We start from the raw sequence: 57,671 nt of genomic DNA, 5'->3' as shown, positions 1-57,671 counted from the left end.
AGCACCAAAGGAGGTGAACACAGAAGACCGGGCGTCCAGCATGGATGAGCCGCATGCTGCATAATAATGACACCGGTAGCAATTTCTTTTTTCGACTTTGTTTGCTGCGTCGCAACAATGCTTGACGGTACAGCCGGGTCGCTGACTAGCCCTCGCTTTCGCACCAGGCCAGCGCCAGGGCGGACAGGGCGATGTACAGCACGACCAGGCCGAAGCCCGGCGTGTCCTGTTCGGCAAAATCGGCAACGACCGGCAGGGCGAAGCCGAGGCCGGCCAGCCAGGCCAGCAGGATCAGCGTCGACACGATCGACCGGCCGTGACGCACCAGCCGCAGCCGGATCGACAGTATCGCGGCCCGCCGCCGGCCCCGGTCAGTCAGACGGCTCATGTCTGTCCTCCTCGTCTTGCGGGGCAAGCCGCGCTGCCAGCCGCTCCTTTGCGCGTTTGACCCGTGACTTCAGCGTCCCCAGCGGCACTTTGAGCGCCCGGGATGCCTCGACATGCGTCAGCCCGCCGATCTCGCACAGGATCGCAACATCGCGTTCTTCCGGCGCGAGCGCGTCCAGCGCAGACCGCACATCGATCGGCCAGTCCGGATCGCCGGTCACCACCGGCCGCACCTCGCCGCGCAACCGGTCGAGAATGCGCCGGTGCGAGCGCTGCCGCCGGGCCAGCATCAACAGCTCGCGATAGCCGATGGCGAACAACCAGGTGCGGAAAGCCGACCGGCCGTCATAGCGGCGGATATGGATGAAGGCCTTGATCAGCGCCGACTGGGCGAGGTCCTCGGCATCCTGCCGGTGACGGATCGAGGCGGTGAGAAAATCGGTCAGGGCCGCCTGGTGCCGGCGCACCAGTTCTTCGAACGCATCAGCATCCCCTGCTGCCTGGCACAGCGGGATCAGCTTGCTGTCGCTGATCTGACGGAGCGTCCGGCGGGTCATCGGCCGCTAGGGCTCGTCCCGGCCGGCCAGCAAGAAGTGAAAAGCCAGATGCACCAGTCCCAGCGTGAAGGGCAGGCCGGCAATCGCCAGCACGAAGAGCTGGGCCCGCAGGCTCTCCATCAGGAAGGCCAGCACAAGACCGGGCAGGACCAGCGCCAGCAGGATCAGCCCGCGCCGCAGGTCGCGGAAACGCCGCCGCGTCCCGCCGGCGATCTGCGCCAGCGCGGCCTGGTCGACGGTCTCGCAGCGCTCGACGAGCAACCGGATCGTGGCGAGATCCGCCTTGCGTTTGCGGTAGGCAAAGAACTGCGCGCTGATCGGGATGGCGGCCAGGAATGCCACCACCAGGATCGGGATGAGTTTGGCGACGATATCGTCTTCCACGGCGACCTCCAGCCTGCCTGTTTGCGCTTTGATGCAGGCACATGCTGCCACGGATGACGGGCAGGCGATCTTTTTTCAGCGTCATCCGGATCGGGCGATGCCCGCATCCAAGGGCTCAGACCCGCTGCGATTTCCGCAGCCTGAAAACGCCAAGGAGCCCTTGCCCATGACGCCATCCCGCCTCGCCGCCGCGACCCTCGCGCTGTGCCTGTCCACCGCGGCACACGCCCAGGACGCGCTGCAGATCACCCATGTGACCGTGATCGATCCCGCCAGCCGCACGGTCCGGCCGGACATGACGGTCACCCTGTCCGGCGGCCTGATTGCCGCGGTCGAACCCGCCGCCCGGGCGGCAGCTCCCGAGGGCGTCCGGGCCATAGACGGCCGGGGCCGTTTCCTCATCCCCGGCCTGATGGACATGCATGTGCACACGAATGTCGCGCCGGTGACCGAGACCAGCCTCGCCCTCTTCCTCGCCCATGGCATCACCTCGGTGCGCGACATGGCCGGCGATTGCTGGGAGCCGCAGACCCCGCCCTTCCTGTGCCGGGACGATCTGGTGACCTACAATGCCCGCATCGATGCCGGAGAGCTGGCCGGACCGGACCTGGTGCGCCTGTCGAGCGCCTTTGTGCAGAGCGACCGCACCGGCCATCTGCCGCCGGACGCCGATCCGATGTTCATGCCGCAAACGGAAGAGCAGGGCCGGGCCCTCGCCGATTATCTCGATGCGCGCGGCGTCGATCTGGTGAAAATGTACCACGCCATCTTCCCGGCCGCCTATGAAGGGCTGATGGCGCGGGCGGGCGAGCTCGGCCTGGAAGTGTCCGGCCATATCCCGCTCGTGCTGTCCGCCGCCGAAGCCTCGGCCGCCGGCCAGCGCACGCTTGAGCACGCCAAGGACATCGTCACCGATTGCAGCGGTTTCGGCGCCGAATACCGCTCCCGCATCCGCGGCGTGGTCGGCGGCGATGAGACGGCGCAATGGCCGGACGATGCGGAACGGCTTTCGCGCACCGTGGCCAGCTTCGACGCGGAAACCTGCCGCGCCCTGATGCGCGAACTGGCGGCCAACGGCACCTATTACGTCCCCACCCACGGCACGCGCGAGATGGATGTGCGCGCCGGCGACCCGGCCTATCGCGACCATCCGGCGCTGGCCTACATCCCCGGTTTCCAGCGCCAGCACTGGGACGCCGATCTCGATCGCACCGCCGCCGAACCTGCCGAAGTCCGCGATCACTATGCCCGCTTCTACGCCCTGGGACTGCAGGTCACGGCGCTGGCGCATGAGGAAGGCGTCGCGGTGATGGTGGGCACTGATGCCAATGACACGATGATCATTCCCGGCATCAGCGCCCATGAGGAACTGGCCCGCCTGGTCGAGGCCGGGCTGAGCCCGATGGACGCGCTGCGCGCCGCGACCGCGACGCCGGCCCGGTATCTCGGCCGCGACGGCACGCTGGGCATCGTCCAGGCCGGGGCCGAGGCCGACCTTGTCCTGCTGGACGCGAACCCGCTGGACGCGATCGGAAACACGCAAGCCATCGCGGCCGTGATCGCCGATGGCCGGCTGCATGACCGGGCCGGCCTGGATGCGTTGCTCGACAATGTCCGCCAGCGCGCCGCGGAGGGCACGCTGCCCGGCCAGTAACGGACCGCGGTCTGCAGAGGCGGGTTGCCAGAAACGCTACGAATGTAACACTATCGCTAGAATCGTAGCAACCGGAGTTTCCTCATGTTCTGTCGCGCCATCACGGCGACACTGACCGCCGGCCTGGCCAGCCTCGCGGTGAGTGCAGCCGGCACCGCCCAGCCTCCCGAAAGCCTGTCGGATTCGGTGATGCGCCATGTGCGGATCGACGCTCCGCGTCTGGCCCTGACCGGTCTGCAGCTGATCGACGGGTCCGGCGCCCCGGCGCGCCAGGACCAGACCATCCTGATCGAGGATGGCCGCATCCTGGCCGTCGGGGATCGTGGCGGCGTGACGATCCCGGACGGGTTCGACGTGGTGGCGCTCGACGGCCGGACGGCAATGCCGGGCATTGTCGGCCTGCACAATCACCTGCACCACCCGGGTGTGCCCGTCAGCCATTTTGCCGCGCCGCATCTCTACCTCGCCGGCGGTGTGACGACCCTGTTCTCCGCCGGCAGCGCTGCTCCCATGGCCGAGCTGAACATGGCCGGAGCGGTTGCACGCGGGCTCGGTCCGGGTCCGGACATGCGCATCGCCGCGCCCTATGTGACGGGGCCCGAGGGCAATTGGGTGATGCCGCGCCCGGCCACGCCGCAGGCCGCCCGCGACTTCGTCGACTACTGGGCCTCCGCCGGGGTCGCCGGGTTCAAGCTCTACCGCCACGTCACGCCGCCGATCGCAGCCGCGATCATCGACCAGGCGCACACCCACGGCCTGACCGTGACCGGGCATCTGTGCTCTTTGACTTTCAGTGAGGCGGCCGAGATGGGAATCGACCGGATCGAGCACGGCCTGATTTCCATGTCGGACCTGGTCGAGGACAAGCCTGCGGGCGAATGCGTCTCCACCCTGTCATCCCTGACCGAGGCCGACATTGACGGCCCTGCGGTCTCGGCCGTGATCGACACGCTCGTCGCCCATGACGTGACGCTGACCTCCACACTGGCCATCATCGAGTCCCATTTCGCCCATCGGCCGCAGGGCGAACCGCGCGCGCTGGAGATGCTGTCGCCGGTCGAGCGCGCCGCCTATGACGCCCGCCAGACCGCGCTTGCCGAACGCCGCGACACGACCCGTTTCACACCGGCGCTTTTCGACAGCATCCTCGCATTCGAGCGCCGCTTTGCCGAAGCCGGCGGCCGGCTTGTCGCCGGTCCGGACAATGGCCGCCACATCGTCGCCGGTTATGGCGATCAGCGGAATCTGGAACTGCTTGTGGAAGCCGGCTTCTCCGTCCCCGAAACCGTGCAGATCATGACCCATAACGGCGCCGTCGAACTCGGCCTGGGCGAAGACCGGGGTCTGGTGCAGGCCGGTTACCGGGCCGATCTCCTGATCCTGAACGGCGACCTCACAGCCGACCCGGCCGCCATCCGCACACTCGAATACGTAATCCGCGACGGTCTGGCCTATGATCCCGCCAGTCTCGCCGAAACCGTGCGCGGCGAAGTCGGCCTGCGCTGATCGCGAACCCTCTATCCAGCCAACCGGACCGAACATCATGTTTCTGCGTTACCTTGTGCCCCTGACACTCCTTGCCGCCTCGACCGGTTCCGCACCCGCGGACGCCCAGACCGCGCCCGCCGCAACGCGCGGCACGATCGCGCTCACCTTCGACGACGCCCCCCGCGGCGACGGCGCCTTCTTCACCGGTTCCGGACGGACCCGCGCGCTGATCGAGGCGCTGGACCGGGCCGATGTCGACGGAGCGATGATCTTCGTGGCCGGCCGCAATGCCGAAGCCCGTGAGGACGGGCTGGACCGGCTGCAGGCCTATGCCGCCGCCGGTCACAGCCTGGCGAACCACTCCTATTCCCATACCTGGCTGTGGCAGAGCGAACCCGGTGACTATCTGGCCGATCTCGACCGCACCACCCGTCTTTTGGAAGACCTGCCGGGTCACACCCCCTATTTCCGCTTTCCCTTCCTCGATGAAGGCCGCACCGTCGAGGGCCGCGACGCCCTGCGCCACGGGCTCGCCGAACGCGGCCTGCGCAACGGCTATGTCACTGTCGACAATTACGACTGGTACATGGATGCGCTGGTCCAGCGTGCCATCGCGGCCGGGCGCGAGGTCGACATGGACGCGCTGCGTCAGGCCTATATCGATATCCTGCTCGAAGGCATCGATTTCTACGACACGCTGGCCCGCGAGACGCTGGACCGGTCTCCGGCCCACGTCCTGCTGCTGCACGAAAACGATCTGGCCGCACTCTTCATCGACGATCTCGCGGCGGCCCTGCGCGAGGCGGGCTGGCAGATCGTGCCGGCGCAAACCGCCTATGCCGACCCGATTGCGGATATGCTGCCCGACACACTGTTCAACGGCCAGGGCCGCGTCGCCGCCCTCGCCCACGCCGCCGGTCTGAGACCCGCACGCGAGATGATCCCGCCCTTCGAGGACGAAGCCTGGCTGGAAGCCGAATTCACCCGCCGCGGCGTCTTCTCCAGCGCGGATTGAGGCGCCGTGGATTAGTCCCGATAGGGCTCGTGACTGATCAGGCGCATTGTGTAGGCTGCGTCGCCCAGCCCGTTCATGTGCCGGTCCGAGGACAGCTCGCCCGTCACCCAGACCGGATCCCACAAGCGCTCGACCCGCAGCGGTTCGTCCAGCGTGACATAGACGATCTGGTTGGGCGGCGGCGGCGGGGTGTGAATGCAGGCGCCGAAATAGGGCACCAGCAGAAACTCGTCGATCGCGCCACCGGGCTGATAGTCCAGCGGCAGGATGAAGCCGGGCATGCGCACCGTCTGGCCGATCAGCGCCGGCTCGACATTGAACGTGCCGATCTGCTGCATCTGGCCGCCGAAATGATTGATCTCCATCGTCGCATAGGCCGAGTTGTAGAGCTGCTCGATCCGCTCCAGCTCGCCCTCAGGCAGGAGATCGTCCCAGTTGATGGTGATGACGCCATTCTCGTCCGGCGGCGGAAAGTCGGGACCGGGCGGCGGCGGTGTTGCCCGCAGCGGCGCTTCGTCGTCCGCCTCGGCGGCGGATTGCGCGCCAGGCCCGGCGGCAGGCTCCTCGGCCTCTTCGTCCTGCGGCTCCGGCTGCACGGCTTCCACCGCCCGGGAACTGCCCGCCGCCGCGGCTTCGGTGCCGGGCGAGGGGTCGGCACCGCTGGGACTGGCACCGCAGGCGGCGAGCAGAAGAACGGGAAGCAGGTAGATGCGGATCGAAGACATGATGGACCTCACAAACGGATGGACAGGCCGTCGGCCAGCGCATTGCGCTGTGCCCGCCAGGCCGGCCATGCGCCCAGCAGCGCGCCGGCCAGGGTGACGGCCCCGAGGACAAGGATTTCGGTCAGGCCCGGCCCGCCGGCCAGGTCGAGGCCGTAGCGTGTGGCAACACCACGGGCGATGATGGCAAAGCCGATCTGCGCCAGGAGAATGCCGATCACGGCACCGGCGGCCGCCAGCGACGCGGCTTCCAGGATCAGCAGGGCAAAGATATCGCGCGGCCGCGCACCGGTCGCCCGCAACACCGCCATCTCGCGGCGGCGTTCGTTGAGCCCGGCCGACAGGGCGGTGAGGATGCCGGTCATGCCGACCACGACAACCAGCAGCGAGATCGCCTTGAACGCCGTCTCGCCGGCCCCGATCACCTGCCAGAGCTGCGACAGCGCCACGCCCGGCATGATCGCGCTCAGCGCCTCGCCCTGATAGGTGTTGATCTGCCTTTGCAGGCCCAGCACCCGGATCGGCGAGTTCACCCCGACCAGGATCGCCGTGATGCTGTCGGGCTCGAGCGTATCGGGGTCAGACGTTTCGTGCACAGCGCCCCCGGACGGTGGCGCGCCACTCTCCCAGCCGACATGGATTGCCTCGATACTCTCCAGCGAGACATGGACAGACCGGTCCACGGGCGTACCCGTCGGCGCGAGAATGCCGACAATCTCGAAATCATGGCCTGAATGCTCGGCAAAGCTGACATCGCCGATCCCGTGCGACAGCCGGATAAACCCGCCCAGGCCATAGTCGAGCTGGCGGGCCACTTCCGCGCCCAGCACCACTTCATGGGTTCCGTCGAAGACCCGGCCGTCGGCCAGCGCCAGCGGCTGGCTGCGGCCATAACGGTAGTGCTCGAAATAGGCCTGTGTCGTGCCCACGACCCGGTAGCCGCGATGACTGTCGCCCAGCGAAATGGGAACGGTCCACTCGACATCCGGCGCCGAGGCAATCAGCTGATAGGTATCCCAGCCGATATTCGCGGTCGGGTCGCCCAGGCGGAAGACCGAATAGAGCAGGAGATTGATCGCCCCGCCGCGCGCACCGACAATCAGATCGGTGTCGGAAATGGTGGAATCGAAGCTCGCCCGCACACCGGTGCGGATCTTCTCCACCCCCAGAAACAGCATCACCGCGAGCACGATGGACAGGATCGTCAGCGCCACCGAGACGCCGCGATTGGCCAGGCTTTTCCAGGCCAGGGTCAGGAGGGACGCGCTCATGCCGCCTGCCTCGCGCGATTGATCTCCGCCAGTTCGATCTGCCGGTCGAAGCGGTCCGCCAGGGTGCGGTCATGACTGACGAACAGCAGCGCCGCGCCGGACTTGCGGCACTCCGCGGTCAGCAGGGAGAGGAAGGCGTCGCGGGCATCCTGGTCAAGCGCCGAAGTCGGCTCGTCCGCAATGACCAGACCCGGCCGGCCGATCAGCGCCCGGGCTGCCGCCACACGCTGCTGCTGTCCCACGCTCAACGCCGTGACCCGGCGGGTCAGGCTGCCGGCATCCAGCCCCAGCGCGTCGAGCAGACGGTGCGCCTCGGTGTGCGGATCCGTCCCGTCCTGCTTCAACCGCGCAGCCCTCGCCGCCGAAAAGCGCAGCGGCAAAAGGACATTCTCCAGCGGGCTGAGATAGGGCACGAGATTGAACAGCTGGAAGACGATGCCCAGCTGCGCCGCGCGCAGGGCATCGCGCCGGGCGGGACGATCCGGGTCCATGCGCGTGCCCAGGACGCAAATCTCGCCCTCTCGGCAGGGCGTGATCCCGGCGATCAGACCGAGCAGCGTGCTCTTGCCGCTGCCCGAAGCCCCGGCGAGGAAAACCGCCTCTCCCGCGGCCATCTCGAACCGGTCGATCTCCAGCACCGACGGCCCGCCCGGCCAGGCGAAAACCAGGTCGCGGATACGGACAGCCGGGACCGTCATGGTGCCAGACGATGGTCCGGAGATGCCGGCGTCAGATCGAAACCGGCCTGCCGGTCCGGCGACACCAGCACCGCCTCTATCGTCTCGAACCGTTCGAACATCTCGAAAAGGCCCGTACCGATCCGGCGCAGACGCTGCGGTTGCGCGCACTCGAACCGGTAGGTCACCCGGATGTCTTGATAGCCGGTATCGGCGATCTCGCCGCCCAGAAAGGCACAGCCCGCATCGCGGTCGAGCCGCAGCACCACGCCCTCGGCCAGGAGGCTGGACCGGGCCTCGCTGACGAGACGCGCCTCGTCCGCATCGCGCGGCTCGCGCTCGAAACCGAACAGATTATAGCCCGGCGTCTCGAACTCGGCCTCGACCCGTCCATCCGTTTCGACGGCGACGCCCAGATGGCCGACACCGTGGACATGCGCTTCGTGTTCCTCATGCCCGTCATGATCCGCGTGACCATGATGCGCATCGTGATCTTCATGTGCCGTCTGTGTAGCACCTGTGTCACCCGTATGTAGCCCTGACGAGGCCATTACGGCGCCGGCAAGCACCAGAATATTCGGTCCCACTGCACATCTCCCTGCGAATTCGCGACGAGCGCCGTTGATCGCTCGAGGATACGTTATTATGTAACATATCGCGTGCTCAAGGGGTCCACTCATGTCTTTTTTGTCACCCGGGAGGGAAATACATGCGCCGTAGCCAGGACGCCGTCGGGATCGCCCTTTCAGGCCTTTGCCTTGTGCACTGTCTGGCCCTGCCCTTCCTCATTTCGCTGGGTCCGGCGCTGGTCTGGATGGAGGATGAGCGTATCCACCTCGCCCTGGCGGGCCTGGCGCTTCTGGTCAGTCTCAACGCCATGCGGCGCTGGCCGGGCGGGATGCGCGGCATCGCCCTGCGTGGCCTTGCGATCACGGGACTTGCGCTGCTCTTCTTCGGCGCGCTGGCCGGGATTTCCGAACTGACCGAACGCGTCATCACGGTGATTGGCGCCAGCGGCCTGGCCCTGTCGCACGGCGCCGCCTGGATTACCGCGGCCGGCCGCCCGGCACACCGGCACTAGCCTCCGGACAGGTCTGAGCAGGCGCGTCAGCGGGGGTATGCACCGGCGTTATGGCCCCTGCCCGAATATGAAGTGGCCGAAGACACGGCGCACTTTCTATGGTCAGGATATGCTTCAACCCCGTGCCGGAAAGAACCATGCACGCGCGCTCATGTCCTGACAGCCGGCCACCCGGACCGGCCCCTGCCCGCACACGACAAGCGGGACCGAACACGGCATGACGCGCACGCTGAAATCCGTGGCCATTATCGGTGCCGGCGTGGTCGGTGTGGCGACCGCCTATGCCCTGGCCAGGCGCGGGCTGGATGTCACCGTGATCGACGGTCGCGAATCCGCCGGTCGCGGCGCGTCCTACGCGAACGGGGCTCAGCTGAGCTATCTCTACACGGACGCCCTCGCCAATCCGCGCCTGTTCCGCGACATGCCCGGCCTGCTTCTCGGCCGCAGCGAAGCCTTCCGCATGCGCTTGAGCCTCGACCCGGACTATCTGCGCTGGCTGCTGGCCTTTCTGCGCAACTGCACCGCCGGGCGGTTCAAGCGCAACACGCTCGCAGCCCTCGAGCTGGGACTGGAGTCCCGGCTGCAGATGGCCAGCCTGCTGGCCACACACGATCTTGATTTCGGCTATGCGGTGCGCGGCAAGATGCACCTCTATCACACCGAAACCGCCTTTGCCGCGGCGCGCCGCGTGATGGGAATGAAGAATGTCGGACCGGCGGCCCAGCAGGCCCTGACCTATGACGAGGCCCGCGCGATCGAACCGGCGCTCGACGCAGCGCCGGACCGGCCGGTCGGCATCATCTACACGCCGGATGAAGCGGTCGGCGACTCCTTCCGCTTTTCCAGCAACATGCTCGAGCTGCTGCAGGCGCGCTACGGTGTGCGGGTGATCTTCGACGCCACCGTCAGCGAGGTCAGCACGGCATCGAGCCAGGCGCTGCTGTGCACCGACGGCCAGGCTGTGAAGGCCGACATGGCCGTCGTGTGCGCCGGTGCCGATGCGCGCCGCCTGCTGCGCCCCTTCGGCGTCTCGATCCCGGTCATGCCGATGAAAGGCTACTCGCTGACCGCCCCGCCCGGTGAGGCCGCGCCGACGGTCAGCCTGACAGATACGACCCGGCGGCTTGTCTTTACCCGGCTGGACGGCCGCATCCGCGTCGCGGGACTGGCCGATCTCGGCTGGCGTTCGGCCGATCCGGACCCGGCCCGGCTCAACACGCTGCTACAGCACGCAAGGGCCTCGCTGCCGCAGGCTGCCGCCTTTGATGACGCTTCGAGCTTCTGGGCCGGGTTGCGGCCGATGACGCCAAACTCATTGCCCTGCATCGGACAGGCCGGCCCGGCGCTCGCCTACAATGTCGGGCACGGCATGCTGGGCTGGACCCTGGCGATGGGGTCCGGCGAGCGGCTGGCCCGCCAGATTGCACCCGATTTCGACCCGGTATCAGAAGGACACGCCCCTCATGACGTCAAAACCCTTGCCGCCACCCCTTAGCCCCACACGCGAAGCGGCGGGCCTGCTGTTCATATCCGGCCAGCTGCCGCGCGGCGATGACGGTAAAATGGTCGCCGGCGGGATGACCGAACAGGCAAGCCGGGCCATCGACAATCTGGCCGCGGTTCTCGCCCGGCACGGCATGACGCTGAACGATGTCGTGAAGACCACCGTCTGGCTGACCGATGCCGCGCTGGCGGGTGAGTTCAACGCCGTTTATCGCGCGCGTTTCGCCGAACCCTTCCCGACCCGTTCGACGGTGGTGTCCGGCCTGCTGGCCGGCGACGCGCTGATCGAGATCGAAGCCATCGCCCACAAGGGCTGATCCCCGACCCTCCCGCCTGTCGGCGCCCTACCAGCGATAGCCTGGCAGGGTGCCGACATTTCTGACCCCGGCCGCCCGGGCGTCGGGACGCCGCGGATCTGCCGCGCCCTCGAACACGCCGTCCGCAATGCGGATGCACTGGGCGCTGCCGATCGTGTCGGAGAACTCGATCTCATGGCCCAGGCTGCCCAGCAGGCGCAGCGTGTCGATCGACAGGCCGGGCTCCACTTCCAGCTCATCGGGATACCAGTTCTGGTGAATACGCGGCGCCTGCACGGCCTCGGCAATATTCATGTCGTGGTCGATCACGTTCAGGATCACCTGCAGCACCGTATTGATGATGGTGGAGCCGCCCGGCGTTCCGACAACGAGATAGGGCTCGCCATCGCGGAACACGATGGTGGGTGTCATGCTGGACGTCATGCGCTTGCCCGGCTCCAGCCGGTTCGCGACATTCGACTGCATCCCGCGCACATCATTGAGATGCGAGCGCAGGGCGAAATTCTTCATCTGGTTGTCCAGCAGGAAACCGGCGCCCTCGACAAGAGCGCCCGACCCGAAGGACGAGCCCAGCGTATAGGTGTTGGAGACAACATTGCCCGCGGAGTCAGCGACCGAGAAATGCGTCGTATCCGGGCTCTCGAAGGCGAGCGGATCACCCGGCGAGACGGCGCTGGCCGGCGATGCCGACGTGCGTGAGACGTGGCTGACGCGTTCCTCTGCATAGGCCTTGGAAATCAGCGTCTCGACCGGCACCTGCACATAGTCCGGATCGCCGAGATATTGCGTGCGGTCGGCATAGGCGAGCTGCATCACTTCCGACAGGGTGTGCAGGGTCGCGGCGCTGTTTGCACCCATCGCCGAGAGATTGAAATGTTCCAGCATGTTGAGCATCTGGAGCAGGGCGATCCCGCCCGAGCTCGACGGCGGCATGGTCACGACGTCATGGCCGCGATAGGTCGTGCGGATCGGTTCACGCCATTGCGCTTCATACGCCGCAAGATCCTCCATCGAGATCAGCCCGCCATTGCGCTCCATGTCCGCGACAATCCGTTGGGCAATCTCGCCTTCGTAGAAATCGCGCGGGCCTGCCGTCATAAGCCGCTGCAGCGTCCAGGCGAGGTCGGGCTGAACCAGCCGCTCGCCGAACCGGTAGGGACTGCCATCGGCATGGAAGAAGGCGGACCGGGCGGCATCGGAACTCGACAGGCGGCGCTCGCCCCATTGCAGGGCTTCGGAGAGATCCCTTGAGACGACAATACCGTCCCGTGCGAGTGACATAGCGGGTGCAATAAGGTCCGCCCAGGGTAACACCCCGTACCGTTCGTGCACCGCAGCGAAGCCGGCGACAGTTCCCGGGACGGCGGCGGCGCGATGACCGTAATTGGCCTCATCATTGATCCGCCCGCGGCGGTCGAGAAACATCTCGACGGTTGCGGCGGCCGGTGCGGCCGAGCGGTAGTCGAGGGCCAGGACCCGGTCTTCCTCGGCGATGTAGACCAGCATGTAGCCGCTGCCGCCCAGATTGCCGGCGCGCGGCAGGGTGACGGCGAGCGCGAAACCGGTGGCGATGGCCGCGTCGACAGCATTGCCGCCGGCCGCGAGGATTTCCGCACCGACACGGCTGGCGATCTCGTTCTGGCTGACCACCATTCCGTCCTCGTCGACGACCGGATGGACGATGCTGCCATAGTCGAGCAGCGAGGACTGGGCCGCTGCCGGACCGGTCGCGGCCGGAAGGAGCGTCGCGGCACACAGGGTGGCGGTGCAGAGCGTACGAAGAAACGGCATCATGGCGGTTTGTCCCCTGGATTGTCGGATTGGGTACGCGGTTATTCGACCGGCTTGGCCCGGTAGACCTCTTCGTCGATCTCGCCCTCCCAGCGGCCGACGACAGTGGCGACACAGAGGTCGCCGGTGACGTTGGTGACGGTGCGGGTCATGTCGAGAATCCGGTCGAAGGGCAGGATGAAGCCGACCACGAGAGCGATCTGCTCCGGCGTCATGCCGATCGTCTGCAGCACGGCCGCGATCAGGAAGAGCGAGGCAGAGGGCACCGAAGCCGTACCGATCGACACGAGCGTGGTGGTCAGCGCGATCAGCAGATAGTCCTGCAGTTCCAGCGGAATACCGAAAGCCTGGGCCGCGAAGACAGCGACGATGGCGACGTAGAGCGCGGTACCGTCCATGTTCACGGTCGCGCCCAGCGGCAGGATGGACGAGGCGACGGCAGGCTTGATGCCCAGATTGTGCTCGGCTGCCGACAGGGTCGAGGGCAGGGTCGCCGAGCTCGACGAGGTCGAGAAGGCGACCAGCTGGGCCTCGCGCACCCCGCCCAGGAAGGGAATGACCGGCAGGCGCGCGAGGAATTTCACGAACAGCGCGTGCGTGATGACGATGTGCAGGAGGCAGCCTGCCACCACGGTCACGGCCAGGACGAAGAGATTGGCAAAGGCGCTGAGCCCGCTCGTGCCCATCACCCAGGCGACCAGGGCGAAGACGCCGAAGGGCGCGAATTCCATGACGATGCCGGTGACGTTCAGCATGGTCTCGGCACCGGCGTCGAAGGCGGATTTGAGCGCTTTCGTCTTCTCGCCGCCGATCAGGATGCCGGTGCCGGTCATCAGCGCGAAGAAGATCACGGCCAGAAGGTCGCCCTGGGCGAAGGCGGCGAAGGGGTTTTCCGGCACGATCGCCAGCAGGCGTTCGGTCAGCCCCATCGGCTCGGACAATTCCTGCGGCGTCGCCCCGGACAGGTCGATCCCGTCACCCGGCCGCAGCCCGGCAGCCAGCGCCAGACCGAGCAGGATCGCGAACAATGTCGTCGCGAGATAGAGCGCGATCGCCTTGCCGCCGATCGAACCGAGCCGTTTGGGATCGCTCATCGCCGTCACGCCCGAGACCAGGGTGACGAAGACCAGCGGGATGATCAGCATCCGGATCAGGCGGATGAAGAGATCGCCCACCCAGCGCAGATGTTCGACAGCATCACCGGCGAAATAGCCGGCCACAGCGCCGAGCGCGAGGGCCAGGAGAATGCGTTTCCAGAGGACGATATTGAACCAGAAAGACAAGAGCTATTCCTCGCACAGATCGATATGGCTGGTGTCGCGCAGGACCGGCTGGCCGGCCAGCGCGCCGGTGGTCGCGCCATTCTCGATGGCCAGCACGCCGTTGACGAGCAGATAGCGCACGCCTTCGGACAATTCCTCCGGCGCGGCATAGCCGGCGCGCGGGGCGAATGTGTGCGGGTCGAAGACCACGATGTCGGCGACAAGGCCTTCGCGCAGATAGCCGCGCCCGGTGAAGCCGAACGTATCGGCGGTGAGGCCGGTGCTGCGCCACACAAAGCGTTCCAGCGGCATCATCCCGCCGTCCACGACGAGATCGCGATAGGCCTTGGGAAAGGTCGCAAAGCGGCGCGGGTGCCCGGTCGATCCGTCCGACGCCGTCGTCACCCAGTCCTGACCGGCGAAGGCTTCGATATCGGCCCCGTCCATGACGAAGGACGCAACGCGGTAGCCGCCGGAGCGGATGATGGCGATGGCGGTTTCGATTGCGTCCTCGCCGCGCTGTTCGGCGATGGCCGCCAGCGTGTGACCGCCCAGTGCCGGGTCGGCCCCGCGCAATGGCCGCGTGAGCAGCAGGGCATCGGCCCCTGCACGGCGGCGCAAATTGTCGTGCATTTCGGCCACCAGGCGCGGCCGGACCTGCGGATCGTCCAGCCGGGCCAGCAGCCCCTCGCGGCCGCCATCCAGCGCCCAGCGCGGCACCAGCGCATTGGCCAGCCGCGTGCCCGAGGCACGCCAGGGGTACTGGTCGGCCGTGACACGCAAACCGTTTGCACGCGCCGCCTCGACCCTCGCGATCACGGCTTGGCTCTGACCCCAGACATCGGGACCGAGCGCCTTGATATGGGCGATATGGACCGGCGCGCCGGAGCGTTCGCCGACCGTGATCGCCTCGTCGATCGAGGCCAGCAGACCCTGGGAATAGCTGCTCTCGTCGCGAATGTGGCTGTCATAGAGACCGCCGCGCGCGGCGGCGACGGTGGCCAGCGCCACCACTTCGTCCAGCGGCGCGAAATTCTGCGGGGTGTAGTGAAGCCCGGTGGAAAAGCCGATGGCGCCCTCGCACATTCCACCCGCCAGCATGGTTTCCATGCGGGCAAGCTCTTCGGCGGTTGCGGTGCGGTTGTCTTCGCCGATCACGGCGGTCCGGATCGGCCCCAGACCGACCAGAAAGCCGGCATTGGGACCGATGCCCAGCGCCTGCAGGTCCTCGGCCAGGCTGCCAACGGCCGGCTCGCCGCCGCCATCATTGCCGACGACCACCGTGGTCACGCCCTGGAAGAGAATATTGTCGCTGCGGCGGCGTTCGGCGTCATCGGCCGCCAGATCCGCCAGCGCGTGCGTGTGTGGGTCGATGAAGCCCGGCGCGACGACCAGCCCCTCTACCGCGATGACCCGGTCGGGCGTCAGCCCGCTTTCATCCAGCGCGCCGACAAATACGATCCGGCCGTCTTCTGTGACGACATCCGCCGTCCGGCCGGGCGCGCCGGTTCCGTCGACAACGGTCCCGCCCGTGAAGGCAAGCATCTGCATTGCCGCGGCCGGAGCAGCCGGGGCCAGGACGGCCAGTGCAAGAGCACCGGCCGCCTGAAGCGTCTTTGCAAGCATGGTTCCTGCCCTAGAAGGACTTGCGGACCGAGGCGTAGAGGAAACGTCCCCGCGCCGAGTGCAGCGTTCCCAGATAGTTGAACGTGCTGTCGGCCAGCGGCGGCGCCTCATTGGTGAAGTTGCGCGCGCCGACCCGGACCCGGGTATTGTCCAGCACGTCTTCGCGGTCGAACGTGTACTGGACATAGACATTGCCGTAATACCACTCGTCGACCTCGAACTGGGTACCGTCACCGAGCGTCGCCCCGGTGTCCAGCACGGAACTGGTATAGCGGCCGAACAGGCCGGCGCCCCAATTGCCGTTGCGCCAGGTGATCGAGGTCGTTGCCCGCCATTCCGGATTGCCGTCCTGGCGCAGCAGCCCCGCCGCACCGTCGACCACGAAACCGCTGAAGATCTCGCCGGCATCCTGGGCATCGATGATCGCCTGGGCTTCCGGCGACGGCTCCTGGTCGAACGTGATCAGATGGGCCGCCGTGACGGAGACACGGAAGTCACCGAGCGGCGTGTCGTCGATATCGTAGAGGACGGTGACGTCGACGCCTTCGATCTGCCGCGGCAGGAGGTTCTGATAAGTGTCCTGCACCTCGATCACCTCGCCGACCGCGTCGAGACCGGTTCCGGCAAAGTCGGCGATATCGTCGGCGCTGGGCGCTTCGCGGATCACCGCCGGGTTGAAGGAGCCCTGGGTGCGCAGCAGGTAGTCATAGGCGAGATGGTTGTCGTCGCCAAAAATGCCGATGACGTTTTCCTGCTGGATATTCCAGTAGTCGACCGTGACAGTCAGATCGCCGAAGCGGCGATCCCAGAGCTGCGGCTGGAAGACGAAACCATAGCTGTAGGTGGTATTGGTTTCCGGCTCCAGCGTGCTGGACCCTTCGCGCACACTGACCGTCGACTGCGAACGCAAGCATTCGTCCACATTGGCGATACGGCCGGCGCGCAGGTCGGCCTCGCAGAAGATGTAGTCGAGGCGCGTGTTGGACCGTTCCACGCCGCGCTCGTGGATCTGCGGCAGGTTCGGTGCCCGGAAGCCTTCCGAGTAGGAGCCGCGCAGCATCAGCCAGTCGGTCACTTCCCAACCGATCGCCGCCTTCGGCTTCAGCACGTCACCGACATCGGAATAGTTCTCGTAGCGCGCTGCCAGCTGGACATCGATGGCCTGCATCAGCGGGATGTTCATGTCGCGGCTGACCAGCGGCACCGAGAGTTCGGCGTAGGAGGAGAACACCGAACGGTCGCCGGAGGAGTCCGGCGTCGGGCTGGAGCCGAGCACGTCGGATCCGAAAAAGTCGCCGCTGATCGGATTGGTGAAGGTGATCGTGCCGTCGAGGCGATCGTCGCGATCGTCCTCGAAGGCCTCGTGCCGCAGCTCGACCCCCAGCGCGACACCGACACCGCCCGCCGGCAGCTGGAACAGGTCCGGACGCGAGGTCTTGAAGTCCCACAGGCCCAGCTCGGTGGAGTTTTCCCGCGTCACGTCGACCATGAAGCTGTCGATCGTGGATTGCGGGTTGGGCGTGCTGTCACCATTGGAGAAGTCGACCAGATTGCCGCCGTTGAACGGGTTGTAGGCATCCGGCGTTTCCAGTGCGAGCGACTCCTGGAGCAGCGTGTTGGAGATGCGGTTGGTGCGGTCTTCCGTGGTCGCCTCGGACCACAGCATCGCCGACTCCCAGTCCCAGGCGCCGAACGAGCCGCGCAGGCCCGCCAGCAGGCGGTAGCTGGTATTGTCGACATTGATGACACGCGGTCCGGCATCGACGAAGCGGTAGTCATTGATGATATTGGCCACGCCCGCATCCGGAATGTTCAGACCGGGCAGACGGTTCGGATTGACACTGCCGTCCGAGAAGGTCACCGGACCGAAGGGATTCCAGTAATTGCTGGCCGGGACGATGATGTCGGCGGCGCTGAGCGGCGAAGCCTGCTCGCGATGGGTCATGTAGTCGGACAGGTAGAGCCCGGCCTCGGCGAAGAATTCCAGCCCGTTGCCGAAATCATGGTTGAAGAAGGAAAAGGCGTTGAACCGCTCATTGTCGCCATAGATCCAGCGGTCGAAGTTGGAATTGTAGCGATAGACGCGGTCCGAGGTGGAATTCTGCGTGCTGTTGTCGATGCACAGCCCGGCGCCCAGATCGGCCAGACAGCCGGTCACGCTGTCCGGCTGGATGTGCCAGTAGTCGCCCGACGAGGTCAGCGCCGTACCGTTCTGCCGGATGGTTGCCGTGTAATCCCAGGTCTGGAATTCGCCGAAGGGCGAATTGGTCGACCGGTTGTCGAAATCGGTATCGTCCTCGAACGGCGTGCCGATCACCTGGTCGCGCGCATCATAGCTGGCCGCATAATCACGATCGGAGGCCGGCATGCCGGCGCGGTCCATATAGTCGACGAAGATCGACAGGTTGGACTGGCCATTGTTGAAGTCACGGCCGAAGGCGATGCTGCCCTCAAGCTCGCGCAGCGAGGTGCCCTCTGACCCGCCATATTCGATCTCGGCGGTCAGACCGTCGAAATTGTCGCGCAGGATCGTGTTCACCACGCCGCCCACAGCATCCGTGCCGTAGATCGCGGCAGCGCCGTCGCGCAGCACTTCGACCCGGCGGACGCCGTTATTGGGGATGGAGTTCACGTTCACCGTCGTGACCGGCACCAGGTTTTCGGTCTGATAGCCCGGGTGCAGAACCAGGCGGCGCCCGTTCAGCAGAACCAGCGTATTGCCCGAACCGAGCGAACGCAGATCGACCGAGGCCACATCGCCGCGTGCGTCATTGACGCCGCCGGCCGTGCGGCCTTCCTGGAAGGCCACATCGCCGGCTTGCGGGATGGAGCGGAAAAGCTCGTCCATCGACGAGGCGCCGATCGCATCGAGATCGTCCGAGCCGATGACGGTGACCGGCAGCGCGCCGGTGATCGGCGTGCCGGCAATGTTGGAACCGGTGACGACAATCACTTCGGTTTCGTCATCGTCCTGCGGCGGAGCCTCGGCCTCCTGGGCATTCGCCACTTGCGAAAACAGAATGGTTGAACTGAGCAAAATGAGTTTGGAAACCCGCCCGACGGTCATAGCAATCTCCCCTGCATGACGGCGCCGACCCGCTCGTCCCTGTGACGAGGCAGCGCCCTGATCGCAAAGGCTTTCAGATTATGTCGCGCCCGTGAAGGCGCGCAGCCGTAGTCAGTTTTTGTGCGGCTATAGACGAAGGTTATGCCCGCAATGCGTGCGTCCGGGCGCTCAGTGCACTGAGTGAGTTCGCGAAATCACCGCGCGCAGCACATCGAGGAAGCCGTCAACCAGTTCCGCCTGGTTTGTCCGTTCGCCCGTGCCCGTGTCGACGGAGTCCGCCGTGACGGCGTTGACCGAGTAACGGACCGGGTCCTGGAAGCGCAACAGACGGATATCGGGATCCTCGTTGAACGCCGCGGTAAAGCTGTCGATCACGGCCACGCCGACACCGTGCCGCACGAGCGACATCGCGACATAGTAGGTGCGCGCCGTCACCACTTCGCGCAAGGTCACGCCGGCCCGCGACAGCTGGTCGCTGAACAGGTCCCCGCAAGGCCCGCTGTCGCGCAGGCCGATGAATTCCACCCCGTCCAGATCGGCCAGGGAAACGCTGTCGCGTCCGGCGAACTGATCGTGCCGGGCCACCAGCAGCAACTCGCTGCGGCCAAGCTCCTGGGTGACCAGCCGCGCATTCATCGGCGCCCCGTATCCGATGGCAATGTCGCATCCCTGCTGGAACAAGGCCTCGGCGATCTCGCTGGAATGCAGCGTATTGATCTCGAAGCTGACCTCCGGCTGGACCTTGCGATAGGCCGCGATCGCCTCGGGCACGATGCTCAGTCCCAGCGAGGGCAGCACGCCCAGGCGGATATGCCCGCCCCGGCGCTCGCGGATATTCTTGGCCAGCTGGTTGAGCGCCCGGACATCGCCATAGACGTCCTTGGCCTTGTCGAACAGCTCGTGCGCCGCCGCCGTCGGGATCAGGCCCGACCGGCCGCGTTCGAACAGCGGATAGCCCAGCTGGTCTTCGGCGTGGCGCAGCACCTTGCTGACCGAGGGCTGGGAGACATTCAGCTCGCGCGCGGCGGCGCTGATCGACCCGCAACGGTAGACGGCATGGAAAATTTCGATGTGGCGCAGGCGTAGCACGATGACGGTCCCGGAGATTGGCAGGCGCCAATAGGACCGGGCTTTTGCGGGCCGGACAAGTCCGCCGCATGCAGATCGATCTATTCGACGGCGTCGAAGAAGCCCGCCAGCGCGGTCCGGCTGTCCGGTTCGGACAGGTCGGGCGTGTGGGCTGCCCCGGGAACTTCCCGCACACTCACCGAGGACGAGCAGGCTGCCATCCGGGCGACTGTTTTGCGCGACAGGATATCGGAATGCTCGCCGCGCAGAACCAGCGCCGGGCGATGGCGCGCCAGGCGGCGGAAATTACGCCACATGACGAAGCGCGCCAGCGGCATCAGCCAGGACGGGGCCTGAGCGGCCACGGCAGGATCGTAGGTCGGCTGCAACCTACCCTCGGGCGTCTCGATATACATGCGGGCAGCAAAGCGCTGCCAGTCGGTATCCGTGTAGTGCGGAAAGACATCGCCCGCGATGTGCCGCGCATAGGCGACGGCGCCGTCCCAGTCAGTCACGGCCGGAGCGCTCGACGCATATCCGGAAATCCGGGCGATTCCGGCCTTCTCGATCGTCGGACCGATATCGTTGAGCACCGCGCCGGCCAGCCGGTGCAGATGCGTCCGGGCCATCTGCATCGCTACCATGCCCCCCAGCGACGTGCCCAGAATGTAAAACCGTTGGAGCCCCAGACTGTCGGCCAGCGCAACGACATCGGCGGCATAGACCGGCAGCCGGTAGCGCGCCGGGTCACCGGATGCCGACCGGCCCCGCCCGCGCAGATCGACCGCCAGCGTCCGACGGCCCCGCGCCGCCAGCCAGGGCGCCACGTCTTCATAGTCCAGACTGTTGCGGGTGAGGCCGGGAATGCAGATCACCGGAATACCGGCCGCATCGGCGGGACCGTAGTCGCGCGCGAACAGGTCGAGCCCGTCCGCAGAGGTCCAGCGGATCCCGGCCGGTTCTGTTTGTGAGGTCATGATCAGTCCTGTAGCGGGACCGGCCGCCGGGTTGGCGTCGGCGGCCGGTCCTTGCGGGGTCAGTAGCGATATTCCAGCGAGGCAAAGACCGTGCGGGGCGGTCCGTAAAAGCCGATGATGCTGTCGCCATAGCCCAGGCCGGGGAAGTAGTAGCCGCCCGTGCGATAGCGCTCGTCGGTGAGGTTGCGGGCATGCAGCCCGGCCCGCCAGCGGCCTGAGCCGGACGTCCAGACCGCACTGGCATCGACGAGCGAGTAGGCCTCCTGGTCGATCTCCGGTGCGGGCGTCTCGAACATCGAGCTGTCGCCGCGCCAGGACACCGCCGCGCGCAGATCGAGCATGCCGCCGATCACGTCGTCGGAATGGTGACTGAGCGCCAGCGATCCGTTCCAGTCCGGCGTGTTCTGGAACTGGCGTGCGTCGGAGACGTCGGCGAGCACGTAGGCCGGCGGCGGCGATCCGTTGGGCACATAGGCCAGATACTCGTCGAATTCGGCGTCGACATAGCCCAGCGCCAGATTGAGACTGAACCCGCCGCCCAGCCGGGCCTGCGCTTCCAGTTCGGCGCCGCGAATGGTCGAGGAACCGACATTGTCGATGAAGCTCACCAGGCCGGTGCCCACCGTGTTGACCTGCTGGCTGGTGACCTGCTGGCCGTCATAGGAGGCGTTGAAGATCGCTGCCGAGAACCGCACCCGGTCGTCGAACAGATAGCCCTTCAGGCCGATCTCCAGCGAGTCGACGGTTTCCGGATCATAGCCGTCCATCGTCGCCGGCGTTGCCGCTGCATCGCCGCGCATGTCGAACCCGCCGGACTTGAAGCCCCGGCCATAGCTGACATAGGCGTTCAGCGTATCGCTGATGCGATAGCTCAGCCCGATACGCGGCGTGAACTCCTCGAACGTGCGCTCGGCCGTGTAGTCGGTGAGAATCTGGATCGGCGTGTTGGGCGTGCCGGAGACCGGCGATCCCAGACCCAGATAATTCGCCTTGAACACGCGGCCGGTCTTCTCGTCGCGCGTCCAGCGCCCGCCGAGCGTCAGCGTCCAGCGGTCTGCGAGATCGAAGTCGAACTCGCCGAACACCGCAAGCGACGTGGTATCGACATGCCCGCTCGTGCCCTGGGTGAAGTTGGGCGTCGGCGAACCGGGAATGGCGGCCGCCCCGATACCCAGCACCGTGTCATAACCGCCGCTGGCATAGGCATCGAGATAGTAGACGCCTGCCACGCCGCGCCAGCGGTCATGATCGAACAGGAGCTGGAATTCCTGCGAGAACTGGTCGTCGTCATAAACGGTCTCGGGCGCGAGCACGTCGAGGATCGGCGCCGGCGTGCCGTCGAAATCAATGCCCTCGCCATGAGTTTCGCCATCCCGCCAGGCCGTCACGGTCTTGAAGGTGAGATGATCGCTGATCGTCCACTCGCCGGTCAGCGAGACGCCCTGGTTGATCACTTCATTGGTTTCGTCCACGCCCGCCCAGCTGTCATAGACATCGTCGGTCACCGGGAAAGCGCCGGCCGGCACGTTGATCCCGAAAGGCGTCGTGATGGGCGGCGCGCCGAAGGCGGCGGGGACGGGCAGTTCGCGATGGCCGGGATTGGCATTGCTGTCGTCGTCCAGCCGGTCGGCCGTGAGGCGGAAGAACCAGTCCGGTGCCGGTTCGAACTCGACGGTGAGGCGCGCGGAAAAGCTTTCCCGGTTCCCGATATCGGCACCGTTCCACAGATTGGTGCCATAGCCGTCGCGCCGGTAGACCCCCAGCGCACCGCCCACGCGCAACCCGTCAGACAACGGTGCGGAGCCCGAGACGATCAGGTCGCGCTGATTGTATTCGCCCAGATTGGTCCGCACGGAGAAGGTCGGCTGGTCGTCCAGCCGCGCCGTGACGAACTTGATCGCCCCGCCGATCGTGTTGCGGCCGTAGAGCGTGCCCTGCGGACCGCGCAGGACCTCGACGCGCTCGATATCGAGAATGTCGAGGATCGCGCCCTGCGGCCGGGCAACATAGACATCGTCGATATAAAGACCGATCCCCGGCTCGAACCCCCACAGCGGATCCTGCTGGCCGATGCCGCGGATGAAAGCCGTGAGCGTGGAATTCGTCGCCCGTGCGACCTGAAGCGTCAGATTGGGCGTGTTGCGCTGGAGCGCGGTGATGTCCGTTGCGCCGGACAGGTCGAGCGCCTCGGCGCTCTGCACCGTCATCGCCACCGGCACATCGATCAGGCTTTCCTCACGGCGGCGGGCCGTGACGACGATGGTATCGACGGCGCGCTCACCGTCGCCGGCCGGCGCGCTGTCCTGGGCGTTTGCCGCTGCGGTCGTCAGCAATCCTGCCATTGCTGCACACGACATCAAATAGGCCCGCAGGCGCGAGCCGGTCCCCTTGTTCATGCTCTCCTCCCTCGGCGCATTTTTGCGCTTGCCGGCACGTTGGCACCGGTTCGGACGACATACTCAATATATTTATTTATTGGTCAATAAATTTCTTGAAATGCATGCTTGCGCCTTGGCGGAGCAGGAAAAACGGTGCAAGACGGAAGGCCATGAGCAAGAGCATGATCGCAAAACCGGACACAGGCACCGCGGGTCCGGCCCGACGGCGACGGCGCCAGGCCGACCGGCGCGAGGAATCGCGCGAACGGATTCTGGACGCCGCAGAAGCGCTCTTCGCCGAAGCCGGTTTCGAAGCTGTGTCGATGCGCCAGATCGCGACCGAGTCGGGCGTCGATACCGCTCTGATCCACTATTATTTCGGCACCAAGGCCGGTGTCATCGACGCTGTTCTCGAACGCCGCGCCGACATGGTGAATGCCCGCCGGACCGCGTCACTGGACGCCTATGCCCGCGAACAGGCCGGCAAGATGACCGGCCCCGGCCTGGTGCGCGCCTATCTGGAACCGACTTTCAGTTTCATCCTCGACGGAACACCCGGCCATCGTCACTACGGTGCGCTCATCGCCCGCCTCAACAGCGCCCCGATCCCCGCCGAGATCGGCCATGATGCCTCCCCCTTCGACGCCGTGACCCAGCGTTTCGTGGAATTGTTGCGGGAGGTGCGGCCGGACTGCTCGCTGGCCGATCTCTACTGGTTCTACCACATGATGTCCGGCGCCATCACGCTGTCGCTGGCCCAGACCGGCCGCATCGATCATCTCTCCGGCGGACTGTGCAACTCCGCCGATGCCGCAACAATCCTGGAACGGATGTGCGAGGTCTTCGGTCAGGGGATCGAGGCTCTGCCGGCATCGCCAGACAGGCCGGCCCCCTGACCAAGATCGAGCCGCAGTGACGGCCCTTCCGGCGCGATCAATAGTCAAAGACCAGGCTCAACCAGATCTTGGTCCGGTCTGCCGGCCCGCCCGCATCGCCGTCGAAGACTGCGGCCTTCGCTTCTGCCGACAAGCGCCCGGTCAGTGCCAGACCGGCCACGAAGTCGATTTCGGAGCCATAATCGATATCGCCGTCATCGGACGCGAAGTCATGCCAGGCAAGGCCCAGGCTGACCGGTCCCGGCGTGGCATCCGGGAAGCGCCAGCTGCCGCGCACGTAAAGATCGCGCAACCCGTCTGCCGGGGTCGACAGGAAGACATCCGCCGCACCCTGGAATTTGTGCAGCGTGGCGAGCGGCGTCTGGAAGCCCTGCACCCCGTCGCCGCCCAGCACCTCGATCCCGCCACCGACGGAGAGGTTTCCGGACCGGTAGTCCGCCTCGGCCCGCAGATAGGTCAGATCGAAATCTCCGGTACTGGCACCATAGTCGGACTGATTGGCCAGTTCGAACCGGTAGGCGATCGCCTCGTGTGTGCCGGTCAGGCGCAGCCCCAGCGTCTGCGAGGACAGGGCCGGTGCGTTGTCGAAATCGAGCAGAAGCGCGAAGGCCGCGACCTCGCCCAGCGGTGTATCCACGCGCGCTTCGCCGGCGTGAGAGGCGCTGTCCAGCTCGCCCAGCGGGTGGTCGTCGCCGAAGATGCGATGCACGCGATCGATATAGGTGTAGTCCAGCGTCACCGGCCAGGTGTCGCCGCTGGTGATCCGTACGGCATCGACAGACTGGCTGTTCTGACGGAAGCCGACCGGCCCCGCAAAACGCTGATCGCCCAGCACGAACCATTGCCGCCCCAGCGTGACGCCGGCACCGGTTTCGCCGCGCCAGGAAATCTGCGCCCGGTTCAGCTCGGTGACTTCCGGATCGGCGACGACCGGATAACCGGGATTCAGGGTGATGGTATCGGCGAAGTCGTCGATCAGATGCGTCGTGTTTTCTCCTTCCAGCAGAACGGAAAACCCGTTCCGGCGCGGTGTCTCGAAACCGAAACGGGTGCGCAGGGTCAAAGCAGAAGCGGTCTCGGCCAGACCGTCCTGGTCGACGTTTTCATAGCGCAGGCGCATGTTGAGAATGAGGTTGTCGGCCAGTCCGTCGTCTGCGAGGGCGGATGCCGGCGCCATCGCCAGACCGGCGAGCGCGGCGGTGGCAAGAAGCAGGGCTTTCATGATGGGAACTCCCGGGATTGTGACCTGTCCTCGATAGGCCCGTTGCCGCCCCGCCCACTTGCGCCAGCGCAAGCGAGCGGCGCAAAGCCCTGGTTTGACCTGCGTCAAAAGGCCGGATGTCCGGCCGTGCGAAAAAGCGCAGCCTGCACCGCCGGAAAAAGGACAATCCATGACTTCACGCGACGACGCCGTGGGCGCAAAGGCCTACTTCCCGGGCCCCAAGTCGGAGAATGAGGCCTGGGTCCGGGCCGAATTCCAGGCCATTCTCGATGACTGGTTCGACTGGCGCAAAAGCGACCGCACCGGCGATCCTGCCGCGATCAGCCGGGACGACCGCCTGTCCGCCGACTTTCTTGCCGAACGCGAACGGTTGAGCCAGGAGCTCGATACGCTCAAGACACTGATGCGGCGGGAAACGGCGACCTACTCGCCGCGCTATGCCGGTCACATGGTGTCGGAGCTCACCCTGCCGGCCCTGTTCGGCCAGCTGACCGCCCTGCTGCACAATCCGAACAACACATCCAAGGAAGTCTCGCGCGTCGGCACCGTCATCGAAGCCGAAGCCATCGGCATGCTGGCGGAGATGATCGGCTATGACCCGGCCGCGGCCCGGGGGCATTTCACCTCCGGCGGCACCGTAGCGAATTTCGAAGGGGTCTGGCGGGCCCGCTACCGGCTCGATCACTGGCTGTCTCTGGCCCTGTGGATCGCGGAGACCACCGGCGCCCCCCTCAACGTATTCGAGGCCGCCCACATGGGCTGGACGCGCTATGCCGGCCTCGTGAAACAGCACGCACCGGACCCCGATGCGCTGCGCAATTGCAGTGCGGTCGCGGGTAATCCGGCCGACGTGTTCCGCCGCCTCTCCAGGGCCGCCGGGCACGACTATCTCGGCCCCGTCGTGCTGGTTCCCGCCAGCAAGCATTTCTCCTGGCGCAAGGCCGCCAATGTGTTCGGGCTGGGCGAAGAGGCGTTCTGGGAAATCGGCCTGGACGATGAGGGGCGCTTCGACCTCGCCGATCTGGAACGCCGGGTGAACCAGGCGGAAGCTGCGGCCCGGCCGGTGCTGGCTGTCGTTTCGGTCGCGGGCACCACCGAGACCGGCGAGATCGATCCGATCGACCGCATCGCCGACCGGCTGGATCAGTGGCGGACCGAGCGCGGCTGGCGGATCTGGCACCATGTCGATGCCGCCTATGGCGGTTTCCTGTGCACCATTCCGGACGGTCCGCATGAAACCGTCCTCCAGCCCGCGACAATTGCCGCGCTGAAAGCGGTTTCACGCGCGCATTCGGTGACCATCGACCCTCACAAGCTGGGCTTTGTGCCCTATGCCTGCGGCGCCTTCCTGGCCCGCGATGCCGACCACTACACGGTCTCGGTTTTCGACGCGCCCTATCTGGAGCGGCCGCAGATCTCCGACGATCCGTGGACATCGACACTGGAAGGGTCGCGCTCGGCAGCCGGAGCGACAGCGGTCTGGCTGACCGGCCGCACGATCGGCTTTGCGCCCGACCGTTTCGGCGCCCTGCTGGCCGGCATGATCCGGTCGGGCTATGTTTTCCGCAGCGAAGTGCTGGGCGATCTCGACGGCGTGCATGTGCTTGAACCGGTCGATGCCAATATCGTCTGCTTCTCGCTCGGCGCACCCGGTGAAGCACTGAGCGCGGCCAATCGCCGGACCCGGGCTCTCTACGAGGCCTTGTGCGAAGCCGGTGACTTTGTTGTCACCACGACGACACTCGGCAGCGTCAATCACCGCAGCCAGATCGCCCGCCACATTGCAAGGTTCGACGGCGAAGCGGACGAGGCCCGGCTGGTACTGATCCGCTGTGTCTTCATGAACCCCTACTGGGCGAGCGACGCCATACGCGACGCGATGGTGCCGCAATTCGCCGCCACGATACGGCAGGCGCTGTCCACGCTCGATTGAGGTTCGCCGCAAAAGAAAAAGGGCCGCGATGTCCCGCATCGCGGCCCTTCCAGTGTCCCGGACTGCGCGGTCAGAAGGCCGCGCTGATCCGGGCGTAGGCGCCGCGCCCCTGACCTGGCAGGCGGTCACCCACGGCCACGTCACCACCGGCGACGCGATTATAGCCGGACAGGTGTCTCTCATAGGTCTCGTCGAACAGGTTCTCGATACCCAGCGTGACGAGGACATTGTCCCGGGCATACCAGTCGAGATTGGCGCCGAAGACCGCATAGCCGTCGGTCGCCTGCTCCGAATTGGTGGCTGAAACGCGATCCTGCTCGGCCACGAACTGGCTCTCCAGCGACACGCTCCAGTCCGCCTGCTCATAGGTCAGGTCGAGCAGGAGACGCGCCGGCGCCATCCGGTAGAGCGGCTCGTCGATATCACGGCGGTCGCCCCTGACCAGGGAGGCCACACCGTCGATGCGCCAGTCGCGGGACAGCTGCCAGCCGAAATCGGCATCCACACCGAAGAACTCCGCGTCGACATTGGCAAAGCGCAGCGGCGTGGCATCGCCATTCATCATCGAGACCATTTCCACCGGGGTATCGATCACGCCCGGCGTGGCGTCATAGGCAACGCCCTGGATGAAATCGTCGACCCGGCGGTAGAAGACGGTCGGGCGGAGATAACCGCTCTCGCCGCGCCAGTCGAAACCGGCCTCGATACTGTCGGCCGTCTCGGGCTCGAGATGCAGGTCACCGACATAGGTATTGCCGTCGGCCAGGCCGCCGCTGGCGCCCGTGGGCAGCCAGGCATAGCGCTCGACATAGGACGGCATCCGCGTCTTGTGGGCCAGGGTGAGACGCCAGGTCAGCGGGCCGTCCGTGTGCCGCCAGAAGCGCGCCACCGCATCGACCGTCGTGTCGTCATGCGCGCGATCGGCCATGTTGAACATGCCGGCCAGCATTTGCGCACCCGCCGGAACCGCACCACCCGTACGGGCAAGGCCGGCATCGTCGGAATGCCAGTCGGCGCGGATACCCAGCTCGCTTTCCAGCGACAGGATCACACCTTCCCACTGGGCGTAGGCGCCGGTGCGTTCGATGGAGATGTCCGGCAGCGAGCCGAGGAAGAAGGCGGCATTGTTCGGATTGGAGATCAGGACATCGTGTTCGGCCTCTTCCCGGTCGATCCCCAGTTCCAGATCGCCGCCCAGAGCCTCAAATCCGAGGGACAGCTCGGCAGAAACCGTATTGGCCGTTGCCACCGTATAGCGGTGCCGCATCGGATCGGGATTGGGACGCTGGGAGAAATTGTCCATGCCATGGCTGACATCGGTCCAGCCGATGGCGGCGTCGATGGTGATGTCGCCGGCCATGCCTTCATAGGCCAGGCGCGCAACATCGGTTTCGACATGCTCGATATCCATCGCCAGCGCCGCATTGCCCGTCGGCCCCGTGTCGAGCCGGCGATAGTCCAGCGACACGGCATGATCGCCGCTCGCCAGCCCGCCACCCAGGCCATAGACCGTGCGCTCGTGATGGCTGTTGGGAATATCGCCGCCGGAGAAGGCGATATCGCCGCCCTCTTCGCGCGAGAACAGAAGCTGGAAGCGCCGGCCTTCGCTGGCGCCGCCCGCCACGCCGCCCACGGCGTAGGATCCGTCGACACTGCGCACGGAGGCCATGGTCTCGGCTTCATACTCGATCTCATGACCGGACGCGAAGTCGACACCCTTGAGGATGACATTCATGCCGCCGCCCATGCCGGGCCCGCGGCTGACCGCGGCCACACCACGATCGACCTCGATGCGCTCGACCAGCGGCATCGGCGCATAGTGAAGCGGCGGGTCCATCAGGTTGGGACCGCCGGACATCACCGCGGCGCCGTCGATCGCGACCGGCGCACGCGAGCCGAACAGGCCGCGATACTGCACCTGGCCGGAGATCGAACCATTGTCCACAAGCGCCGCGCCGGGCAGGCGCGCCACGAGACCGGCGGCATCAGGTCCCAGCAAGGGTGCCTGTTCCGGGGAAACATGCTCTTCGATGGTCACGTTCGTGGTGATCCGGAAACCGGTGACCACGATGACGTCCTGGACAGCGGGCGCCGCCGGTTCTTCGGGGCGTTGATTGACGTGTTCGGACGCGCTGGCGGCACTTGCCAGGGCGATCGCCGCTGCGAGGGACGCGCTGGCGAGATAGAGCGATTTGCGTGACATGGGGGTCTCCACGCGGTGAAGGGGTCAGGGAGGGGGAGGGTGCGGACGGCAGCGCAAGAGAGGGAGAGAGGACGCGCCGCCGCCCGCTGAAGATCAGTCGTCGATCTGCTGGAAGAGGGCTTCCATGCGCTGGCGGGCACGGCCCGGCTGGCGCACGCCGGCAGCCGCGTCCAGGTTCGGGGCATCGCCTTCGCCGACCTTGATCAGGGCCACCATGCCCAGACCGTAGTGCGGCAGGCATTTCACGCCATAGACACCTTCGGCCGTGAAGGTGACGGAGACGTCTTCGTTCATGCGGCCGCGGAAGGTTTCACCGCCTTCGGGCACCATGCCGGGGATGGTCTCGGCATTGTGGGCCCGGTCCGTGGCGACGAAGGTCACCGTGTCGCCCGGGGCGACTTCCAGATAGGCCGGTTCGAAAACCATCGACTGGCCGTCGGCACCGCGGTTGAGCATCAGGATTTCATGGTCTTCCGCCAGCGCGGTACCGGCCGGCAGGGCGGCGGCGAAGATGGCGGCGGCGAGGGGGAGGAAAGCGCGTTTCATTGGGGTCAGGCCTTCTTGGTTTGGGACAAGGTGATGAAGCGGGGCGGCATGGGGAGGGAGGCCCGCCCCGCTTCTTCGAGATCGGGCCTAGTGGCCCGAGTCTTCAGAGACGCCGCTGAGCGGCTCGAAGATTTCCGGGTTTTCCGGTCCTTCGACGTGGAGGATGCCGGCCAGGCCGCGTTCGACGCGCGACAGGGCGTGGTCGACCAGGATGTAATTACCCGGCACTTCCAGTGCGAAGTCGACGGCGACGGCACCACCCGGTGCGACCGTCACGGTCTGTACGTCGCTGATGGTCTCCGAGGTGAAGGAACCGAAGGGATAGATCTCGTCAAAGATCTCGCCGATCACGTGGAAGGACGACGTCTTGTTGGGACCGCCGACACCGAAGAAGATGCGGACGGTCTCGCCGACCCGGGCCTGCAGCGGATTGTCCCGCAGGGCGCCGGCCGCGCCGTTGAAGACGTAGTATTCCGGCTCTTCGTCGAGCAGCTTGTCGATGCTTTCGGTCAGGTGGCCCGGCGTACCGAACTCCTCTTCCGTGTAGATCTCGCCCTGCATGACGTAGAATTCGCGATCGACTTCCGGCAGGCCGTCTTCCGGCTCGACGACGATCAGGCCGTACATGCCGTTGGCAATGTGGCTGGCGACCATCGGCGTCGCGCAGTGATAGACGTAGACGCCGGGGTTAAGCGCCTGGAAGACGAAAGAGCGGGTCTCGCCCGGACCGGCCAGCGTCGCGGGAGCGCCGCCGCCGGGGCCCGTTACCGCGTGGAAGTCCACATTGTGCGGCATCAGGCTGTCTTCGTGATTGGTCAGGCGGACTTCCACCGTGTCACCGACGCGGACGCGGATCATCGGTCCGGGGACCTGATGGTTGAAGGTCCAGTAGGTGTAGGTCGAGCCGTCGGCCAGCTGGCCTTCCAGTTCCACCGTTTCCAGTTCCACCAGGTGGCGCTGCGGCTCGCGGGCCGTGATCGGCGCCGGCACTTCGTGCGGGTCGCGGACGATATTGGCGACCGGAGCCGCATCGTCCTGGCCGTAGGCCAGCGGCTGGAGGATGAAAGCCGCCGCAGCGGCCACCAGTGCGGTCGCGGTGCCGGCGACAAGGATGTTTTTCAGGCTGCGGGTTTTCATGTCTTGCACTCCGTTTGAGCAGCGTTGTGATGATCGGGGTTTAGAAGGTCCGGGCGGTTCGCGACTTGCGCTTGAACAAAAGAAACGGGAATTCCGCACCCGGACTGGGGAGAAAGGTCAGGCGGCCAGAGCGCCTTCGATGCGGTAGGTTCGCTTGCCGGTGACAACCAGGCGGCGTTCGCGCATCCAGCGGGAAAACAGGCGCGAAACCGTCTCGATGGTCAGGCCGGTATAGTCGGCGATTTCCTGCCGGGTCATCGGCAGTTCGATATCGCCGATCGGGGTGGACAGCCGGTCCGACACGATGATCAGGAATTCCGCCAGGCGTTCCGCTGCCGACTTCTGGGCCAGCAGGGTGACATGACGGCGATCGCGGTCGAGCCGTCCGCGCATCTGCTGGAAAACGTATTCGGCCCAGGCCGGGTCCGACAGGGCGGCATCACTCGGCGCCGAAACCAGTTCGACCTCGGTGATCGCCTCGGCATAGTGATCGAGCTCACCGTCGAACTGGAAATGGAGGAGTTCGCCCGCCGTGACGAAGTCGACGATCTGGCGGCGGCCATCCTCGAACAGGTTGAACACCATCACGACACCGCGCTCGACCCGGACAAGGTCGGTGGCGCGGTCACCGGCGAAATAGACCGGCGTGTGGCTGGCCAGTGTGCGGCGGGTTTCCTGGATCATGGTTCGGGCTCCGGCGTGGTGCGTTCGTGAGCCCTTGTTTGTCAGACCGGCCGCCGCGAAAAAATTCGCATCACCGCGTACGGGATTTTCCCTATGCCCGGCCCCGAGTGTCCGTGACGGCCTTCAGGGCGTCCAGGATTTCGGCCGCCGCGACCGGCTTGCGCAGAACCTTGATGTCCCGCGCTTCAGCGAGCCGGCGCTCAAGCATTGCCGGGGATTGGTGTGTCAGAAGGATGGTTGCCGGACGGGTGCCCAGCGCGCCCGACCAGGCCAACAGACGGCGGATATCCGCATCGGCGGAAAGATCGGCAATAAGGATGTCGGTTCCGAGCGGTCTCGCGCCGGCAATGGCCGCGTCAACGGTCTCGAAAACCGTGAGCACAAAGCCCAGCGCCTGCGCGAATGCCTGAAAGGCCTCGCGCACTGACGGATCGGCTTCGACAAGTATGATGGCCAGCGGGGTCATGACCCGACAGGCTCTATCGCGAAGACACTTCGCGTGCTTTGCGCGAAATCAATCGCTCGCGGTCAGCGCGACATCAGACGCACGAGCTCGGCCACATTGCGCACACTGAGCTTGGCGAAGACACGTGCGCGATGGATCTCGACCGTGCGCGGACTGATATCCAGCTCGCGCGCGACTTCCTTGTTTGTCAGCCCCCGATTGAGCGCATCTGCAATGTCGCGCTCGCGATCCGTCAGGGCCGACATCAGAGCGTCCGCATCTCCGGACGGCCGACGTCCGGCGTCCAGCGCGTGCGCCATCGCCGCCTCGATCGAAGCGGGCTTGAAGGGCTTCTCGACAAAATCGTGCGCTCCGAGCCGGATCGCCTCGACCGCCGTTGCGATATCGCCGTGCGCGCTGATCATGATCACCGGAAAGGAGACCGGGGCCAGCCGGCGCAGTACGTCGAGACCGGAGAGCTGGGGCATTTTCAGATCGAGGAAAGCGATGTCGGGCGGCGCATCGCCGACCTGCTCGATAAAGGACAGACCGTGCGCATGCAGCGTCAGGCGGCGGCCGGGACCATCGAGCACCGCCGCCAGTCCTTCGCGGACGGCATCGTCATCATCGGTGATGGCGATCGAGATTTCGCCTGCGGGCATACGGCTACTCCATGGGAAGGTTGAGACGGAAGCAGGCGCCGGACAGACGGTCCTGGCGCGCCGGATCGACGAGTTCGAGGCTGCCGCCATGCGATTCAGCGATCGTCCGGCAGATGGACAGGCCGATCCCCAGCCCGTCCTTCTTGCTTGTCACAAAGGGGGAAAACAGGTTGGGGGCGAGATCGTGGGCGATGCCAGGCCCGTTATCCTCGACCTCGATCGCGGCCATGCCGTCATCACCCGTCGACACGCGGACCCGGATGAGAGGTGCATCCTGACCGTACGTCGCGTCGATCGCATTCTTGACCAGATTGACCAGGACCTGGCGGATCTGGGTCGGATCGGCGAAAACTTCCAGCGTCTCGTCAACACCGGACAGATCGACCCGCGCCCGGCCGCCATCATCAACGACACTGCACAGTTCCGCGGCATCGACGACGATCTCGGCAAGCCGCACCTCCCGGCGTTCATCATCGCCGGGTTCGACCATCTGGCGGATGCGGCGCACGATCTCGCCGGCGCGCAAGGCCTCGTCCTGGGCCCGGGCGAACAATTCCCGCGCCTTCGCGGGATCGGCCTCGAGCGACCGTTCCGATGCTGTCAGGAAAAGCGAGATGGCCGTCAATGGCTGGTTGAGCTCATGCGCGAGTGCCGAGCCCATCTCCGCCACAGCTCCGACCCGACCCATATGCGTCAGCTGGGCCTGCAGATCGCGCAGACGCCGTTCGGCTGCAACACGCTGGGAGAGATCACGGACAATGCCGACAAAACAGCTTTCCCCGCCGGTCTCGAACTCCCCGACAGAGAGGTCCATCGGGAACTCGCTGCCATCCTTGCGCAAGCCTTCGACCTCGCGGCCGATGCCGATAATTCGCGGCGTTCCGGTGGTGAGATAATTGGTGATGAAGCCGTCATGCCGCTCGGCATAGCGCGGTGGCATCAGCATCGAGACATTCCGGCCAAGCACCTCGTCCGCCGTCCAGCCGAAAATGCGCTCACATGCAGGATTGTAGAGGCTGACATGTCCCCCACGGTCGATACAGAGAATCCCGTCGACCGCGGTGTGGATCAGCGCTTCAAGCTGGCCTTCCGCAAAGGTCTTTTCTGCCATGGCGCGAGAAATCCTGCCGAGCGTGTCCGGCACGCCAGACTGCGCCAACGCGTCCGCACTTGCAAGTCAATCGCCGCGAGAATGGCCATATTCTCTCGTAAATTCAGGTAAATAATACCATATTAGCTGGCAGCATGCGGCCTCTCACCGGCGCCGATCGCCTGCGCCAGCTCTCCGGCAAGGGCCTCGGGATCGAGTCCGTATTCGTGGGCCGCCTCGCGGACGGTCATGAAGGGCGCCATGACACATCCCGGACAGGCCATGCGGTGACGGATGAAGACGGGAACCGCGTCCGGCCACTGGGTCATCAGCTCGCCGACGACCATGGTTTCGATCCGATCTGTCATGGCAATCTCCTTCCAGGCACGGCCGCAGTATGGCCGCCATGCCGGGAGGCGATTTGTCACGCCGCAAATCACGGGAAATCTGTCTCAGGCCTGCTCGGAAATCTCCACCAGGCGGTGCGGCCGGCAAATCACCAAGTGGCTGGACCGGCGCCCTTCGAGAATGCCTTCATCGATCCATCCGGACAGGGTCCGGCTGACCGTATGCAATGTGGTGCCCGTCATCTCGGCGAGATCCTGGCGCGACAGGGCGAAGGGTATCTCCACACCGGCCTCGGTCTTGCGGCCCGACTGGCCGGCGATCTTGAGAATGGTCGCCGCGATCCGCCGCTCGACCTGCTGGGTGGCGACCTGTTGCAGGCGTTCCTGCAATTCCTCGATCCGCCCGCCCATCATGTTCATGGCCTTCATCGCGAGAGGCGGATGCGCCTGCATGAGCTCCATCATCCGCGCATCGCTCCAGACCAGCAGCCGCGTCTCCTCGACCGCGAGCGGCGTGGCCGGATAGGGCACCTTGCGCCAAACAGCGACCGAGCCGACGAGATCGCCCGGCCCCATGAAGCGCAGCACGATATTCTTGCCGTCGGGCGTCGTCTGATCCAGCCGCAACCGCCCCCAGGCAACAATGAAATGGTGACCGGCTTCGTCCCCCTGCCGGAAGACGACATCGCCCTTGTCGACCACACGCACCTGGGCGGTCTCGGCCGCCTCCGACAGTGTTTCCGGCGGCAGGCCGGCAAACAGTTTGGCGCGTTCGACAATGGCGATCCTGGCAGTCTTGTCCATGATGCGGCCCCGTGTGCAGACGGTTTGCGTTACCTCAAATCGCGCCCGGCGCCAAACGGCTATCCAGCACGCATGAGAACCGACACGATCCTGAAATACGCCGGCGAGCGGATACCACGCTACACCAGCTATCCGACTGCGCCCCACTTCACGCCCGATATCGGTGCCGTCAGCTTTGCCCGCTGGCTGGGCGAGCTCGACCCGGCCATGCCGGTCTCGCTCTACCTGCACATCCCCTTCTGCCGGACCATGTGCTGGTATTGCGGTTGTCACACCAAGGCGACCCGGCGGCTGGCGCCGGTCGAGGCCTATGCCGAGGTTCTGCTCAAGGAGATCGACACGATCGCCAACCGAACCCCCGGGCGGCTGAAAGTCAGCCATATCCACTGGGGCGGGGGCAGTCCGACCTACCTGCCCGCGCCGTATTTTACCGCGCTGATGGACCGGCTGCGTCACCGTTTCGATGTGCTGGGCGATGCGGAAGTGGCGGTCGAGGTCGATCCCCGCATCTTCTCGCCGGAAATGGCCGCGGCCTTTGGCGAGACCGGCGTCAACCGGGCCAGCCTCGGTGTGCAGACCTTCGACGAAGAGGTGCAACGGGCGGTCAACCGGGTGCAGGACCGGGACTGCATCGAGGCCTGTGTGAACCTGCTGCGGACGGGCGGCGTTGAGGGGCTCAATTTCGACCTGCTCTACGGCCTGCCGTTTCAGACGGTCGAAAACTGTGTGGCCAGCGCTGAAACGGCGCTGGAGTTTGCGCCGGACCGATTCTCGGTCTTCGGTTACGCGCACGTGCCGCACATGAAACCGCACCAGAAGATGATCCGCGACGAGGCGCTGCCGGGCGCGGCCGAGCGTCTCGCCCAGGCCGACGCCATCGCCGAGACCCTGACGCGGGGCGGACATGTGCAGATCGGGCTGGACCATTTCGCCTATCGCACCGATCCGATGGCGATCGCGCTGGAGACCGGAAACCTGCACCGCAATTTCCAGGGCTACACCACTGATGCCGCCACGGCGATCATCGGCATGGGCGCCTCGGCGATCAGCTGGATGCCGCAGGGCTATACCCAGAACACAACGAACAATCACGAGTGGGAAAGACGCGTCGAGGCCGGCGATCTGCCTGTCGCCCGCGGCTACGCGCTGACAGCGGACGACCGGCTGCGCCGGGCCATCATCGAACGCCTGATGTGCCATCTCGATGTGGATGTCGATGCGATCGCGGCGGCAGCTGGTACCGCGTTCGACATGCCCGACCTGTCGGCGTTCGAACACGCCGGCATCCTCTCGCGCCAGGGCAACCGGCTGGCGATGAATCCCGACTACCGGCCGCTGGTGCGCAGCGTCGCAGCAGCGTTCGACGCCTATCTGCCGACGTCGACCGCGCGCCACGCCGTCGCCGTCTGACGGGAGATTCCCGCAAATTGCGCGAGCGCAAATCGCGCCCGGATCCTTTCGGCTATCGAGGTCGCATCATCGCTCCCGGAAGGCGGGAGCGCGGCCTTACGCTCAAGCCGAGGGAGAAAACCATGCAGGAGCGCTCCATGAGAAAGATGTGGGCGATCCTGGCGTTGATACTGATCGTGTCGTTCAGCTGGCTTGGCCTGCTGGGCAACGAGATCCACCGCCAGGCCCCGCCCGTCCCGTCCGCCGTTGTTACGCGGTCGGGTGAAACCGTATTTACCCGCGACGATATCCAGACCGGCCGTCAGGTCTACCAGTCCATGGGCGGCCAGCAGGTCGGCTCGATCTGGGGCCATGGCGGTTATCTCGCACCGGACTGGTCGGCCGACTGGCTGCACCGGGAATCCCTCGTGATCCTGGATGGCTGGGCCGAGGCCGAGTACGGCCGGGCCTATGGCGCACTGGCGGCAGAAGACCAGGCACGCCTGCAGACGCGCCTGCAAGCCGCGCAGCGCGAGAACACCTACGATCCCACGACCGGCCATATCACGATCAGCGACGACCGCGCCGCGGCCATCGCCATGGTGTCGCGTCACTATGTCGATCTGTTCGGCGATGCGCACGCCCTGGAAGGCCTGCGTGAAGACTATGCGATCGCGAACAATGCGATCCCGGATCCTGCGCGCCGGGAAGCCATGACGGCCTTCTTCTTCTGGGCGGCCTGGGCGACCACGACACAGCGTCCGGACGAAGAGGTCACCTACACGAATAACTGGCCGCACGAACCGCTGGTCGGCAATGCGCCGTCCGGCCCGAACATCATGTGGTCCATCGCGTCGGTGATCCTGCTGATCGCGGGCATCGCCGCGCTGGTCTGGTGGCATGCCGGCCGCAAGGAAGAAGAAGCACCGGTCCCGCCGAAGGAAGATCCCTTCACGGGTCTCAAGCCGACAGCCTCGATGAAGGCGACCCGGAAGTATTTCTGGACCGTCATCGCCCTCTTCCTGGCGCAGATATTCCTCGGTGCGGTTACCGCCCACTATGCGGTGGAAGGCCATGACTTCTACGGCATCCCGATCTCCGACATCATCCCCTACGCCGTCACCCGCACCTGGCACACCCAGCTGGCGATCTTCTGGATCGCGACCGCCTGGCTCGCCACCGGCCTCTATCTGGCGCCCGTTCTGGGCGGCAAGGAGCCGAAATTCCAGGCGCTGGGCGTCAACGTGCTCTACGTCGCCCTGCTGATCGTCGTGGTCGGCTCCATGGCCGGCGAATGGCTCGGCGTGCAGCAGGTCTTCGATCTGGACATGAATTTCTGGTTCGGACACCAGGGCTGGGAATATGTCGATCTGGGCCGCTTCTGGCAGCTGCTGCTGTTCGCGGGCCTCATGATCTGGCTGTCGCTTGTCGGCCGCGCCCTCTGGCCGGCCCTGAAACAGCCGGGCGAGGGCCGTCCGCTGACGGTGATCCTCTTCCTGTCGACCATCGCCATCGGCCTGTTCTATGGCGCCGGCCTGACCTGGGGCAAGCACACCCACCTGTCGATGATCGAGTACTGGCGCTGGTGGGTTGTCCACCTGTGGGTGGAAGGCTTCTTCGAGGTCTTCGCAACGGCCGCGATCGCGCTCCTGCTGGTCAAGCTGGGCCTCGTGCGCGCCCGCACCGCCAATCATGGCGTGCTGTTCGCAACGATCATCTTCCTGACCGGCGGCGTGCTGGGCACGCTCCACCACCTCTACTTCACCGGTGCGACCACTTCGGTCATCGCCGTGGGTGCCGTCTTCTCGGCGCTGGAAGTGGTGCCGCTGGCCCTGATCGGTCACGAGGCGCTGGAGAACTATCGCATGACGAAGGCGGCCAAGTGGGTCCAGAACTATAAATGGCCCCTCTACTTCTTCGTCGGCGTGTGCTTCTGGAACCTCGTAGGCGCAGGCCTGCTGGGCTTCCTGATCAATCCGCCGATCTCGCTGTACTATGTGCAGGGTCTCAACCTGACCGCCACGCACGGCCACGCCGCCCTGTTCGGCGTCTACGGCCTCCTGGGTATCGGCCTGATGCTGTTCTGCTTCCGCGGACTGTTCGCGAAGCAGGCCTGGTCGGACAAGATGCTCGCCTGGTCGTTCTGGCTCCTCAACGGGGGCCTGGCGATGATGGTCTTCATGAGCCTCTTCCCGGTCGGCGGGCTGCAGGCCTATGCCTCGATCACCGAAGGGCTCTGGTACGCCCGCTCGGCCGAGTTCCTGCAGCAGGAGATCATCCATTTCCTCGTCTGGATGCGGGTGCCCGGAGACATCGTCTTCAGCGCCGGCGCCTTCGTCCTGGCGGCCTTTGCGGCCCGCCTGGTCTGGGCCGGCTTCCGCGGCCAGCGCGAGGAACCCGCACCGGTGGCAACACCGGCGGAATAACACGCCAACCGGCTGCCGGGGCCTCCCCAGAAGCTCCGGCAGTTCCATCCGCCCCCGGCCTCCCTCTGGCCGGGGGCGTTTTTTTTGGGCAGCCCCCGGGTGCGACAGGGCGTCCCTGCGACCATCTGTCAGTTCGACGAAATACTACATATAGAGCTCAATTCCATCGCAAACACCAAATATTGATTCGCGAAGGGAGTTTCCGATGCTCGACTCAACCCCGACCCAGGACGGCGAACCGGCTGTCCGCGGCACCCAGATCGATGTGGCCCATGCCGTCGAGGAATATCTCGGCGGCGCCGACTGGCGCATCAAGGCCAATGCCAATCAGGGCTATTCCCTGGGCGGCATGATCCTCAACGTCTCCGGCAAGGTGATCGCCAATTACTGGCTCGACCAGGTCTATCCCGCCGCCATCGGCCGGGCGCACCGCGAGGCCGACATCCACGTCCACGATCTCGACATGCTGTCGGGCTATTGCTCCGGCTGGTCGCTGCGCACGCTGCTCAACGAAGGCCTCAACGGCGTCTCCGAAAAGGCCGAAGCCGGACCGCCCAAGCATTTCAGCGTCGCCCTCGGCCAGGCCGTGAACTTTCTCGGCGCCCTGCAGAACGAATGGGCCGGCGCCCAGGCCTTCTCCTCCTTCGACACCTATATGGCGCCCTTCGTGCGCGTCGACGGCCTGGACTATGACGCCGTGCGCCAGGGCCTGCAGGAATTCGTCCACTCGCTGAACGTGCCCTCGCGGTGGGGCACGCAGACCCCCTTCACCAATCTCACCTTCGACTGGGTCTGCCCGGAAGACCTGCGCGAGCAGACACCGCTGATCGGCGGCGAGGAAGCCGATTTCACTTATGGCGATCTGCAGGCCGAGATGGACCTGATCAACCGCGCCTTCATCGACGTGATGACGGCCGGCGACGCCAAGGGCCGCGTCTTCACCTTCCCCATCCCCACCTACAACATCACCGAGGACTTCCCCTGGGAAAGCGAGAATGCCCAGGCCCTGTTTGCGATGACGGCGAAATACGGCCTGCCCTACTTCCAGAACTTCATCAATTCCGACATGAAGCCGGGCCAGGTGCGCTCGATGTGCTGCCGCCTCCAGCTGGATCTGCGCGAGCTCCTCAAGCGCGGTAACGGCCTGTTCGGCTCGGCCGAGCAGACCGGATCGATCGGCGTGGTGACGGTGAATTGCGCCCGGCTGGGCCATCGTTTCCAAGGCGACTGGGACGGGTTGATTGCCGAACTCGACCGGTTGCTGGACCTGGGCCGCGACAGCCTGGAGATCAAGCGTGAATACGTGCAGGCGCTGATGGACAAGGGGCTCTTCCCCTACACCAAGCGCTATCTGGGCACGCTGCGCAATCACTTCTCGACGCTGGGCGTGAACGGGCTGAACGAGATGGTGCGCAATTTCACCGGCGACACGGACGACATCACGACCGAGAACGGCGCATCCATGGTGCTGGACCTGCTCGACCATGTCCGCGCGCGCATGCTGGAATTCCAGGACGCCACCGGTCACATGTACAATCTGGAAGCCACGCCGGCGGAAGGCACGACCTACCGCTTCGCCAAGGAAGACCGCAAACGCTTCCCCGGCATCCTGCAAGCGGGCACCGACGCCAATCCCTACTACACCAATTCCTCGCAGCTGCCGGTCGGTTTCACCGACGATCCGTTCGAGGCGCTTTCCCGCCAGGACGAGATGCAGACGAAGTATACCGGCGGCACCGTGCTCCATCTCTATATGAGCGAGCGGATTTCCTCGGCCGAGGCCTGCCGCCGCCTGGTGCAGCGCTCGCTGTCGAATTTCCGCCTGCCCTACATCACCATCACGCCAACCTTCTCGATCTGTCCGACCCACGGCTATCTGGCCGGCGAGCATCATCACTGCCCCAAATGCGATGCCGAGAAACAAGCCGCGCTGCCGGAGGGAAGCGTGCTCGCCGAGGAAGACCGGCAGCCCTGCGAGGTCTGGACCCGGGTGATGGGCTATCACCGGCCGGTCGCCGCCTTCAATCCGGGCAAGCGCGGCGAACACGAGGAGCGCACGCATTTCGAGGAGCGGCGGGCCCGCCTGACCGCCGCCTGACATGGCGAACCGACCGCTCCGCGTCGGGGGAGTCGAACCGTTCTCCACGGTCGACTTCCCCGGTCACCTCGCTGCCGTGGTCTTCTGCCAGGGCTGTCCGCTGGCCTGCGGCTATTGCCATAATCCGGATCTCATCCCGGCCACGGCCGAACGCATGCTGGATTTCGAGGCGGTGCTGTCGGCGATCGAGGCGCGGCACGGCTTTATCGACGGCGTTGTCTTCTCCGGCGGCGAACCCCTGGCACAGGCGGCGCTGGCGGACGCGGTCGACCGCGTTCGTGCAATGGGACTGGCCGTGGCGCTGCACACGGCCGGCACCGCGCCTGGCCTGCTGCAGGCCCTCCTGCCCCGGCTGGACTGGGTCGGCTTCGACGTGAAGGCCCCGTTCGCCGACTATGCCGGCGTCACCGGCGTCGCGCCGGCCGGAGCCAAGGCATTGCGGTCGCTGGAAATCCTCGCCGCCTCGGGCGTGCCCTATGAAGTCCGCACCACGGTCTGGCCGGAAAGGCTCGATGCCGCCGCCCTCAGATCCATCGCATTTGCGCTGGATCAAATCGGGGTGTCGCGCTTTGTGCTCCAAGAGTGCAGAACCCCGGACCGCGTGGCCTGGCCGGGAAAGACCGCGCTCGACGATACGGCCCTGATGGCCGAGCTGGGCGCCCAATTCCAAGATTTCGAGGTTCACCGTGCCCAGCATTGATAAATCCGCCCTCCGACGCGCCATGCCGCAGGATCCAATCAGTGCCCGCCGCGAGTATGCGGGCCCCGCTCTGTTCAGTTTCGGGTTCCGCCCCTTCTTCCTGTTCGGCGCGATCTGGGGCGCCCTCGCTGCCCCCCTGTGGATCTGGAGCTATCTGTCCGGCAACGCCGTGATCGGCGCGGCGCCGGCGCTGGCCTGGCATGTCCATGAAATGCTGTTCGGCTTCATTGGTGCCATCGTCGCCGGCTTCCTGCTGACCGCCGTGCCCAACTGGACCGGGCGGCTGCCCGTGCGGGGGCTGCCCCTGATCACATTGTTCGGCCTGTGGGCCGCCGGCCGGGCCGCCATGCTCGCCTATGATGCGCTGGGCCCGATTGCGGCCGTGATCGACAGTACTTTCCTGATCGTGCTCGCCGCGGTCCTGGCCCGCGAAGTCGTCACGGGGGGCAATACGCGCAATCTGCCGGTCTGCGTGCTGGCGACGCTTTTCGCTCTCGCGAATGCCGGCTTCCACCTGGCCCTGGCAACCGGTTCCGGCTGGCGCCCGGCCCAGGGCATCGCGATTGCCGTCATCACCCTTCTGATCGCGCTGATCGGTGGCCGGATCGTGCCGAGCTTTACCCGCAACTGGCTGGTACAGACCGGCCGCGGCGACAGCCTGCCCGCACCGATGGACCGGTTCGACGGGGCGACGCTCATCTTCGCCGGTCTCGGGCTCCTGGCCTGGATCCTGGCCCCGCAGGACTGGTTCTCCGGCGCCCTGCTGCTGGCTGCCGGCGCACTGCACACGCTCCGGCTGGCGCGCTGGAAGGGCTGGCGGACGGGGGCCGAGCCGCTCGTCCTCGTCCTCCATGCCGGCTACGCCTGGGTACCGGTCGCGCTTTTGCTGATGGGGCTGAGCGCCCTGCTGCCGGCGATCGTGCCGGCTTCCGCTGCGCTGCACGCGCTGACGGCCGGCGCCATGGGCACGATGACGCTCGCTGTGATGACCCGCGCCAGTCTTGGCCATACCGGCCGCGCGCGGACCGCCGACGGATGGACCAGCCTGATCTATCTTCTGGTTATCGCCGGTGCGGTTGTGCGCACGTTCGCACCGATCCTGCTCGGCACGCTCCAGTACCCGGCCCTGGGCATAGCCGCCGCCCTGTGGAGCGGCGCCTTCGCCCTGTTCGCGATCCGTTACGGCAGCATGCTTTGGACGCGAAGCCGGTAAGGTATCGCCCTGCAGATAATTCCTGCGACCGGTAGACAGGACGAGAGTGCCGTGCGTGACGGCACTCTCGTCGCCTGTCTGCCTAGAACACCTTGCGGATGTCGAAATAGACCTGGCGGCCACGGATGCTGTGATAGGCGGCATCATAACCATTGGTCTCGTCGGCAAGCGGCGGATCTTCATCGAAGATATTGTTGGCGCCGACGCGGATGCGAAGATTGTCGAGCGGACCCTGGCGGTCGAACTCGTACTCCACATAGGCGTTGGTCTGGGTCCAGGCTTCAACGATGAACGGATCGCCGTCCGGGTTGAGACCCGCGCCGGTATCGATGAACTCGCTCGTGTAGTCGGCACGGATACCCGCCCCGAGACCGTTCGGATGCGACCAGGTCAGGCTGGCACCGACCCGCCATTCCGGCTGGCCGTCCTGCATGATGATGTCGCCTTCCTGGGAGACGGTGATCTCGTCGGCAATCAGACCGCTGTCCACGGCGTCCCGGATCTGCTGGGCACCCGGCGACAGGGCAATGAAGTAGGTGTCGAGATAGGAGGCGTTGATCTTCACATTGAAGTCGCCGTACCGCGTATCCTCGAGATCGTAGTAGAGCGCATAATCGATACCCGCGACCTCGATCTCCTCATTGTTGTCGTAGGTATCCAGGATGAAGAGGATATCACCCGCCGGATCAAGCCCGGCCGCGGTGAAGTAGTCGATTTCATCCTGGTTGGGCGTGTCCCGCACGACATTGGGATTGGACGAGCCCTGCAGACGAAGCAGGTAGTCCAGGCTGATGTGGTTCTCGGCACCGAACACGCCGACCACGCCTTCACGCTCGATTTCCCAGCGGTCGACGGTGACCGTCAGGGAGTTCAGGAAGCTCATCGGGCCCGTGAACCCGCGCGGCTCCAGAACCACACCGAAGGTGATGTTGGTGTCGTCTTCCGGACCGATATCGTCCGCCACGGAGCGGCGCTCCGTCCGGCCGACCGAGTAACCGGTACAGTCGGCGTAGGTGGCAAAGGTGCCGTTGCGCACGCCGGCTTCGCAGAAATAGCTGTCTTCGCGGGCATTCGACCGGTCGACACCTTCATTGATGACGATCAGGTTCGGCGCGCGGAAGCCTTCGGAATACGCACCGCGGAACATCAGACCCTCGAACGGACGCCAGGCGGCCGCAACACGCGGCTTCACGCCGCTGCTGCCGAAGTCCGAATAGTCCTCGATACGGGCTGCGATCTGCACGTCGAACGTGTCGACGAGCGGGATGTTCATGTCCGGGCTGACGAGCGGGATGGACGCTTCCATAAAGGCGCCGAGCACGTCGCGCGAACCGCTGGAGTCCGGGGTCGGGCTGGTGCCGTAGATGTCGGTTTCGCTGACTTCGCCGGTCACCATGTCGGTGTAGGTGATCGTACCGTCGAGACGGTCATCCCGGTTCTCGTCATAGGCCTCATAGCGTGCCTCGACACCGGCCGCGATGCCGACCGCACCGCCCGGAAGCGAGAAGACGTCGCCATTGGACACCTTGAAGTCGATCAGGGCGAGCTCGGTCGTGCTTTCGCGAACGACGTCGACCAGGAAGGGCTCGATCAGATCGCGGGAGTTGGCCGTTGCATCACCGATCGACGGGTTGTTGGGATCGCCACCGTTGAAGATGTTGTAGACATTCGGCGTTTCGTTGAAGAGCGCCTGCTGGAACAGGGTCCGCGAAATCGAGTTGTTCGCCGTGTCTTCCGCATAGCCGCGGTTATAGAGCAGCGCGCTGTCCCAGTCCCAGCCATTGGAAAACTCGCCGCGGGCACCGCCAAGGGCACGCCACTGCGTGTTGACCACGACAATGTCCCGGAAGCCGACATCGACGAAGCGATAGCGGCCGCCATCGGTGAAGACGGGCAGGCCTTCGACCGGAACATTCGTGAGGCCGGGCAGACGGTTCGGGTTGATCGAGCCATCCGAGAAAGTGACCGGTCCGAACGGGTTGTAATAGTAATTCGCCGGCACGGAGATTTCGGTCGCCGCGATACCGTTGCGCGGCTCGTTGGTCGAACGGGTTTCCGCATAGTAGTAGCCGAACTCGGCATACAGGCGCACGCCATTGTCCAGATCGTGATTGAGGAAGGCGAAGCCGTTGAAGCGGTCGCGATCGGAAATGATCGAACGCTCATAGGCCCCGTCATACCGCAGATCGCGATCGAGACTGCCATCGTCGATACACAGGTTTGGCACCGACAGAGCGCCGGCCGTATCGGCGCGGCAACCGGCAAAGCTGGTCGGCTGGAAGTGGAAGACGCCCGCGGCCGAGGTCAGCGTTGTGCCGTTCTGGCGGACCCGGTTGCTGGTCGTCGTGTTGAGCGTCCACTGGCCCCAGGGAGACTGGGTCGCCCGGTTATCGAAGGACGTATCGCCCTCAAAACTCGTTCCCACGAGGAAGGGCCGCAGGTCTTCGCTGGCCGCCAGCGGAACTTCCGACGCAAAAAGCCCGTCGCGGCGCGAATATTCCGCCGAGATGGAGATATTGGTGCGGCCCTCATTGAAGTTATCGCCGGCCTTGACGGTCAGCGTCTGCTCGTCGAGGCCGTTGCCGGTCGCGAACAGATGGCGCGCCCGGACATAGAGCCCCTCATAATCATCGTCGAGAATGGTGTTGAACACACCGGCGACAGCATCGGTGCCGTAGATGGCCGAAGCGCCGTCGTTGAGCACTTCGACGCGCGAAATGCCGGCAACCGGCAAGGCGTTCACATTCGTCGTCGTGACCGGGGTCGACAGTTCGGCCTGGGTCGACGGGTGATTGACCACGCGACGGCCGTTCAGCAGCACCAGCGTACCGCTCGAACCGATCGAGCGCAGATTGATCGACGCGACGTCACCGCGCGCATTGTTATTGGTGGTGTTGTTGTCCGTACGGAACTGCACACTGCCCTGGGCCGGCAGGGCGCGGATCAGATCCTCGCCATCCACGCCGCCGATCGCGGCAATGTCCGCTTCGCCGATAATCGTCACCGGCAGTGCTTCGTTGATCCGGGCCCCCTGGATATTGGTGCCGGTTACGACGATCACATCCTCATCCTGCTGGGACGGCGTAGCGTCCTGAGCGAGCGCAGTGCCGCCGATTGCCAGCGCACCCAGCGCGATTCCTGACCTTAAGATTCCCCTGAACGACATTCCTTGCCTCCCGTTCTTTATACAAACGACGAGAGCAATCGTGCTGAACAGTGTCAACAAAAAAAGATACACGCGGTTCAAATTTCATACGACAACTGGAAACGCCATACGGACAATGGGTGCCGTTTGTTGTCTCAGGCGACGAGGATCACTGCCGCGACATCCGCGCGTCACGGCGCAGACGCCGGCGCAGCCGTCATTCTTTGAGAGCGGACCAGGGGCCGCAATGACGGCTCTCCGCCCGGCTCACGCAGATCTGCGCGCGGCGCCCATCAGGCGCAGCACGGCCCGCAGGAACCAGCCCGGGCTCAGCCCGGCACCATGTCACTCCAAACTGTGGGAAACAGGGAAAGCTGGCGGAGAGGGAGGGATTCGAACCCTCGGTACCCGTAAAGGCACAACGGTTTTCGAGACCGCCCCGTTCGACCACTCCGGCACCTCTCCGCGGGGATGCGGGGTTGTGACTGAGTGGTGGGATAAAATCAAGAGGAGAGAGCTGGCAAATGCCAGTGCCGCCGCAACGGCGGCTCGCCCCGGCAAAAAGGACGCTTTCCGATCGGAATGCTGGCCCGTCTGAGCCTCGCATACCTCACAGACGTGTCCAGCGGCGTGCTCCACCACGTTGCAATCTAGGCGGTTGTCAGGTTACAGTTTTCGTGGCCGGATTTGTTCGGCTGACGATGGTATTGGGGGATCAGAGCAGGTTTCAGACCCGGTTCTCCCGAGATGGAAGGGATACTGACAATGAAACATGCATGGATGACCGGTACCGTTAGCCTGGCCGGACTGGTTCTTCTCAGCGCCTGCGCGACGACCTCCGACGACAATGTCGCTGTGGCCGATCAGGGCGTTACCGAAGAAGGCACCGAATATACCTGCCGCCGCATCCAGGTGACAGGCACTCGCCGCTTCGAGCGCGTTTGCACAAGCGACGCCCAGTGGGACGATCAGGCACGCCGCACGCAGGAAGGCGTCGACCACATCGGCGCCGCGGACCGCAGCCCAGTGCGCCCCTCCGACTTCGGCGGCCCCGGCCGCTAACCTTCCGGCCCGGATCGCTCGGCGACCGTGCGGTCGTCATGGGCGCGATTGACTCTCGCCCTCGCATGCGTATAACGCCCGCTCCTGCTCGTACGGACCCGTCTGTGCGGGCCCATAAACAGTGAACAACGCTCCGGGCATACGGAGTGAAGAAAAAGGACCCGCCGGACCCGCCAGACAAGGGCCGGACGTGTCGCAGAAAAGGATCGAGAGATCATGTTTGCAGTGATCAAGACCGGCGGTAAGCAGTACCGCGTTGCCGCCGGAGACGAAATTCGCATCGAGAAGATCGACGGCGCTGCCGGCGACACGATGGCGCTGGGCGATGTGCTGATGCTCGGCTCGGACAAGGGTGTCACGGTCGGTGCGCCGCTCGTCGACGGTGCCCAGGTGATCGGCGAGCTGCTGGACACCAACCGCGCCCGCAAGGTTCTCGTCTTCAAGAAGCGCCGCCGCCAGAACTACCGCCGCACCAAGGGCCACCGTCAGTGGGGCTCCCTCGTGCGCATCGCGGAAATCGTGGCACCGGGCGAAACCGCCAAGACGAAGCTGAAGTCGACCACGGCTGCGCCGAAGACGGCCGACAAGGCCGAAGCCGCTCCGAAGGCCAAGGCTGCCCCTAAGAAAGCTGCGGCCCCGAAGGCTGAAGCCAAGACCGAGGCGCCCAAGGCGGCTCCGAAGAAGGCGGCTGCCAAGGCCGGCAATGACGACCTGACCCAGCTGGACGGTGTCGGCCCGGCTTTCGCCAAGAAGCTCAACGAAGCCGGCGTGACGTCCTTCGCCCAGATCGCGGCGTGGACCGAAGCCGACCTGGACAGCCTGAACGAGACCGTTTCCGGTCTGAAGGCCAAGGCTGAAGCTAACAACTGGATCGAAGCGGCCAAGTCGCTCGCGTAACGTTATAGGAGGGCTATTCCATGGCTCACAAAAAGGCAGGCGGCTCGTCCCGTAACGGTCGCGACTCAGAAGGCCGGCGCCTTGGCGTCAAGAAGTTCGGTGGCCAGACGGTCATTCCGGGCAACATCATCGTGCGCCAGCGCGGCACCAAGGTGAATCCGGGTGCCAATGTCGGCATGGGCAAGGACCACACCCTTTTCGCCCTTACCGAAGGCCGCGTGAAGTTCGCCAAGAAATCCGGCGGCAAGGCTTTCGTATCGGTTGAACCGATTGCCGACGCAGCCGAGTAAGGCGGTCCGGGACATAGCCGGGCCGACCGCGTAAAGCGGGGTCCGGAAGCGCCAGACGCGCGAAAAGGGGAGACGGGCCACCGCCTCCCCCTTTTCTTTCCCCCGGAGACGCCGGCCATGGGACCCCGGATCGAAACGGCCAGATGTCTGCTCAGATTGCCCGAGCTGGACGACGCCCCCGCCATATCTCGCTATTGCGGTGAATATGATGTGGCCAAGAACACCGCCCGCATTCCCCACCCCTACCCCTCGCTGGGCGCGGAGATGTGGGTGCTGATCACCCGCGCGGCCTGGACGCCGCAGGGCAATCAGTCGCTCACGGTCGAGCACGAAGGCGCCGTCATCGGCGGCGGCGGCGTGTTCCGGCGTACGCCGAACGCCGACTGGGAGATCGGTTACTGGATCGGCCGACCCTGGTGGGGTCAAGGATTTGCCACCGAGATCGGTCAGGCCCTGGTCGAGCTGGGCACGCAGACGCTGGGCGCATCCCGCCTCATTGCCGGCCACTACGACGACAACCCGGCTTCGGGCCGCGTGCTGGAAAAACTGGGCTTTGGCTATACGGGCAAGGCGGAGCACCTGTTCGCCATGGCCCGCATGGCCAGGGCGACCAGTCTGAACATGGTGCGCGAGGCGGCGGTCTAGCGGTTGCCGCACAAAGCCACTGATCTTCGCCGGGTTTTCCTATATGGACATCCGGTTCAAACTGACGCTGCAGCCAAGAAGCCTTCATCATGAAATTCCTCGACCAGGCCAAAGTCTATGTCCGCTCCGGAAACGGGGGCGCGGGATGCGTGTCCTTCCGGCGCGAGGCCTATGTGGAATATGGCGGTCCCGATGGCGGCGATGGCGGCAAGGGCGGCGATGTATGGGTGGAGGCCGTGGACGGGCTGAACACGCTCATCGACTACCGCTACAAGCAGCACTTCAAGGCCGATACCGGCCAGCACGGCATGGGCAAGAACCGCACCGGTGCCGGTGGCGAGGACGTGGTGCTGCAGGTGCCGGCGGGCACGCAGATCCTGGATGAGGACAAGGAAGAGATTCTCGCCGACCTCACCGAGGTGGGTCAGCGCGTTCTGCTGGCGCGCGGCGGCGATGGCGGCAAGGGCAATACCCGCTACAAATCCTCGACCAACCAGGCACCGCGCAAGTCGACCCCGGGCTTTCCCGGCGAGGAACGCTGGGTGTGGCTGCGGCTGAAGCTGATCGCCGATGTCGGCCTGGTCGGCCTGCCCAATGCCGGCAAGTCGACCTTCCTGTCGGTCGTCTCCCGCGCCCATCCCAAGATTGCGGCCTATCCCTTCACCACGCTCTACCCGCATCTGGGCGTGGTCGATCTGGGTCCGGGCTCGCGCTTTATCGTCGCCGACATTCCCGGCCTGATCGAGGGCGCCCATGAAGGCGCCGGTATCGGCGACCGTTTCCTGGGTCATATCGAGCGCTGCGCCTCGCTGATCCATCTGGTCGACGGCACCCAGGAGGATGTCGCGGCGGCCTATAATACGGTCCGTGGCGAGCTGGAGGCCTACGGCGCCGGGCTGGACACGAAGACCGAAATCCTCGCGCTCAACAAGATCGACGCGATGAGCGAGGAGGATATCGCGGAGAAGGTCGCCGCGCTCGAAGAGGCCAGCGGACGACCAGTGATGCGGATATCCGGCGTTGCCGGAACCGGCATCAAGGAAATTTGCGGCAAGGCCTGGGATGTCGTCCTGGAAAACCGCCGCATCGAGGCCGCCCGCGAAGCGCAAGCCGGCGAGGACGGCTGGACGCCGTGACACGGCCCGCGTTCGACGCTGCCGGCACGCTGGTCGTCAAGGTCGGCTCGTCGTTGCTGCAGGGCGGCCCCGCCGTCCTGACCGCGATCGCGGACGACATCGCCCAATTGCATGCCCGGGGATGCCGCGTGGTGATCGTGTCCTCCGGCGCGGTCGCGCTGGGCCGGTCCCGCCTCGGCCTCACCCAGCCCGTCCTGTCTCTGGAGCAGAAGCAGGCCGCCGCGGCCGCCGGGCAACCGCGCCTGCTGGCTGCCTGGGACACGGCGCTCGAACCCCACGGGCTGACCGCCGCCCAGGCCCTGATGACGCTGGACGTCACCGAGAACCGGCGCTCCTGGCTCAACGCCCGGGCAACGCTGAACACGCTGGTCGAGCTGAACGCGGTGCCGGTGGTCAACGAGAATGACACGATCGCGACCGACGAGATCCGCTATGGCGATAATGACCGTCTGGCCGCCCGTGTAGCCCAGCTGATCGGCGCGGACCTTCTGGTCCTCCTCTCCGATATCGACGGTCTGTACGAGGCCGATCCGCGCAAGCACCCCGAAGCCGCCTGCCTGCACGATATCCCCATGATCGACGACCGCATCCGCGCGATGGCCGGCGAGGCGAATGCCCAGGCCGCGGTGGGGACGGGCGGTATGCGCACGAAAATCCTCGCCGCCGAGCTGGCCGGACGCTCGGGCTGCGCCACCGCCATCGCGCTGGGCACGGCGCCGCATCCGCTGGTCAGCCTGCGCGACGCCACCCATGGCAGCTGGTTCCACCCGGCCCGGACGGCATCGAGTGCCCGCGAAAGCTGGATCGCCGGGGCGGAAAGCCCGACCGGCGAAATCCATGTCGATGCCGGTGCCGCAGCCGCGCTCCGGGCGGGCAAGTCGCTCTTGCCGGTCGGCGTCGTATCGGTCGGCGGACGGTTCGAGCGTGGCGAGACCGTGCGCATTCTCGGTCCTGAAGGCTTGCTGGTCGGCCGTGGTGTATGTGCCTACAGCGCCGCCGATGCGCGGCTGATTGCCGGCTGTCGCACCGAGGAGATCGAGACCCGGCTGGGCTATCGCCGGGCGGCCGCGCTCATTCACGTCGACGATCTGGTGCTCGAGCGGGGGACGCCATGACCTCTGCGCCGCTGAAGTCCGAACTCCTGGCCCCGGGCATGCGGGTCGGCCTGTTCGGCGGCACGTTCGACCCGCCCCATGCCGGGCATCTACATGTGGCGCGCACGGCCATGCGCCGCCTCAACCTGCATCGTGTCTGGTGGCTGGTCTCGCCGCAGAATCCGCTGAAGCGGCGCCAGGCCGGCGATCTCGCCCGCCGGATGGATGCCGTTGCCGAGCTGGCCAACGAACCACGCATGGTGGTCAGCGATATCGAGGCGCGGCTGGGGATCAACCGCACCGTCGACCTGATGCGCGCGCTGAAACGCCGGTATCCGGATGTGCGCTTCGTCTGGATCATGGGCGCCGACAATCTGTCCAGCATCCACCGCTGGGGTCATTGGCGCGAGATTTTCGCGAGCTATCCGATCGCCGTCGTGTCCCGTCCGACCGATGCGGTGCGTGCCCGCCTGTCACCGGCCGTGCAGATCCACGCCCGCGACCGGCTCAATGAGGACCAGGCCCGCCATCTTGCCGATTGCGCGGCGCCGGCCTGGACCTATCTGACCGAGCCCTATCATCCCCACTCCTCCACCGCGCTGCGGCACCGGAGCAAGCGGAAGGCCTGATTCAGCACGGATTGGCGTCTCGAATGTGGTGGCAAAGCGTGCTATATAATGACCCTGTTTATTTTGGATGTCAGAGAGGACACCAGCCCTGTCTACGGAATTATCGCGCCGTAAAGAGCAAGAAACGGCCGCTGCAGTTCGCGTCACCGGCGACGATGCGCATGTCGAGGAACTCGAGACGCTCATTCTCGACTCGCTGGAAGACGACAAGGCCGAAGAGGTCGTGGCTATCGACCTGCGTGGCAAATCTTCCGTCACCGATATCATGATTGTCGCCTCCGGGCGGTCGGCGCGCCATGTCAACGCGCTGGCCGATCACCTCGTGCGCAAGCTCAAGGAGCACGGTCAGGGCAAGGCCCGGGTCGAGGGTCTGCAGACCTGCGACTGGGTGCTGATCGATGCCGGCGACGTCATTGTCCACCTGTTCCGGCCGGAAGTGCGCAGCTTCTACAATCTGGAAAAGATGTGGTCCGTCGAACCCGACGCCACCGCATCGCCGGAAGCCACGGCCCAGTAGGTGAAACTCACGATCGCAGCGCTCGGCCGCATGAAGGCCGGGCCCGAACGCGAACTCGTCGATACCTATATCGAGCGGGCGAGCGCGACCGGGCGGGCGATCGGCCTGGGTCCTGCTGGCGAACAGGAAATCGACAACCGGTCCCTGACCTCGGCGGGCGACGAAAGCCGTGCGCTCGCCGCGGCCCTGCCCGCCGGCTGCAAGCTGGTGCTGATGGACGAGCGCGGCAAGGCCATGACCTCCCGCGATTTTGCCCGCACGCTGGCCCGCTGGCGCGATGAAGGCGTGCGCGAAGCCGTGTTCTGCATCGGCGGTGCAGACGGTCATGACCGCACACAATTGCCGCAACCCGATCTGATGCTCGCTTTCGGACCTGCCGTCTGGCCGCACAAGCTGGTCCGTGTGATGCTGGCCGAACAGATCTACCGGGCCGTCTCGATCCTGGCCGGGACGCCCTATCACCGCGACTGAACCGATGACCCCTGACCCGCGTCCGGCATCATGCTGAGCTTCATTGCTGCCCTTGCCCTGATGCAGACCCAGACCGGCGATGTCCCGCCGGATCCGGAAGAAGCTGCACGTCTGGAAGAAGAGGAGCGCGAAGCTGCCGCCCGTGCGGAAGCCATGCAGCAACAGGCCGAGGAACTGGCCACCGAAGTCGCGCTGATGCAGCGCCAGCTGGTCGAGCTGGGCCAGCGCGTCGGGGCCAGCGAGCAGGCCGCGCTGGAAGCCCAGGCGTCGCTCGACGATCTACAGGCCCGCGAGACCGATCTTCTGGCCCGCCTCGGCGAGAACCGGGACGCCCTGATCGGCCTGCTGGCGGCGATCCAGCGCATCGAGAGCCAGACCCCGCCGGCCGTGCTGGCGGCCCCCGACGATGCGGCGGATGCTGCCCGCGCAGCGGCGCTGATGGCGGAGGTGGCGCCCGCCCTGCAGGACCGGGCTGCGGCGCTGTCGGTCCAGCTGGAGGAATTGCGCGCCCTCCGAGAGGACATTGAAAGCGAGCAGACCGCGCTTGCCCTGACCGAGGATACGCTGGCCGACCAGCGTCTGGAACTGCAGGCCCTGATTGCCGAACGCCGCGCGCTGGAAGCCCGGCGCCGCAATGAAGCGGTGGCGCTGCTGGAAGCCTCGAGCTCGGCCGGCGAGCGCGCCCGCTCGATCCGCAGCCTGATCGGCGAGCTGTCGCGCATGGCGGAGGTGGTTCCCACGGTCAGCCCGCGCCGGCGCGAGATCGAGGACGCCGTTCCCGAACCGCGCATCCGGCCACCGCGTGAACTGGTCTCGGCCCGGGTTCCCGTGACGCCGCTGGAAACCCTGCGCTTTGCCGATGCGCGGGGCCGGTTGCGCCCGCCCGCCGCCGGCGAGATCGAACGCGGCTTCGGCCAGGTGAGCGACGATGGCACAGCGTCTGAAGGAATTTTCATTCGGACCCGGCCGCGGGCGCAGGTAATCTCGCCCTTCGACGCCCGTGTGGAGTTCGCGGGACCGTTCAACACATACGGCGGTCTCTTGATACTCAATGTCGGCGATGACTACTATATCGTACTGGCTGGCATGGCGGTGACCTATGCCAGCGTGGGTCAGAGTGTCCTGGCGGGCGAACCCGTCGGCGCAATGCCCGACCAGTCCCAACCGGCACCGGATTTGTATCTGGAGCTGCGACGTGACGGAGTGGCGATCGACCCGGCCCCGTGGCTGCGGAGCCGGTGACCTCGCCAGCACAGGACTATCGCGCTCAAAGGACGCGAGCTCGCATGCGTATCAATGTCTTCGCTTCGATGGTTGCCTTCGCTGTAGGCGCGGTGGCCATCGCGGTCTCGGCCGAGGGCAGCCAGGACAATCGTGCGGAAACCTTCCGCCAGCTGGAACTCTTCGGCGATGTGCTCAGCCGGGTGGAGTCGGACTATGTCTCGGACACCGATCAGGCCCAGCTGATCGAGGCCGCCATCGAAGGCATGCTGACATCGCTCGATCCGCACTCGACCTATCACAATCCCGACAGCTACGAAGACCTGCGCGTCTCGACCCGCGGTGAATATGGCGGTCTGGGCATGGAAGTGACGCGCCGCGACGATTTCATCACCATCGTCTCGCCGATCTCCGACACGCCGGCCGAACGCGCCGGGCTGCGCACCAATGACAAGATCATCGCCGTCGATGGCGAGAGCATTGTCGGCATCTCGGTCGACGATGCGGTCGCCCTGATGCGCGGCGCTGTCGGCGAGCCGGTCACCATCACCGTCGCCCGCGAGGACGAAGACCCGTTCGACGTCACCCTGGTGCGCGACACCATCCCGCTGCGCACCGTCGCGACCCGCCTGGAAGAGGGCGTGCCCTATATGCGCATCGCCGGCTTCAACGAGCGCACCACAGAAATGGTGCAGGAGGGCATCTCCGAGCTCGAGGACGAATATGGCGCACCGCTGCCGGGCCTGATCCTGGACATGCGCTACAATCCGGGCGGCCTGCTGGACCAAGCGATCGGCGTGACCGACGTCTTCCTGGACGGCGGCGAAGTGGTCTCCACCCGCACCCGCGATCCGCGCGACACCCAGCGCTATAATGCCCGCCCGGGCGACCGGCTGAACGGCGCACCGATCGTGGTGCTGATCAATGAAGGTTCGGCCAGTGCGGCGGAAATCGTCGCCGGCGCCCTGCAGGACCGCGAACGCGCCGAACTCGTCGGCATGACCAGTTTCGGCAAAGGGTCCGTGCAAACCATCATCCCGCTGCGCGGCGGCCGTGACGGTGCGCTGCGGCTCACCACGGGCCGCTATTACACGCCGGCGGGACGCTCGATCCAGGCCACCGGCATCATTCCGGACACCCAGATTTCCGCCTGGGCGCTGGAAGAGGATGAAGAGCACGAAGTGCCGGAAATCGCCTCCGAGGCCGACCTGCCGGGCGCGCTGGAAAACGAGAATGGCGATCACCGGGCCGAGACCGATATCGCCTCCGTCGAACAGCCGCCGGCCGAATGGTCGGAAGACGAGGACTATCAGCTCCACCGGGCGCTGGAGATCCTGCGCGGCACAATGGAAAGCCAGCAGGCCTCGCTGCAATAGCGGCTCAGCCGCCTGCCATGGCAAAATTGTTGGCGGCGCCTTCGGGAAGGGGGCGCCGTTAACCGTTTTTTACGGCCGAATCGATCACATAGGCAGCGAATGCGTCCGTGCCTTGCCGGACCCTTGTGAATTTGCCTGACAGGCCCTTTGCCATGACGACCGCCGTTCTTCGCCACGCCCAGCCGCTGCTGACCATCCGCGCGCCCGTGATCGCGGGACTGGCGACGGCCGGTCTGTTCTCGCTGGTCATTGCCGGTGTCGCCCTGTTCGGCGAGGCCAATACGGCACCGCCGGCCGCCCGTGGCGGGTTCGAGCCGGTCACCCTGCCGCAGCAGACGGCCGAGGCCGGTCATGACGGCCTGCGCAGCGATCATGGCGCCGACGAGCGGCCGATCCGCTTCCTGGAACCGGAAGACCACGCCGATGCAAGCCTCGCGGGCGTGCGGGACGGTTTCGATGGATCGCCGAACGCCGTTTCGGCCTCCGGCCACGCCGCGCCGTCCGCGCAGGCCGGATCCGATCCGGCCGATGCCGAGGCCCGTCACGCTGCGTCGTCCGGCCAGGCCAATCCGGATGCCCTGCGCGCCGCGCCGATTGCCGGACTGACCGAGCCGGGCCCGGGCGGCCTGCTGCCCGTGATCGGTCCCGACGGCACGCGCCCCTCGCGCGCCTATGCCCGCCCCTTCCACGGCGACCCGGCCGCTCCGACCATCGCCATCGTCGTCGGCGGCATGGGACTGAACCGCGCCGTCACCCAGGCCGCGATCGACGAGCTGCCGCCCGAGGTCGCGCTCAGCTTCGCGCCCTATACAGAGAACCTCCAGGCCTGGATCGACCGGGCCCGCGCCGCCGGTCATGAAGTGTTGATCGAGGCGCCGATGGAGCCGTTCGACTATCCCAACAACGATCCCGGTCCGCACACCCTGCTGGCCGACGGAGCCGCCGAGGAAAATGGCCGCCGCCTCGCCTGGCTGCTCAGCCGCACGACCGGCTATTTCGGCGTGACGAACTATCTCGGCGCCCGCTTCTCGGCCTCCCAGGACGCCCTGCGCCAGGTCTTCGGCACGCTGGAACAGCGCGGCGTCGCCTTCCTGCATGACGGCGCCGGACGCCGCTCGACGATCGAGGCCGCCGCCAATGCGACCGATATCGAGTACGCCATCGCCGACCGTATTCTCGACGAGGATCCCAGCCCGGCCTCGATCGATGAACGCCTGCTCGCGCTCGAAGCCCTGGCGATCCAGAACGGCGCCGCCCTGGGCACCGGTTTCGCCTATCCGGCCACCGTCGAGCAGTTGCGCGACTGGGCAGCCAATCTGGACATGCGCGGCTACCAGCTCGCTCCGCCGTCTGCCGTGATGGCGCGGCGGCGCCTGGAAGCCCGGCTCGCCGCCGAGTCGCAGCCCGAAACCCCGCCGCCATCGGCCGCGCCGCGCCGTACGGCAAGCGCCGAGGATCACGCCCCCGCTGCCTCCAGCGGGCATCACTGATGACCGGCGCGGACGATATCTGGCCCCATCACCGCGCCAATGTCGGCATCGCCCTCTTCAATACCGCCGGCCAGGTCTGGCTGGGCCGCCGCGAAGGCACGCCGCCGCCCTGGAACTGGCAATTGCCGCAAGGCGGGATCGATCCCGGCGAAGCGCCCGAAACTGCCGCCCTGCGCGAGCTGGAGGAAGAGACCGGCATTCCCGCCGCCAGCGTTTCCATCATCGGCGAGATTCCCGGCTGGCTGGCCTATGACTATCCGCCCGACGTGCGCGAGGATCCGAAGTTCCACAAGAAACGCCATCTCGGCCAGAAACAGCGCTGGTTCGCCCTGCGTTTTGCCGGTCCGGACGCCGATATCGACCTGGAACAGCATGGCGAGGTCGAGTTCGACGCCTGGCGCTGGGGCAATCTCAACGAAATCCCCGACCTGATCATCCCCTGGAAACGCGACGTCTACGAACAGGTCGCCACCGCCTTCGCAAAGTTCGCCGTGCCGTCGCGCTGACGCACGCCGCACTTTCTCTTTTCCTCTCCCCCTCCACTTCCCCCGGCCTCCGCGCCGGGGCCCGGCTGAGCCTGCATCTGAAACGCCGCCAGACCCCGGAATAAATCCGGGGGAAGCATCAGCGCATCTTTTTCTTCCCACTCCCATTTTTCCCGGATGCAAGCCTGCGCAG

Annotated in this window: 52 protein-coding genes and 1 tRNA gene; 26 read left to right on the top strand and 27 right to left on the bottom strand. The window is 65.8% G+C overall.

Annotated elements, in window-relative coordinates:
• Positions 1-145: 145 nt before the first annotated feature.
• Genes JJ918_RS14455 through JJ918_RS14445 form a run of 3 tightly spaced genes read right to left on the bottom strand, consistent with a single transcriptional unit; the run spans position 146 to position 1,328 of the window.
• A complete protein-coding gene (locus tag JJ918_RS14455) occupies positions 146-388 on the bottom strand; it encodes a hypothetical protein (protein WP_291888753.1) in 243 nt (80 codons plus the stop codon).
• Positions 372-944 carry a sigma factor gene (locus JJ918_RS14450; protein WP_291888750.1) on the bottom strand — a complete coding sequence of 191 codons (573 nt, stop codon included), beginning with the start codon at positions 942-944 and terminating at the stop codon, positions 372-374. The genes JJ918_RS14455 and JJ918_RS14450 overlap by 17 nt, the downstream gene beginning before the upstream one ends.
• Before the next feature lie 6 nt (positions 945-950).
• A complete protein-coding gene (locus JJ918_RS14445) occupies positions 951-1,328 on the bottom strand; it encodes a hypothetical protein (protein ID WP_291888747.1) in 378 nt (125 codons plus the stop codon).
• Between the two features lie 166 nt (positions 1,329-1,494).
• Between JJ918_RS14445 and JJ918_RS14440 the strand changes: the two genes are divergently transcribed.
• From JJ918_RS14440 to JJ918_RS14430, 3 genes are all read left to right on the top strand, one after another.
• On the top strand, positions 1,495-2,982 hold the full coding sequence (locus JJ918_RS14440) for an amidohydrolase family protein (RefSeq protein ID WP_291888744.1): 1,488 nt from the start codon (positions 1,495-1,497) through the stop codon (positions 2,980-2,982).
• Between the two features lie 84 nt (positions 2,983-3,066).
• Positions 3,067-4,488, top strand: coding sequence for an amidohydrolase family protein (locus JJ918_RS14435; RefSeq protein ID WP_291888740.1), 1,422 nt, complete (start codon positions 3,067-3,069; stop codon positions 4,486-4,488).
• 37 nt (positions 4,489-4,525) lie between these two features.
• Positions 4,526-5,485, top strand: coding sequence for a polysaccharide deacetylase family protein (locus JJ918_RS14430; RefSeq protein ID WP_291888736.1), 960 nt, complete (start codon positions 4,526-4,528; stop codon positions 5,483-5,485).
• 11 nt (positions 5,486-5,496) lie between these two features.
• On the opposite strand, the gene JJ918_RS14425 is transcribed toward JJ918_RS14430, so the two are convergent.
• From JJ918_RS14425 to JJ918_RS14410, 4 genes are read right to left on the bottom strand one after another with little or no spacing between them, the layout of a single operon-like run.
• Positions 5,497-6,210 (bottom strand): DUF3299 domain-containing protein, encoded by a 714-nt coding sequence (locus JJ918_RS14425; RefSeq protein WP_291888733.1) that lies wholly within the window; start codon positions 6,208-6,210, stop codon positions 5,497-5,499.
• Between the two features lie 8 nt (positions 6,211-6,218).
• Entirely contained in the window at positions 6,219-7,478 is a 1,260-nt protein-coding gene (locus JJ918_RS14420; RefSeq protein ID WP_291888732.1) for an ABC transporter permease, read from the bottom strand.
• Entirely contained in the window at positions 7,475-8,176 is a 702-nt protein-coding gene (locus tag JJ918_RS14415) for an ATP-binding cassette domain-containing protein (RefSeq protein ID WP_291888728.1), read from the bottom strand. Before JJ918_RS14415 ends, JJ918_RS14420 begins: the two co-directional genes overlap by 4 nt.
• A complete protein-coding gene (locus JJ918_RS14410; protein WP_291888723.1) occupies positions 8,173-8,742 on the bottom strand; it encodes a DUF2796 domain-containing protein in 570 nt (189 codons plus the stop codon). The genes JJ918_RS14415 and JJ918_RS14410 overlap by 4 nt, the downstream gene beginning before the upstream one ends.
• 122 nt (positions 8,743-8,864) lie before the next feature.
• On the opposite strand from JJ918_RS14410, the gene JJ918_RS14405 reads away from it, so the two are divergent.
• The 3 genes from JJ918_RS14405 (at position 8,865) to JJ918_RS14395 (ending at position 11,056) form a co-directional block, all read left to right on the top strand.
• A complete protein-coding gene (locus JJ918_RS14405; protein WP_291888720.1) occupies positions 8,865-9,236 on the top strand; it encodes a MerC domain-containing protein in 372 nt (123 codons plus the stop codon).
• A 217-nt stretch (positions 9,237-9,453) separates the two neighbouring features.
• Positions 9,454-10,731, top strand: coding sequence for an FAD-dependent oxidoreductase (locus JJ918_RS14400; RefSeq protein ID WP_291888716.1), 1,278 nt, complete (start codon positions 9,454-9,456; stop codon positions 10,729-10,731).
• Positions 10,700-11,056, top strand: a complete 357-nt coding sequence (locus JJ918_RS14395; RefSeq protein WP_291888713.1) for a RidA family protein — start codon at positions 10,700-10,702, stop codon at positions 11,054-11,056. Before JJ918_RS14400 ends, JJ918_RS14395 begins: the two co-directional genes overlap by 32 nt.
• A gap of 27 nt (positions 11,057-11,083) precedes the next feature.
• Here the strand turns inward: JJ918_RS14395 and ggt are convergent, their stop codons facing one another.
• The 7 genes from ggt to JJ918_RS14360 all read right to left on the bottom strand — a co-directional run bounded on the left by ggt (position 11,084) and on the right by JJ918_RS14360 (position 23,243).
• Positions 11,084-12,850 carry a gamma-glutamyltransferase gene (gene ggt, locus JJ918_RS14390; protein ID WP_291888710.1) on the bottom strand — a complete coding sequence of 589 codons (1,767 nt, stop codon included), beginning with the start codon at positions 12,848-12,850 and terminating at the stop codon, positions 11,084-11,086.
• Positions 12,851-12,888: 38 nt separating this feature from the next.
• The gene (locus JJ918_RS14385) at positions 12,889-14,130 is read right to left on the bottom strand and encodes a dicarboxylate/amino acid:cation symporter (RefSeq protein ID WP_291888707.1); all 1,242 of its coding nucleotides are present in this window, start codon (positions 14,128-14,130) and stop codon (positions 12,889-12,891) included.
• A 3-nt stretch (positions 14,131-14,133) separates the two neighbouring features.
• Entirely contained in the window at positions 14,134-15,735 is a 1,602-nt protein-coding gene (locus tag JJ918_RS14380; protein WP_291888705.1) for an amidohydrolase family protein, read from the bottom strand.
• A 10-nt stretch (positions 15,736-15,745) separates the two neighbouring features.
• Entirely contained in the window at positions 15,746-18,802 is a 3,057-nt protein-coding gene (locus JJ918_RS14375; protein ID WP_291888702.1) for a TonB-dependent receptor, read from the bottom strand.
• 168 nt (positions 18,803-18,970) lie between these two features.
• Entirely contained in the window at positions 18,971-19,891 is a 921-nt protein-coding gene (locus tag JJ918_RS14370; protein WP_291888699.1) for a LysR family transcriptional regulator, read from the bottom strand.
• A gap of 80 nt (positions 19,892-19,971) precedes the next feature.
• Positions 19,972-20,847, bottom strand: coding sequence for an alpha/beta hydrolase (locus tag JJ918_RS14365; protein WP_291888696.1), 876 nt, complete (start codon positions 20,845-20,847; stop codon positions 19,972-19,974).
• Positions 20,848-20,906: 59 nt separating this feature from the next.
• The gene (locus JJ918_RS14360) at positions 20,907-23,243 is read right to left on the bottom strand and encodes a TonB-dependent receptor (RefSeq protein ID WP_291888692.1); all 2,337 of its coding nucleotides are present in this window, start codon (positions 23,241-23,243) and stop codon (positions 20,907-20,909) included.
• 152 nt (positions 23,244-23,395) lie between these two features.
• Here JJ918_RS14360 and JJ918_RS14355 point away from each other — a divergent pair, with 152 nt between their 5' ends.
• Positions 23,396-24,121, top strand: a complete 726-nt coding sequence (locus JJ918_RS14355) for a TetR/AcrR family transcriptional regulator (protein ID WP_291888689.1) — start codon at positions 23,396-23,398, stop codon at positions 24,119-24,121.
• A 37-nt stretch (positions 24,122-24,158) separates the two neighbouring features.
• On the opposite strand, the gene JJ918_RS14350 is transcribed toward JJ918_RS14355, so the two are convergent.
• The gene (locus JJ918_RS14350; RefSeq protein ID WP_291888686.1) at positions 24,159-25,343 is read right to left on the bottom strand and encodes a hypothetical protein; all 1,185 of its coding nucleotides are present in this window, start codon (positions 25,341-25,343) and stop codon (positions 24,159-24,161) included.
• 169 nt (positions 25,344-25,512) lie between these two features.
• Between JJ918_RS14350 and JJ918_RS14345 the strand changes: the two genes are divergently transcribed.
• On the top strand, positions 25,513-27,276 hold the full coding sequence (locus tag JJ918_RS14345; RefSeq protein ID WP_291888682.1) for a pyridoxal-dependent decarboxylase: 1,764 nt from the start codon (positions 25,513-25,515) through the stop codon (positions 27,274-27,276).
• Positions 27,277-27,346: 70 nt separating this feature from the next.
• Here JJ918_RS14345 and JJ918_RS14340 read toward each other — a convergent pair whose 3' ends face one another.
• The 9 genes from JJ918_RS14340 to JJ918_RS14300 form a co-directional block, all read right to left on the bottom strand.
• Positions 27,347-29,479 (bottom strand): TonB-dependent receptor, encoded by a 2,133-nt coding sequence (locus JJ918_RS14340; RefSeq protein WP_291888681.1) that lies wholly within the window; start codon positions 29,477-29,479, stop codon positions 27,347-27,349.
• A gap of 93 nt (positions 29,480-29,572) precedes the next feature.
• Positions 29,573-30,025: a pseudoazurin gene (locus JJ918_RS14335; RefSeq protein ID WP_291888678.1), complete on the bottom strand. Its 453-nt coding sequence runs from the start codon at positions 30,023-30,025 to the stop codon at positions 29,573-29,575.
• A gap of 87 nt (positions 30,026-30,112) precedes the next feature.
• Positions 30,113-31,162, bottom strand: coding sequence for a copper-containing nitrite reductase (nirK, locus tag JJ918_RS14330; protein WP_291888675.1), 1,050 nt, complete (start codon positions 31,160-31,162; stop codon positions 30,113-30,115).
• A gap of 117 nt (positions 31,163-31,279) precedes the next feature.
• Positions 31,280-31,846 carry a Crp/Fnr family transcriptional regulator gene (locus tag JJ918_RS14325; protein WP_291888673.1) on the bottom strand — a complete coding sequence of 189 codons (567 nt, stop codon included), beginning with the start codon at positions 31,844-31,846 and terminating at the stop codon, positions 31,280-31,282.
• A 91-nt stretch (positions 31,847-31,937) separates the two neighbouring features.
• On the bottom strand, positions 31,938-32,312 hold the full coding sequence (locus JJ918_RS14320; protein ID WP_291888671.1) for a hypothetical protein: 375 nt from the start codon (positions 32,310-32,312) through the stop codon (positions 31,938-31,940).
• A 62-nt stretch (positions 32,313-32,374) separates the two neighbouring features.
• The gene (locus JJ918_RS14315) at positions 32,375-32,953 is read right to left on the bottom strand and encodes a response regulator (protein WP_291888669.1); all 579 of its coding nucleotides are present in this window, start codon (positions 32,951-32,953) and stop codon (positions 32,375-32,377) included.
• Between the two features lie 4 nt (positions 32,954-32,957).
• Positions 32,958-34,064: a PAS domain-containing sensor histidine kinase gene (locus JJ918_RS14310; RefSeq protein ID WP_291888666.1), complete on the bottom strand. Its 1,107-nt coding sequence runs from the start codon at positions 34,062-34,064 to the stop codon at positions 32,958-32,960.
• A 122-nt stretch (positions 34,065-34,186) separates the two neighbouring features.
• Entirely contained in the window at positions 34,187-34,411 is a 225-nt protein-coding gene (locus JJ918_RS14305; RefSeq protein WP_291888664.1) for a DUF1858 domain-containing protein, read from the bottom strand.
• 84 nt (positions 34,412-34,495) lie between these two features.
• Positions 34,496-35,194: a Crp/Fnr family transcriptional regulator gene (locus tag JJ918_RS14300; protein ID WP_291888662.1), complete on the bottom strand. Its 699-nt coding sequence runs from the start codon at positions 35,192-35,194 to the stop codon at positions 34,496-34,498.
• Between the two features lie 72 nt (positions 35,195-35,266).
• Here JJ918_RS14300 and hemN point away from each other — a divergent pair, with 72 nt between their 5' ends.
• The 5 genes from hemN to JJ918_RS14275 all read left to right on the top strand — a co-directional run bounded on the left by hemN (position 35,267) and on the right by JJ918_RS14275 (position 43,020).
• Positions 35,267-36,604 (top strand): oxygen-independent coproporphyrinogen III oxidase, encoded by a 1,338-nt coding sequence (gene hemN, locus JJ918_RS14295; protein WP_291888660.1) that lies wholly within the window; start codon positions 35,267-35,269, stop codon positions 36,602-36,604.
• A gap of 137 nt (positions 36,605-36,741) precedes the next feature.
• Entirely contained in the window at positions 36,742-39,009 is a 2,268-nt protein-coding gene (locus tag JJ918_RS14290) for a nitric-oxide reductase large subunit (RefSeq protein ID WP_291888658.1), read from the top strand.
• A 205-nt stretch (positions 39,010-39,214) separates the two neighbouring features.
• Positions 39,215-41,107: a ribonucleoside triphosphate reductase gene (locus JJ918_RS14285; protein WP_291888656.1), complete on the top strand. Its 1,893-nt coding sequence runs from the start codon at positions 39,215-39,217 to the stop codon at positions 41,105-41,107.
• A 1-nt stretch (position 41,108) separates the two neighbouring features.
• Positions 41,109-41,807: an anaerobic ribonucleoside-triphosphate reductase activating protein gene (locus tag JJ918_RS14280; RefSeq protein ID WP_291888654.1), complete on the top strand. Its 699-nt coding sequence runs from the start codon at positions 41,109-41,111 to the stop codon at positions 41,805-41,807.
• Between the two features lie 22 nt (positions 41,808-41,829).
• The gene (locus JJ918_RS14275) at positions 41,830-43,020 is read left to right on the top strand and encodes an NnrS family protein (protein ID WP_291888651.1); all 1,191 of its coding nucleotides are present in this window, start codon (positions 41,830-41,832) and stop codon (positions 43,018-43,020) included.
• An 82-nt stretch (positions 43,021-43,102) separates the two neighbouring features.
• Here the strand turns inward: JJ918_RS14275 and JJ918_RS14270 are convergent, their stop codons facing one another.
• Together JJ918_RS14270 and JJ918_RS14265 are read right to left on the bottom strand one after the other, a co-directional pair.
• Positions 43,103-46,186, bottom strand: a complete 3,084-nt coding sequence (locus JJ918_RS14270; protein ID WP_291888648.1) for a TonB-dependent receptor — start codon at positions 46,184-46,186, stop codon at positions 43,103-43,105.
• A gap of 354 nt (positions 46,187-46,540) precedes the next feature.
• Positions 46,541-46,630, bottom strand: a tRNA-Ser gene (locus JJ918_RS14265).
• A 315-nt stretch (positions 46,631-46,945) separates the two neighbouring features.
• Here JJ918_RS14265 and JJ918_RS14260 point away from each other — a divergent pair.
• From JJ918_RS14260 to JJ918_RS14200, 13 genes are all read left to right on the top strand, one after another.
• Positions 46,946-47,227, top strand: a complete 282-nt coding sequence (locus JJ918_RS14260; RefSeq protein WP_291888645.1) for a hypothetical protein — start codon at positions 46,946-46,948, stop codon at positions 47,225-47,227.
• 216 nt (positions 47,228-47,443) lie between these two features.
• Complete coding sequence (locus JJ918_RS14255) at positions 47,444-48,124, top strand: 50S ribosomal protein L21 (RefSeq protein WP_291888642.1); 681 nt, start codon at positions 47,444-47,446, stop codon at positions 48,122-48,124.
• A 20-nt stretch (positions 48,125-48,144) separates the two neighbouring features.
• Positions 48,145-48,414: a 50S ribosomal protein L27 gene (gene rpmA, locus JJ918_RS14250; protein ID WP_138510969.1), complete on the top strand. Its 270-nt coding sequence runs from the start codon at positions 48,145-48,147 to the stop codon at positions 48,412-48,414.
• A 117-nt stretch (positions 48,415-48,531) separates the two neighbouring features.
• A complete protein-coding gene (locus JJ918_RS14245; protein ID WP_291888637.1) occupies positions 48,532-49,059 on the top strand; it encodes a GNAT family N-acetyltransferase in 528 nt (175 codons plus the stop codon).
• 89 nt (positions 49,060-49,148) lie between these two features.
• On the top strand, positions 49,149-50,195 hold the full coding sequence (obgE, locus tag JJ918_RS14240) for a GTPase ObgE (RefSeq protein WP_291888635.1): 1,047 nt from the start codon (positions 49,149-49,151) through the stop codon (positions 50,193-50,195).
• On the top strand, positions 50,183-51,310 hold the full coding sequence (gene proB / locus JJ918_RS14235) for a glutamate 5-kinase (protein WP_367277717.1): 1,128 nt from the start codon (positions 50,183-50,185) through the stop codon (positions 51,308-51,310). Before obgE ends, proB begins: the two co-directional genes overlap by 13 nt.
• Entirely contained in the window at positions 51,307-51,918 is a 612-nt protein-coding gene (locus tag JJ918_RS14230; RefSeq protein ID WP_291888630.1) for a nicotinate-nucleotide adenylyltransferase, read from the top strand. Before proB ends, JJ918_RS14230 begins: the two co-directional genes overlap by 4 nt.
• A 67-nt stretch (positions 51,919-51,985) precedes the next feature.
• Positions 51,986-52,435, top strand: a complete 450-nt coding sequence (rsfS, locus tag JJ918_RS14225; RefSeq protein WP_291888627.1) for a ribosome silencing factor — start codon at positions 51,986-51,988, stop codon at positions 52,433-52,435.
• Positions 52,436-52,906, top strand: coding sequence for a 23S rRNA (pseudouridine(1915)-N(3))-methyltransferase RlmH (gene rlmH / locus JJ918_RS14220; RefSeq protein ID WP_291888624.1), 471 nt, complete (start codon positions 52,436-52,438; stop codon positions 52,904-52,906). It abuts the gene before it with no gap.
• 30 nt (positions 52,907-52,936) lie between these two features.
• A complete protein-coding gene (locus JJ918_RS14215) occupies positions 52,937-54,148 on the top strand; it encodes a peptidoglycan DD-metalloendopeptidase family protein (RefSeq protein WP_291888621.1) in 1,212 nt (403 codons plus the stop codon).
• Between the two features lie 44 nt (positions 54,149-54,192).
• Positions 54,193-55,503 (top strand): S41 family peptidase, encoded by a 1,311-nt coding sequence (locus tag JJ918_RS14210; RefSeq protein ID WP_291888619.1) that lies wholly within the window; start codon positions 54,193-54,195, stop codon positions 55,501-55,503.
• A gap of 152 nt (positions 55,504-55,655) precedes the next feature.
• Positions 55,656-56,993: a divergent polysaccharide deacetylase family protein gene (locus JJ918_RS14205; protein ID WP_291888617.1), complete on the top strand. Its 1,338-nt coding sequence runs from the start codon at positions 55,656-55,658 to the stop codon at positions 56,991-56,993.
• Complete coding sequence (locus tag JJ918_RS14200; protein ID WP_291888615.1) at positions 56,993-57,499, top strand: RNA pyrophosphohydrolase; 507 nt, start codon at positions 56,993-56,995, stop codon at positions 57,497-57,499. The genes JJ918_RS14205 and JJ918_RS14200 overlap by 1 nt, the downstream gene beginning before the upstream one ends.
• Here JJ918_RS14200 and JJ918_RS14195 read toward each other — a convergent pair.
• On the bottom strand, positions 57,448-57,671 hold a 224-nt coding region (locus tag JJ918_RS14195; RefSeq protein WP_291888613.1), incomplete at its 5' end, for a hypothetical protein. The two genes, JJ918_RS14200 and JJ918_RS14195, sit on opposite strands and share 52 nt — an antisense overlap.

Origin of the sequence: Maricaulis sp. (assembly GCF_017642925.1) — a bacterium.
GTDB lineage: Bacteria > Pseudomonadota > Alphaproteobacteria > Caulobacterales > Maricaulaceae > Maricaulis.
Note: the sequence above shows the minus strand (reverse complement) of the source record. Positions and strands in the feature narration are given on the sequence as shown.

Bases quoted from the DNA above. Each gene is read 5' to 3' on its own strand.
- JJ918_RS14270 (WP_291888648.1), bottom strand. From the start codon at position 46,186: ATGTCGTTCAGGGGAATCTTAAGGTCAGGAATCGCGCTGGGTGCGCTG.
- JJ918_RS14300 (WP_291888662.1), bottom strand. From the start codon at position 35,194: ATGGACAAGACTGCCAGGATCGCCATTGTCGAACGCGCCAAACTGTTT.
- JJ918_RS14305 (WP_291888664.1), bottom strand. From the start codon at position 34,411: ATGACAGATCGGATCGAAACCATGGTCGTCGGCGAGCTGATGACCCAG.
- JJ918_RS14255 (WP_291888642.1), top strand. From the start codon at position 47,444: ATGTTTGCAGTGATCAAGACCGGCGGTAAGCAGTACCGCGTTGCCGCC.
- obgE (WP_291888635.1), top strand. From the start codon at position 49,149: ATGAAATTCCTCGACCAGGCCAAAGTCTATGTCCGCTCCGGAAACGGG.
- JJ918_RS14380 (WP_291888705.1), bottom strand. From the start codon at position 15,735: ATGCTTGCAAAGACGCTTCAGGCGGCCGGTGCTCTTGCACTGGCCGTC.
- JJ918_RS14310 (WP_291888666.1), bottom strand. From the start codon at position 34,064: ATGGCAGAAAAGACCTTTGCGGAAGGCCAGCTTGAAGCGCTGATCCAC.
- hemN (WP_291888660.1), top strand. From the start codon at position 35,267: ATGAGAACCGACACGATCCTGAAATACGCCGGCGAGCGGATACCACGC.
- JJ918_RS14230 (WP_291888630.1), top strand. From the start codon at position 51,307: ATGACCTCTGCGCCGCTGAAGTCCGAACTCCTGGCCCCGGGCATGCGG.
- JJ918_RS14340 (WP_291888681.1), bottom strand. From the start codon at position 29,479: ATGTCACGCAAATCGCTCTATCTCGCCAGCGCGTCCCTCGCAGCGGCG.
- JJ918_RS14290 (WP_291888658.1), top strand. From the start codon at position 36,742: ATGAGAAAGATGTGGGCGATCCTGGCGTTGATACTGATCGTGTCGTTC.
- nirK (WP_291888675.1), bottom strand. From the start codon at position 31,162: ATGAAAACCCGCAGCCTGAAAAACATCCTTGTCGCCGGCACCGCGACC.
- JJ918_RS14365 (WP_291888696.1), bottom strand. From the start codon at position 20,847: ATGACCTCACAAACAGAACCGGCCGGGATCCGCTGGACCTCTGCGGAC.
- JJ918_RS14375 (WP_291888702.1), bottom strand. From the start codon at position 18,802: ATGACCGTCGGGCGGGTTTCCAAACTCATTTTGCTCAGTTCAACCATT.
- rsfS (WP_291888627.1), top strand. From the start codon at position 51,986: ATGTCAGAGAGGACACCAGCCCTGTCTACGGAATTATCGCGCCGTAAA.
- JJ918_RS14325 (WP_291888673.1), bottom strand. From the start codon at position 31,846: ATGATCCAGGAAACCCGCCGCACACTGGCCAGCCACACGCCGGTCTAT.
- JJ918_RS14420 (WP_291888732.1), bottom strand. From the start codon at position 7,478: ATGAGCGCGTCCCTCCTGACCCTGGCCTGGAAAAGCCTGGCCAATCGC.
- JJ918_RS14450 (WP_291888750.1), bottom strand. From the start codon at position 944: ATGACCCGCCGGACGCTCCGTCAGATCAGCGACAGCAAGCTGATCCCG.
- JJ918_RS14260 (WP_291888645.1), top strand. From the start codon at position 46,946: ATGACCGGTACCGTTAGCCTGGCCGGACTGGTTCTTCTCAGCGCCTGC.
- JJ918_RS14280 (WP_291888654.1), top strand. From the start codon at position 41,109: ATGGCGAACCGACCGCTCCGCGTCGGGGGAGTCGAACCGTTCTCCACG.
- ggt (WP_291888710.1), bottom strand. From the start codon at position 12,850: ATGATGCCGTTTCTTCGTACGCTCTGCACCGCCACCCTGTGTGCCGCG.
- JJ918_RS14350 (WP_291888686.1), bottom strand. From the start codon at position 25,343: ATGAAAGCCCTGCTTCTTGCCACCGCCGCGCTCGCCGGTCTGGCGATG.
- JJ918_RS14245 (WP_291888637.1), top strand. From the start codon at position 48,532: ATGGGACCCCGGATCGAAACGGCCAGATGTCTGCTCAGATTGCCCGAG.
- JJ918_RS14320 (WP_291888671.1), bottom strand. From the start codon at position 32,312: ATGACCCCGCTGGCCATCATACTTGTCGAAGCCGATCCGTCAGTGCGC.
- JJ918_RS14210 (WP_291888619.1), top strand. From the start codon at position 54,193: ATGCGTATCAATGTCTTCGCTTCGATGGTTGCCTTCGCTGTAGGCGCG.
- JJ918_RS14395 (WP_291888713.1), top strand. From the start codon at position 10,700: ATGACGTCAAAACCCTTGCCGCCACCCCTTAGCCCCACACGCGAAGCG.
- JJ918_RS14205 (WP_291888617.1), top strand. From the start codon at position 55,656: ATGACGACCGCCGTTCTTCGCCACGCCCAGCCGCTGCTGACCATCCGC.
- JJ918_RS14275 (WP_291888651.1), top strand. From the start codon at position 41,830: ATGCCGCAGGATCCAATCAGTGCCCGCCGCGAGTATGCGGGCCCCGCT.
- JJ918_RS14425 (WP_291888733.1), bottom strand. From the start codon at position 6,210: ATGTCTTCGATCCGCATCTACCTGCTTCCCGTTCTTCTGCTCGCCGCC.
- JJ918_RS14355 (WP_291888689.1), top strand. From the start codon at position 23,396: ATGAGCAAGAGCATGATCGCAAAACCGGACACAGGCACCGCGGGTCCG.
- JJ918_RS14285 (WP_291888656.1), top strand. From the start codon at position 39,215: ATGCTCGACTCAACCCCGACCCAGGACGGCGAACCGGCTGTCCGCGGC.
- JJ918_RS14315 (WP_291888669.1), bottom strand. From the start codon at position 32,953: ATGCCCGCAGGCGAAATCTCGATCGCCATCACCGATGATGACGATGCC.
- JJ918_RS14215 (WP_291888621.1), top strand. From the start codon at position 52,937: ATGCTGAGCTTCATTGCTGCCCTTGCCCTGATGCAGACCCAGACCGGC.
- JJ918_RS14200 (WP_291888615.1), top strand. From the start codon at position 56,993: ATGACCGGCGCGGACGATATCTGGCCCCATCACCGCGCCAATGTCGGC.
- JJ918_RS14435 (WP_291888740.1), top strand. From the start codon at position 3,067: ATGTTCTGTCGCGCCATCACGGCGACACTGACCGCCGGCCTGGCCAGC.
- JJ918_RS14455 (WP_291888753.1), bottom strand. From the start codon at position 388: ATGAGCCGTCTGACTGACCGGGGCCGGCGGCGGGCCGCGATACTGTCG.
- JJ918_RS14430 (WP_291888736.1), top strand. From the start codon at position 4,526: ATGTTTCTGCGTTACCTTGTGCCCCTGACACTCCTTGCCGCCTCGACC.
- rpmA (WP_138510969.1), top strand. From the start codon at position 48,145: ATGGCTCACAAAAAGGCAGGCGGCTCGTCCCGTAACGGTCGCGACTCA.
- JJ918_RS14405 (WP_291888720.1), top strand. From the start codon at position 8,865: ATGCGCCGTAGCCAGGACGCCGTCGGGATCGCCCTTTCAGGCCTTTGC.
- JJ918_RS14360 (WP_291888692.1), bottom strand. From the start codon at position 23,243: ATGAACAAGGGGACCGGCTCGCGCCTGCGGGCCTATTTGATGTCGTGT.
- JJ918_RS14345 (WP_291888682.1), top strand. From the start codon at position 25,513: ATGACTTCACGCGACGACGCCGTGGGCGCAAAGGCCTACTTCCCGGGC.
- JJ918_RS14400 (WP_291888716.1), top strand. From the start codon at position 9,454: ATGACGCGCACGCTGAAATCCGTGGCCATTATCGGTGCCGGCGTGGTC.
- JJ918_RS14335 (WP_291888678.1), bottom strand. From the start codon at position 30,025: ATGAAACGCGCTTTCCTCCCCCTCGCCGCCGCCATCTTCGCCGCCGCC.
- JJ918_RS14415 (WP_291888728.1), bottom strand. From the start codon at position 8,176: ATGACGGTCCCGGCTGTCCGTATCCGCGACCTGGTTTTCGCCTGGCCG.
- JJ918_RS14440 (WP_291888744.1), top strand. From the start codon at position 1,495: ATGACGCCATCCCGCCTCGCCGCCGCGACCCTCGCGCTGTGCCTGTCC.